This is a genomic window from Micromonospora sp. DT201 (assembly GCF_049841575.1).
Lineage (GTDB): Bacteria > Actinomycetota > Actinomycetes > Mycobacteriales > Micromonosporaceae > Micromonospora.
In genome coordinates, this window is the sequence record NZ_JBNCKP010000001.1 from 497822 (window position 1) to 555492 (window position 57671).

Genomic DNA, 57671 nt, shown 5'->3' on the forward strand with positions numbered 1-57671 from the left:
GCACTCGAAGCGGATCGGCAGGTAGCTGACCTCGTACCCGTTGACCTGGCTCGCCCGCTGCGGCCCGGCCTCCCGACAGGGTTCGATCGGGAAGGAACCGGCGCCGCCGTCCTCCGCCCGCATTACCGCGTAGCCGAGGTGGAGCAGCCCCCACGCGTACATGGCGACGGTGCCGGCACCGGCGAGGAGCGCCACCGTCCGCAGCCAACCCCGCCGGTCGCGCTCGCCTCTCCGGAACGCCGATTTGATGCCACGGACGGCGAGGACCGTCGCGGTGACCGCCCCGGCGAGTGCGGCGAGGAGCAACACGAGAAACAGCATGGCGACATTCTTGATCACCTGCGCTCGCTGGCCTTGGCGGGGTCGGTCAGGAGGGGTCGTAGTCGACGGCGACCTGACCCCACACGACCTGGTCGGCCTCGTCCGAATCAGTGGTTCAGGGCTGGGGTGCTGGCCGGCGGCCTGCGATGCTGGGTGGCCTGTTCGTAGTCGTAGGCCATGGCGAGCAGGGTGGGCTCGGTGAACGGCAGGCTGAGAAGTTCGACTCCGATCGGCATGTGGTCGGGGGTGAACCCGGCTGGCACGGTCAATGCCGGGAAGCCGGTGTTGGCCGACAAGGGGCAGGTGCTGCCCGGCTGGATCTGTGGAATCTTCGTGGCCTGCTGCATGACGGTGGGGTAGAGGATGGCGTCGAGGTCGAGGCTCGTGATGAGCTCGCGCAGTGCGTTCTGCAGCTCGGTGCGGGTCAGCAGCCGCTGGACGTACGCGTCGGTGGGCTGCGAGCGGCCCAACCGGCCCTGCAGCGTGGCGAGCACGGCCGGAGTGACCTTGCCGGAGGTGACGATGTCGGCCAGGGTGACCTGGTCGCGCGGCTCCTCCAGCCTGGCCAGGCCTTCCGGGAAGGTGATCCCGGGTTGGGCGAGGTAGCGGTTGAGGTCACGCTCGAACTCGTCGTTGACCACGTCGGATCCGGCGACCAGTTCGAGGATCCGCTGCTGGTGGCCGATGTCGACCACGGTGGCACCCTGCGCGGACATGTCGGCCGCCGCCTGCCGGATGAGATCGGTGGCGGGCTGCTCGACGGCGGTCGTGCCCAGCACGTCGCTGAGGACACCGATCCGCTTACCGCGTAGTGCCTCAGTGTTCAGCGCCGAGGTGTAGCTCTTCGGTGTCTGGCCGATCGAGGCGGCGGTCACCGGGTCCTTGACGTCATAGCCGGCAGTCGCGTCCAGGACCAGCGCGACGTCCATGACCGACTTGCCGATCGGGCCGCCAACGTCCTGAGTCGCCGACATCGGCTGGATGCCGTCCCGGCTGGACAGTCCGAGGCTCGGGCGCAGCCCGACGAGGCTGTTGTGGGCAGCCGGGATGCGGATCGAACCGCAGGTGTCCGAGCCCATGCCGATCGGGGCGAAGCTGGCGGCCACCCCGGCTGCTGTGCCACCGCTCGAGCCGCCGGGGTTGCGGGTCTGGTCGTACGGGTTACGGGTCTGGCCGCCGAGGGAGCTGATCGTGGTGATGCCGGAGGCGTACTCATGCAGGTTGGCCTTGGCGATGATGATCGCGCCGGCCGCTCGCAGCCTTGCCACCTGCGTGGCGTCGTCGGGTGGCCGGGTTCCGGCGAGTGCCACCGAGCCGTTGGTGGTCGGCATGTCGTGTGTGTCGTAGTTGTCCTTCACCAGGATCGGAATGCCGTGCAGCGGTCCGCGAACCTTGCCCTTGCGCCGTTCGGCGTCGAGCTTTGCGGCCTTGTCGAGCGCGTCGTCGTTGACGGTGATGACAGCGTTGATGCCGGGTTGGTCGCCGTAGGCGTCCTCGAAGGCGTCGATGCGGCGCAGGTACTCGCGGACCAGTTGGACCGAGGTCACCTGCTTGCGTTGCAGCAGCTGGCGCAGGTCGTCGACGTCCATGGTGACAACATCGCTGGCCAGGCTGTGTCGGCTCAGGAGAGGTGGAGTGGCTGTCGACGGGCTGGGGGCGACCAGCGTGCCCGCGGCGAGACCGAGGGCCAGGACCGACGAGACGACCAGGCGACGACGGCGGGCGAACGGGATGCCGAGATCGATGTTCATGGCGCCGAGTTTCGCCTCGTCCCCACCTGGAGGACATCCGGCTAGCCTGACCAGATCCCCTAGTCAGCACCCGTAAGGGTTGCGGCCTCCTGGCCGAGAGGCTGGACCTGAGCCCGCGTACGGTGCGATGTGATGTCGATCGGCTGCGCGAGCTCGGCTACTCGATCAGGATGGGGGCGCTGGTATCTCGTCGCAAGGCAACCGCAGCCCAGGACGCCTGAGACAGACGCTCACTATCAGGAGAAGACCTCGTTCCTACTTAAGCTAGTAGCCCTGTCTCCGAGAGGGTGAGACCCGGCGCCGTCTCGCGGGAACCGACGGACGGGCCGGAGGCGGCGAGGTCGAGGAGCGTCATCTTGTCGTGGTCCGGGCTGCCGGGCGGCGCCATGTAGATGACGAGGCGCTGGCCTTGTGCGCGGTTGAGGGACAGCCCTTCGTGCGAGAGCGTCATCGTGCCGACCTCCGGGTGTCGGAGCGTCTTCTCGCCGTCGCCGATCGTGTGCACCTCGTACCGCTCCCAGAGCCGATTGAAGTCGGGGCTCTTGACGATTAGCTCACCTACAAGTGCGGCGAGATCCGGGGCATCCGGATCGGTGCCAGCGATCGCCCGCAACTGGGCGACGCACCCCTTGGCCTTCTGTTCCCAGTCCGCCCACAGCTCGCGGGCAGCTGGGTGCAGGAAGGTGTACCGGACGGTGTTCCGCTGCCGCTCCGGCCAGTCAGCCATGCCGTAGAGCAGCCGCAGCCCGCCGGGATTGGCCGCCAGCAGGTCGTTGGTGCGGCTCACGACGTACGCCGGGTTGGGCCGGAGCGTCTCCAGAAGCTGCGTGACGGTCGGACGGACCCGCCGTGACGGCAGGGGACGGGGCTCGGGCGCACGCCGCGCCGCCCGCGCCGCCAGCTCGTGCAGGAAGCCGCTCTCCTCCTGGTTGAGGCGGAGCGCGTCGGCCAGCGCCTCGACCACGGAGGGGCTCGGACGGGTCTCCTTGCCGCGTTCCAGACGTATGTAGTAGTCGATGCTCACACCGGCCAGCGCCGCCACCTCCTCCCGGCGCAGTCCCGGCGTACGACGCGTGCCGGTTCCGGCGGGCATTCCGACGTCTGCCGGGCGTACGTCGCCACGGCGCGCCCGCAGGAACTTCCCGAACTCAGTCATATCGTCATTCTGCCAGCGTGTGATCAGGGGGCCAGCCCGGAGCCTGGCCCTGCCACACCCACCTGTGGCGCACCCCGGAAGATCACGGTCTGCCTCGCCCTCGCGAGCCTCACCAGTCTGGACGGATGACCACTCTTGAACCAGCCCGCCCGTCACAGGATGCCCGGAAACGCACGGCCGCACCGAAGCTGATCCTGGCGACCACGTTCATGGGCATCTTTCTGCTCAACCTCAACACCATGGCGATGAACGTGGCGCTGCCCGGGATCGGGCGAACCTTCGGCGGCAGCACGGCGGGACTGCAATGGATCGTGGACGCCTACACGCTGATGTTCGCCGCACTCCTGCTTTCCGCGGGCACGCTCTCCGACCGCATCGGGGCGAGCCGCGCGTTCGGCGCCGGCGTCGCGGTCTTCACGGTCGCCTCGGCGGCCTGCGGACTGGCGCCAGGGCTGGGCGAGCTGATCGCCGCCCGCCTGATCCAGGGAAGCGCAGCGGCGATCATGCTGCCCTCCTCGCTCGCCCTCGTCCGGCAGGCCTTCCCGGACGCGGCCGAACGGGCACGGGCCATCGCGCTGTGGACCGTTGGCGGAGCCGTCGCGGTTGCCGCCGGCCCGGTGGCCGGCGGGGTGCTGTCCAGCACTCTGAGCTGGCGGGCGATCTTCGTCGTCAACCTGCCCGTCGGCCTCGCCACCCTCGCGGTGTTGACCCGCGCGGAGCGCTCGCCGCGCCGTGCCACGCCGCTCGATCCGTACGGCCAGCTCACGGCGATCGTCGCGCTCGCGGCGCTCACCTTCGCGGTGATCGACGGAGGGGAGAACGGCTTCGGCGAGCCCGTGGTGTTGGGCTGCCTGGGGCTCGCCGCAGTGGCGACGGCCGCGTTCATCATGATCGAGGCACGTACCGCCGCGCCGTTGGTCCCGCTCGACCTCTTCCGTTCGCGCACGGTGACGGTTTCGGTCGCGATCGGCTTCGTCGTCAATGCCGCGTTCTACGGGCTGGTGTTCGTGCTGAGCCTGTTCTTTCAGGACGTTCTGAACCTGTCCGTCATGGCCGCGGGGCTGATGTTCCTACCGATGATGGCCGTGATCGCCGGAGCCAACCTGGCCTCGGCCAGGGCCGCGGCACGCTTCGGGCCGCGGATGCCGATCGCCACGGGACAAGCGATCTTCGCGCTGGCGATGTTCGGCCTGCTCTGGATCGACGAGGGCACCAGCAGACCAGTGATCGCGGCGATGCTCATCCCGGTCGGCCTCGGCCTAGGTTTCTTCGTACCTTCCCTGACCGCCATCCTGCTGAACGACATCGCCGCAGATCGGGCCGGAATGGCCGCCGGGATTCTGAACTGCTTCCGGCAGACGGGCGGCGCGCTCGCCGTGGCCGTCTTCGGAGCCTTGGTCGCGGACCGGGGCGAGTTCATTGTGGGTCTGCGGGTCGCCTTGTGCGTCGCGGCTGTGATGCTGATAGCCACCACGGTTGCGGCCCTCATGTTGCCGGTCGGCCGTAATCGACGGGACGCGGTGACGGGGATGTCTGGCGCGGGGCCCGGTAATGCTCAACCTGAGGGAGCCGGGCGGCGCACGTCGTGAGGGCGCTCCTCACCTCGCCTCGGCCGGGTAAGGGGCGCCTGGTTCTTCGACCCCCGTCCTCGCTCCACCGCATGAACCAGTAGTGCTCACGGAAGCCTGTCTCGTCGGCCTCAAGCTGTCGGAAGATCTCCTCCGGCGAGTGCTCTGGGAACGGACCGGCCGGATCTCGCGCTGACCTACCCGCGGTGCGGCACAGCGCAGGTAGTGGCACAGCGAAGGTACATAGGCGACGTTGTCATCGGTCGTCAGCCGTCGGTCGTCAGCCGTCTGCCCGCAGCCCACACGTCAACGATGCGAAGGTCAGCGCCATACGGCCTCGCCGATCTCTATGGCAAAGGTTGCCCGGTCACCGACACGTAGGGCGGAGAAAAACTTGGCGCGTATTTGGTGCGGACACCCGTAGAGGTCCGTTTTTGGCCATACACAGTCGTACAGATGTGCAAAAGCCGCTGACCTGTCTCGGCAGGTCAGCGGCTTCATTGTGCTGGTGATCGGTGGTGCCCCCGGCAGGATTCGAACCTGCGCCCCCGCCTCCGGAGGGCGGTGCTCTATCCCCTGAGCTACGGGGGCTCAGCGACTGGAGAAGACTAGCAAACCTCCCCTGCGTACGCCGAATCGGTATCGGGTGAGCCGATCGTGTCGACGGCCGGCCCACCCGGTCCTCAGGCCGCGACCGCCCGCCCACAACTGGGCAGCGGGTGCAGGACGATCCGCCGGGGGAGTCGGCGTGGCCACTCGTTGCGCGGCCAGGAGCCGTCGACGATCAGGTGCACGGTGCGCTGCTCCTCGCCGCTGAGCCGCAGCACGAAGTCGCGGGGGAGCGGTGGGTCGACCGTCGGCGTGGTGATCATGAAGCGCACCCGGCCGCGCGACGAGACCGCGGAGATCACGTCGGCCGCCGGCATGGTGCCGCGCAACCGGACCCGGCCGATCCAGTAGACCTCCGCGACGTGCTCCTGGGCGGCCCGGGTGATCGCCGGGTACTCGCTGCGGACCCAGCGCTCGACCGCGCTGACGCAGAGCCCGCAGGCCCGCTCGCGCGGCTCGCGCGGACCCAACCCCCAGGCCCTGAGGTACGCCCCGACCGCGCCAGGATCCAGCGGCAGGTCGAACCGGCGCTGGATGAGCGTGGTGAGGCTCTGCCTTGTCCACAGCTCCTCGTCCAGGCCGAACTCGTCGGGGTGGACGCCCCGCAGTGTGTCGATCAGTTCGAGTTCCTGTTCGCGGCTGAGCAATCCCGGCTCGCCCTGCCGCTGTCCGCGACGGACGGCTGCCACCGCCCCGTCACCGCCGATGGTGTGGCGTCGGCACCAGCTGGTGACCGAACGCCGTGCGTCTCTGAGTGCAACCCCCACGTCTTGGGCAACGAGCACGAATCGCAACTGGTCACGATATGTGGGGAGAAAACTCTCTAAGCAACGTAATCGGTTGGATCGCTTGAATCGCCCGTAAGGGGCATTGGAGGACGATAGAGCACGACACACCCCTGCCGGAGTCGAGTCGATCATGCGTTCGGCGCTGGAAGGGACGCTCAACGTCCGTGATCGACTCCATGTCGGCGAGGTGGCGGTATCCGAGCGTGGGGATGGCCCCACTTCGGCGATCTGGAGTGGATCAAGCTGGGAATTGACGCGGGCCCGCGTCCCGCCGACATGCGGCGGTGACGCGGGCCCGGTTTGCCCGTCCGGTCGATCAGCCCTTGGCCTGAGCCTGGAGCTGCTTGAGGTTGTTCAACTCGGTCTGTTGGGTGGACTTCATGACCCGTGCCACCCGCAGCACCTCGGCGTTGTCGGTCTCGCCGAGCGCCGCGTCGATCATGTGGATGCCGCCCAGGTGATGGTTGTACATCAAGGTCAGGAACTGACGGTCGACCTCGATGCCCTGAGCGTCGCGCAGGGCGGTCATCTGCTGCGGCGTGGCCATCCCCGGCATCAGCCCGTCCTTGACCGTGGCTCCGTCGGACATCCACGACATCGGCGGCTGTGACCCGGTGGGGCTCAGGTCCCATTCGCGCAGCCAGGTCTGCATGGCCCCGATCTCGCCCTGCTGCCCGGTGGCGATGTCGACGGCGATCTGCCGCACCTCGGGAAGCGTCGCGGACCGGTACGCGATCAGGCTCATCTCCACCGCTTGGGCGTGGTGGGTCGTCATGTCCCGCGCGAAGCCCGCCTCGACCGACGCGTCACCAGGCCGGGTGAGCCGTGGGGTGAGCAGGCCGCTGGCGTAGCCGAGGAGCAGGCCCACCACCACCATGATGGCGAGCGCCAGCACGCCGTAGCGTCGCGCCGGGGCCCGGCCGCCCTCGTCGTCCTGGGCGGCCTGGACCTCGTCGTAGTCGCTGTCGGTGGTGGTGGGGGCAGTCATTGCGGTCCTTACTGGGTGGGCGGCTGTTGCTGGAGCTCGCGCGGCGTGGTGCCGGTGGCGGTGATACCCGTGTTGCAGAGCGCCGTCGGGCCCTCGACGGAGGCGTTCACCCGCAGGTCCTTGATGAACTCGTCGATCCGCGAGTCGTCGGCGTTGTCGAGCTTGAGCTGGTAGCCCCACGCCTGCAGCGAGATCGGCTTGTCCAGGCCCTCGTACGGGCTCATCAGCATCTTCTCGACGCCACGCACCTTGCCGGCGAGCTTGTCGACCTGGTCCTTCGGCAGGTCCGGGCGGTAGGTGATCCAGACCGCGCCGTGCTCCAGGCTGTGCACCGCGTGCTCGTTGGCGATCGGGGCGTCGTAGACGTCACCCATGCAGTTCTGCCAGGCGGCGTTGTGCACCCCACCCACCGGCGGCGAGTAGTTCCAGGTCAGCGGGCCCGACTTGTGCGCCTCGTACTTCAGGCTGTCCGGGTCGGACTTGCGGATGTTGGAGATGCCGTCGATCGCGTTGGCCCGCTTGTCCCACGGCTTCGCCCCCTGGAACGACGCCCACGCGCCGTACCCGATGATGCCGGCGGCGAGCACGCCCACCGTGACGAAGAGCGCGATCGGGCCCCAGGCCCGACCCTGGCTCACCTTGACCGGGGTGACCGGCTTGCGCGGACCCTTGCCACCGGCCCGCGGGGAGCCCGCCGGCTTACCGGAACCGGCCTTGGCGCCGGACGCCGGCCGGCCCGCGGCCGGCTTCTTGCCGGTGCTGACCACGGTCGGGCGGCGCTCAGGGCCACCGGGGGTGCTGATGCTCATCGTGCCTCGTCAAGTCGGTCGGTCAGGGGAGTGGCGGGCCGGATGACGCGCAGGGTAGCCGCCGAGTGGCCGAGTCTACCCCCGATAACATGGCTGGGTGACTCCTGCAGAACTCGCCTCGGTCGTCCTTGCCGCCGCCCACGCCGTCTTCAACGAGCGTGGCCTGGACCGCGCCGCCTTGCCGGAGCACACGGTGGTGGAGCGACCGCGCAACCCCGAGCACGGCGACTACGCCTCGACGCTCGCCCTGCAGCTGAGCAAGAAGGTGGGCGTTCCGCCCCGGGAGTTGGCCGCCGCGCTGTCCGACGAGCTGGGCCGTACACCCGGCATCAAATCGGTGGAAATCGCCGGGCCGGGCTTTCTGAACATCCGGCTGGACGCGGCTGCCGCTGGTCAACTCGCCCGGGTGATCGTCGAGGCCGGAGCCGAGTACGGCCGCAGCGACCGTCTCGCCGGCGAGAAGATCAACCTGGAGTTCGTCTCGGCCAACCCGACCGGCCCGGTGCACATCGGCGGGGTTCGCTGGGCGGCCGTCGGCGACGCGTTGAGCCGGCTGCTGCGAGCCACCGGCGCCGACGTCGGCACGGAGTACTACTTCAACGACGCCGGCTCGCAGATCGACCGTTTCGCCCGTTCGCTGCTCGCCGCCTCCAAGGGTGAGCCGGCACCGGAGGACGGCTACGGCGGGGCGTACATCGCCGAAATCGCCACCGAGGTGCAGGCCCGCCGGCCGGAGGTGCGGTCGCTCGACGACGCCGCCGCCCAGGAGGTCTTCCGGGTCGAGGGCGTCACGCTGATGTTCGACGAGATCCGCTCCTCGCTGCGCGACTTCGGGGTGGAGTTCGACACCTACTTCAACGAGAAGGACCTGCACGACCGGGGCGAGTTGGACCTGGCGTTGAACCGGCTGCGCGAGCAGGGGCACCTCTACGAGTCCGAGGGCGCCACCTGGTTGCGCACCACCGACTTCGGCGACGACAAGGACCGGGTGCTGCGCAAGTCCAACGGCGAGTGGACGTACTTCGCCGCGGACTGCGCCTACTACCTGGACAAGCGGGAGCGCGGCTTCGAGCGGGTCGTGATCATGCTGGGCGCCGACCACCACGGCTACATCGGTCGGATGAAGGCGATGGCCGCCTGCTTCGGTGACGACCCGGAGCGCAACCTGGAGATCCTCATCGGGCAGTTGGTCAACCTGCTGCGCGACGGCGCCCCGATGCGGATGAGCAAGCGGGCCGGCACGGTGATCACCCTGGAGGACCTGGTCGAGGCGATCGGTGTGGACGCCTCCCGGTACGCGCTGGCCCGCTACTCCAGCGACTCCCCGATCGACATCGACATCGAGCTGTGGACCCAGGCCAGCCGCGACAACCCGGTCTACAAGGTGCAGTACGTGGCCGCCCGTACCGCCAGCGTGGGCCGCAACGCCGCCGAGGTGGGGCTGACCCGGGGTGACGCGGAGGCGTTCCGGCCCGAGCTGCTCGGCAACGAGAAGGAGAACGACCTGCTCAAGGCGCTTGCCGGGTTCCCCGCCACGGTCGCTACGGCGGCTGAGCTGCGGGGTCCGCACCGGGTGGCCCGCTACCTGGAGGACCTGGCCGGGGCCTATCACCGCTTCTACGACGAGTGCCGGATCCTGCCGCGCGGCGACGAGGAGGTCACCGACCTGCACCGGGCCCGGCTCTGGCTCAACGACGCCACCCGCACAGTGATCACCAACGGGCTGCACCTGCTCGGCGTCTCCGCCCCCGAGAGGATGTAACGACATGAGGGCTCATGAGGCTGGTGCGCTTCACGCGGACATCAGCAATCGGGGGCCGGCCTGGCTGCGTACCCCGGAGGACGTCAACGCCCTGCTGCCGACGCTGTGGCCGCGCAGCGTGTCGCGCGGCGCCGACGGCGCGCTCGCCGTCGCGGGCCTGAGCGTCCGCGACATCGCGGCCGAGTTCGGCACCCCGGTGTACGTCCTCGACGAGGCCGACCTGCGCTCGCGCTGCCGCGACTTCCGGGCGGCCTTCCCGACCGAGGACGTCTTCTACGCCGGCAAGGCTTTCCTCTGCCGGGCGGTGGTCCGGATGATCGCCGAGGAAGGGCTACATCTGGACGTCTGCAGCGGAGGCGAGCTGGCCACGGCGCTCTCGGCCGGAATGCCGCCGGAGCGGATCGGTTTCCACGGCAACAACAAGTCGGTCGCCGAGCTGAGCCGCGCGCTGGACGCCGGGGTGGGACGGATCATCGTCGACTCGTTCACCGAGATCGACCGGCTCACCGCGCTGGCCCGCGAGCGTGGGGTGCGGCCCCGGGTGCTGGTCCGGGTCACCGTCGGCGTCGAGGCGCACACCCACGAGTTCATCGCCACCGCCCACGAGGATCAGAAGTTCGGCTTCTCGCTGGCCGGCGGGGCGGCCGCCGCTGCCGCCTTCAAGATCCTCGACGAGGGTGTGTTGGAGCTGCGTGGCCTGCACTCGCACATCGGTTCGCAGATCTTCGACGCCAGCGGCTTCGAGGTCTCGGCCCGTCGGGTGCTCGCCCTCCAGTCGCAGATCCGCGACGCGCGCGGTGTGGAGTTGCCAGAGCTCGACCTGGGCGGCGGTTTTGGCATCGCGTACACCACGCAGGACGACCCCGCCACTCCGCAGGACCTGGCCAAGCGGCTGCGCAAGATCGTCGACTCGGAGTGCGCAGCGGAGAACCTGGCCGTGCCGCACCTCTCGATCGAGCCGGGGCGGGCCATCGTCGGCCCGGCCGTGTTCACCCTCTACGAGGTCGGCACGGTCAAGGAACTCGACGGCATCCGGACGTACGTCAGCGTCGACGGCGGGATGAGCGACAACATCCGCACCGCCCTGTACGACGCGTCCTACTCGGCGACGCTGGCCTCCCGGGCCTCGGGCGCGCAGCCTTTGCTCGCCCGCGTGGTGGGAAAGCACTGTGAGTCCGGGGACATTGTGGTGAAGGATGAATTCCTGCCCGCCGACGTGCAGCCCGGAGATCTTGTCGCAGTGCCCGGCACTGGTGCCTATTGCCGGAGCATGGCCAGTAACTACAACCATGTGCCCCGGCCACCGGTGATCGCGGTTCGCGACGGCCAGGCGCGTCTGATCGTCCGGCGGGAGACCGAAGACGATCTGCTGGCATTGGATGTGGGATGACGTCACCTGTGCGCTTGGCGCTGCTCGGCTGCGGCACGGTCGGCCAGGAGGTGGTCCGACTGCTGCACGAGCAGTCGGCGGACCTGGCCGCGCGGATCGGCGCTCCGCTGGAGATCGCCGGCATCGCCGTCCGTCGGCTCGGCCGCGACCGGGGTGACCTGCCGGTCGACGAGGCCCTGTTCACCACCGACGCGCTCGGCCTGATCAAGCGCGACGACGTGGACGTCGTGATCGAGGTGGTCGGCGGCATCGAGCCGGCCCGCGGCTGGCTGGTCGAGGCGTTGCGCGCCGGCAAGAGCGTGGTCACCGCCAACAAGGCGCTGCTCGCCGAGGACGGCGTGACCCTGCACGAGGCCGCGGCCGAGGGCGGCGGCGACCTCTACTACGAGGCGTCCGTGGCCGGGGCCATCCCGCTGCTGCGTCCGCTGCGCGAATCGCTGCACGGGGACCGGATCAACCGGGTCACCGGCATCGTCAACGGCACCACAAACTTCATCCTCTCCGCGATGGACGCGACCGGCGCCGGTTTCGCCGAGGCACTCGAAGAGGCCACCGCTCTGGGTTACGCGGAGGCCGACCCGACCGCCGACGTCGAGGGCTTCGACGCGGCGGCGAAGGCGGCGATCCTCGCCTCGCTGGCGTTCCATACCCGGGTTGGCGCCGCCGACGTGCACCGCGAGGGCATCACCGAGGTGACCGCTGCGGACGTGGCCAGCGCCCAGGCCATGGGCTGCACGATCAAACTGCTCTGCATCGCGGCCCGGGGCGTCGACGCAAGCGGCCGGGAGACGGTAAGCGTCCGGGTGCACCCGGCGATGATCCCGCGCAGCCACCCGCTGGCCAGCGTCGGCGACGCGTTCAACGCGGTCTTCGTGGAAGCGGACGCGGCCGGGCAGCTGATGTTCTACGGCCGGGGTGCCGGGGGCGCGCCGACCGCCAGCGCCGTGCTCGGTGACGTGGTCGCGGTGTCCCGCAACCGGCTCGCCGGGGTGCGCGCGGCAAGCGAGAGCGCGTACGCGGACCTGGCGGTCCGGCCGATGGGCGAGGCGTTGACCCGCTACCACGTCAGCCTCGACGTTGCCGACCGCCCAGGCGTGTTGGCCTCGGTGGCGAGTGTGTTCGCCCGCCACGACGTCTCCATTGCGACCGTACGGCAGGGCTCGGCGAGTGGGTCGCCCGGTCGTAACGGCGACGCCGAGTTGGTCATCGTCACCCATGTGGCACCGGACGCCGCGCTCGCCGCGACCGTTGACGAGCTGCGCGGCCTGGACATTGTCCGGTCGGTGACCAGCGTGCTGCGGGTCGAGGGCGGCGTCTGAGTCGTTGAACCATCGGTGGGACGGCTCGCGCGTCCCGCCAGGTGGGTAAACCGGGGTGTGCCATCGACCGCTGCCGCAGGCTGGTTCAAGGTGGTCTGATGCTCGGGTCGGCGCGGCGGTAGAGGCGAGGAGAACGACATGTGGCGTGGTCTGATCGAGGCGTACCGGGATCGGCTGCCGGTCACCGCGGCCACGCCGGTCATCACGCTGCACGAGGGGAACACCCCGCTGTTGCCCGCGCCGGTGCTGTCCGCCCGGATCGGGTGTGACGTGCACCTCAAGGTGGAGGGCGCCAACCCGACCGGCTCATTCAAGGACCGGGGGATGACCCTCGCGGTGTCCAAGGCGGTCGAGGCCGGCAACAAGGCCATCATCTGCGCCTCCACCGGCAACACCAGCGCCTCCGCCGCGGCGTACGCGGCTCGGGCCGGGCTGACCTGCGCGGTGCTGGTGCCGCAGGGCAAGATCGCGTTGGGCAAGCTGGCCCAGGCGCTGGTGCACGGCGCGAAGCTGCTCCAGGTGAATGGCAACTTCGACGACTGCCTGTCGCTCGCCGCGAAGCTGGCCCAGGACCACCCGGTCGCGTTGGTCAACTCGGTCAACATCGACCGGCTGCACGGCCAGAAGACCGCCGCCTTCGAGATCGTCGAGGCGCTCGGTGACGCGCCCGACATCCACTGCCTGCCGGTCGGCAACGCCGGCAACATCGCCGCCTACTGGATGGGCTACGGGGAGGAGCACGCTTCGGGCGCTACCACCCGGGCCCCGAAGATGTACGGCTTCCAGGCTGCCGGGGCGGCACCGATCGTGACCGGTCAGGTGGTGCCGGAGCCGTCGACCATCGCCACCGCGATCCGGATCGGCAACCCGGCGAGCTGGACCAAGGCGTTGGACGCCCGGGACGCCTCCGGTGGGCTGATCGCCTCGGTGACCGACCGGGAGATCCTCTCCGCGTACCGGCTGCTCGCCCGCGAGGTGGGGGTCTTCGTCGAGTTGGGCAGCGCGGCCAGCGTGGCTGGTCTGCTCCAGCAGGCCGCAGCGGGCGCGGTGCCGGCCGGTTCGACGGTGGTCTGCACGGTGACCGGCCACGGGCTGAAAGACCCGGAATGGGCGATCTCCACCGCGCCGGCGCCGTTGACCATCGCGAACGACCCGATCGCCGCCGCTCGCGCCCTCGATCTGGCCTGAGCCCGCCATCGCCCGCTCGTGCGGGCAGGTGACGGTCGGCGGCGGGCGCGCGGACGGCGCTCGGCGGCGGGACGGCGTGGGGGCGGCGGGGGTTCGGTTGCTCGAGTCCGGCACACTTTCGGGTATCCCCGCCCGCATTCTCGTTCAGGAGTGAACCAGGCCGATGTCGCTGCTCGCCAGATTCAGCCTCGCCAACCGAGGGCTGATTGCCCTCATCGCGGTGGTGACCACGGTGTTCGGAGCGTTCGCCGTGCCGTCGCTGAAGCAGCAACTGCTGCCGTCGCTCGAGTTCCCGGCCGCGTTCATCGTGGCCCCCTACCCCGGTGCCGGCCCTGAGATCGTCGAGTCGCAGGTGACCGAGCCGATCGAGAATGCCCTCCAGGGCATCCCGGGGTTGGACAAGGTCACCTCCACGTCCCGCGAGGGGGCGGCCACCGTCCAGGTGACGTACGAGTTCGGCACCGACCTCGACGACGTGGTCAACAAGATGCAGACCGCGCTCAGCCGGATCAGCTCCCAGCTGCCGGAGGACGTCGACCCCCAGGTCATCGCGGGTAGCACCGACGACCTGCCGGCGGTGGTGCTTGCTGCGGCCGGCGCGGCGGACGAGCGGGCGCTCGCTGAGAAGCTGCGCGCGACGGTGGTGCCGGAACTGGAGGGCATCGAGGGGGTACGCACGGTCGAGGTGACCGGCACCCGCGATGACGTCGTGGTGGTCACCCCGGACCCGGCGAAGCTGGCCGCGGCGAAGATCCAGCCGACGGCGATCGGCGCGGCGCTGAAGACGAACGGCGTGGCGGTTCCCGCCGGTGCGGTGAACGACGGTGCGCTGGCCCTTCCGGTGCAGGTCGGCACGCCGATCGCCACCCTGGAGGACCTGCGCGGCATCGTGGTCGCGCCGGGCGCGGCACCCGTCCGCCTCGCTGATGTGGCGACGGTCGAGCAGCAGCTCGCTCCGGCCACCGCGATCACCCGGACCAACGGCAAGGACAGCCTCGGCATCGCGGTCACCGCCGCGCCGGACGGCAATGCCGTGCAGATCTCGCACGAGATCCGCGACCGGCTGGCCGACCTGAAGGACGCCTCCGGCGCGGAGCTGACCGTGGTCTTCGACCAGGCGCCGTTCGTCGAGAAGTCGATCGAGTCGTTGACCACCGAGGGCCTGCTGGGCCTGGTGATGGCCGTCATCGTCATCCTGCTCTTCCTGCTGTCGGTGCGTTCGACGTTGGTCACCGCCGTCTCCATCCCGCTTTCCGTGCTGGTGGCACTGATCGCCCTGTGGATCGGCGACTACTCGCTCAACCTGCTCACCCTCGGCGCGTTGACCATCGCGGTCGGCCGGGTGGTGGACGACTCGATCGTGGTGTTGGAGAACATCAAACGACATCTCGAGTACGGCGAGGAGAAGCGGCACGCCATCGTCACCGGTGTCCGCGAGGTGGCCGGTGCGGTGACCGCGTCGACCCTCACCACCGTGGCGGTGTTCGCGCCGATCGCGCTGGTCGGCGGGTTCGTGGGCCAGCTCTTCGCGCCGTTCGCGATCACCGTGACGGTGGCCCTGCTCGCCTCGCTGCTGGTGTCGCTGACCGTGATCCCGGTGCTGGCGTACTGGTTCCTCAAGCCGCGCGGCGGCACCGTGGACGACGAGGCGGTGCGGCGCGGCGCGGAGGAGAAGGAGCTGCGTAGCCCGTTGCAGCGGGCGTACCTGCCGGTGATCGGCTTCGCCACCCGTAAGCGGTCGACCCGGTGGATCACCGTGGGGCTCGGCCTGCTGGTGCTCTTCGCCACGTTCGGTCTGTCGCAGAAGCTGGAGACCAACTTCCTGGACGACTCTGGCCAGGACACCCTCAACATGAGCCAGGAGCTGCCGGCCGGCAGTGGCCTGGCGGCCACCGATGCGGCGGCCAAGCAGGTCGAGTCGGTGCTGTCGGGCACCAAGGGCGTCGAGACGTACCAGCTGACCGCGGGTGGTGGGGACAACCCGTGGGCGGGCGGCGGCGGCAACAACGTCGCCAGCTGGTCGGTGGCGCTCGATGGTGACACCGACGCGAAGCAGATGCGTGAGGTGCTGCGCAAGGAGTTCGACAAGCTCGGTACCGGTGTGGGTGAGATCAGCTTCGGTGGCGGGCAGGAGGCGTCGACCAGCCAGCTGGAGGTGATCGTCCAGGCCAGTGACCCGGAGACGCTGACCCGGGCCGCCGAGGCGGCCCAGGCCGCGATGGCTGGTGTTCCGGACGTCGAGGACGTCTCCACCAGCCTGGCCGACCGGGTGCCGCGGGTCGACGTGACTGTCGACCGGGTCGCCGCCGGCCGCGCCGGGCTCACCGAGGCCGCCGTGGGGCAGCTCGTGTCGCAGGCCTTCCGGGGAGCGCCGCTGGGTCAGGTCGCGCTCGACGGTCAGCAGCAGAACGTGGTGCTGCGGTTGGGCTCACAGCCACCGATGACGGTGGAGGAGCTGCGGGCGCTGCCGGTGGGTCCGGTCAAGCTGGACGACATCGCGGACGTCACCCCGGGCGAGGGGCCGCAGCAGGTCACCCGGATCGACGGTGAGCGCAGCGTGTCGGTGACCGGCACGGCGACTGGCTCGAACCTGGGTGCGACCAGCACGGAGCTGCAGAAGCGGCTGGACGACATCAAGGTGCCGGGTGCGAGCTTCACGATCGGTGGCGTCAGCGCGGATCAGTCGGATGCCTTCGGTGACCTGGGCCTGGCGGTGCTTGTGGCGATCGCGATCGTCTTCCTGATCATGGTGGCCACGTTCCGCAGCCTGACCCAGGCGCTGATCCTGCTGATCTCCATTCCGTTCGCGTCGACCGGTGCGATCGGCCTGCTGCTGGTCACCGGGACACCGCTCGGCGTACCGGCGTTGATCGGTGTGCTGATGCTGGTCGGCATCGTCGTGACAAACGCGATCGTGTTGCTCGACCTGATCAACCAGTACCGGGCGAAGGGCATGGAAGTCCGGGATGCGGTGGTCGAGGGTGGACGGCGCCGGCTGCGCCCCATCCTGATGACCGCGGTGGCGACCATCTTCGCGCTGCTGCCGATGGCGCTCGGGTTGACCGGTGAGGGCGGCTTCATCTCGCAGCCGCTGGCGGTCGTGGTGATCGGTGGTCTGCTCAGCTCGACGCTGCTCACGCTGATCCTGGTGCCGACGCTGTACACGATGGTGGAACACACCAAGGAGTCGCTGCGGGGGCGGCGCAACCGGCGACGCTCTGGCGAGCCAGCGGCGGCCGAGGTGGCGACCGATGAGGTGAGGGGCCCGAACCAGGTCGCGGTCCCGAGCGGTGTGTCTGCCCCGGCGGCGGCCGGCAGCGCACAGCCGGCTGGGCGACCTGCCCCGTCGGGTGCGCTGGTGGAGGGGACGGACCAGTTCGAGGTGCTGCGGCTGCCCCGTAGCCGTACCTCGCCACTGCCACCGTCGGAGCCGACCGAGTAGGTCGGACCAGCACCAGGAACGCCCTCGGCGGGTTTTCGCCGGGGGCGTTCCTGCTTCACCGCCCGGGACACTCCGACAGGAGGACCTGAACCTGCACTTTGTGTCACGTCTCGCATACTCTTGGTGGCTGCGTGGGGGTCTTGCAGAGCGGGCGGGTGGATGAGCGAGAGCGCGCACAGGTGGTCCCGGCGCGACCTGCTGCGCCGGAGTGCCCTGTTGGCTGGCGGGGCAGCAGCCGGTGTGGGGGCATCGCAGGCATGGCAGATCACGCACCGCCGGTTACCTCTCGACGGAGGTCCGGCCAGCGCCACCCTCGGCAACCAGCAGCAGGGCCTCGGACCCGGCTCGCTGGCGGTCGTCTGGTCGGTGCCGACCGGGCAACGGCTGGTGGCGCTCACCTTCGACGACGGTCCGGCGCCGCAGTGGACCCCGATGGTCCTGGACACCCTTGCCCAGCACCGGGTGCCGGCCACCTTCTTTCTGGTCGGCGCGCAGGTCAGGCGGCACGCCGACGTGGTCCGTGGTCGGCTCGCTGGGCACGAGGTGGGCAACCACAGCTGGACACACCGGGATCTGGCTCAGATGGACGCCGCCGAGGCGTACGACGACCTGAGCCGCAGCCACGACGCGATCGCCGACGTGATCGGGAGCGCACCTCGACTGGTCCGACCGCCGTACGGCCACCTGGGTGGGGCGGTGCTGCACGCGGCGGCCCGGCTCGACTATCGGTTGGTGCTGTGGTCGTTGCAGATGGTGGAGCGCGAGTTCCCGGGTGATCCAGCCGGCCACGCCCGGCGGATCGTGGCCGATGTCCGGCCGGGAACGATCGTGCTCGGACACGATGTCGGACCGCGGCGACGGCTGGTCGCGCTGCGCGGCCTGCCTGCCATGATCGACGGGCTGCGGGCGCATGGTTTCACATTCGTCACCGTCTCCGCGCTGCTGAGAGCAGGCATTACCCCTACACCAAACCGGTAGGGTCCCGCTCCGTGGCGTCCACCCTCTCGGTCCTCACCGGCAATCGGAGTTTCCGCAACCTCTTCCTCGCCGAACTGGTGGTCTTCGGCGCCGACTGGTTCGTCATGGTGCCGCTGCTGGTGCTGCTGCCGCACCTGACCGGCAGCGGAGTCTGGGGCGCGCTGGTGTTGGCGGTGGACACCGGCATCGTGGCGCTGCTGCTGCCGTACACCGGCACGATCGCCGACCGCTTCGACCGCCGAAAGATCATGATCACCGCGAACGTGGCGGCGCTGGCGGGCGTGTTGCTGCTGCTCGGCGTTCGGGATGCCGGAACGGCGTGGCTGGCGCTGGTCGCGATCGGGGTGGTCGCGGTGGCCAAGGCGTTCTACTCGCCGGCCGCCCAGGCCGCGCTACCCAACGTGCTGGAGTCGCACGAACTGGCCGCCGGTAACGCCGTGGCCGGCTCGGCCTGGGGCACCATGACGGTGGTGGGCGCCTCGCTCGGCGGCGTACTCAGCACGGCTGCTGGCCCGTACAGCTGCTTCTGGTTGGCGGCGGTGGGCCTGGCGCTGGCCGCGGGCATCGCCACGCGAATCCGCCGGCCGTTGCAGGCACCGCGTGATGCCGACCGGCCGGCCCAGCGGACCTGGGCCGCCGTCCGCGAGGCGCTCGGCTACATCGGTCACCGGCCCCGGGTGCTCGCGCTGGTCACGGTGAAGTCGGCGGTCGGCCTGGGCAACGGCGTGCTGACCGTGTTCCCGTTGCTGGCCGGCGTGTACGGTGTCGGCCCGCTCGGTGCTGGCCTGCTCTTCGCGGTGCGCGGTGCCGGGGCGTTGGTGGGGCCGATCCTGATGCGTCGGGTGCTCACCAATCGGGCCTGGCTGCTGCCCGGGCTCGCGCTGTCGATGTCGCTGTACGGCCTGTCCTATATGGGCGCGTCGGTGGCGCGTTGGTTCCCGCTGGTGCTGCTGCTGGTCTTCGTGGCGCACTTCGCCGGCGGTAGCAACTGGGTGATGTCGAACTTCGCCCTGCAGGGTGAAGTCCCGGACCGGTTGCGTGGGCGTGTCTTCGCCACCGACATGATGCTCGCGACGTTGGCGATTTCGGTGAGCCAGCTGGCGGTGGCCCTGGTGGTGGATGTGGTGAACGAACGGGTGGTGCTCGCCGGCTGTGGGTTGATCACCCTGGTGTACGCGGTTGGCTGGCGGATTGCCACCCGCAGGCTCTCGCTCACCGACCCGGCCGCAGAGCCGGTCCCGAACGCGGCCGGCTGAATCTGGCGGGTCCCAAGCTGCGGGCACCGAACCGAATAGTCGGTGCCGAGCTCTGGGCCTGTGTCAAAGCCCCTGGCCGGCCTGCGGCGGGCCCAGACGACGACCGGCCGCGTTGGAAATTCGTCCGGATACAACACCGGTATCCAGACGAATTTCCGCCTTGCCGGACCGCCGCCTGGACTCCGCCTCGGCTCGACCGAGGACTTTGACACAGGCCCTAGCATGAGCGCGTGCCGACGAACTTCACCGCCGGGCCGGTCCGTGTCCGGGTCCCCGCGACCAGCGCCAACCTGGGCCCGGGCTTCGACGCGCTGGGTCTCGCCCTCGGGCTTTACGACGACGTGGCCGCCGAGGTCGCGTCGGGTGGGGTCCGGGTGACGGTGACCGGGCAGGGTGCCGGCGAGTTGCCCGATGACGACCGGCACCTGGTGGTGCGGGCCATGCGGGCCGCGTTCGATCTTCTCGGGGCACACCCTGACGGGCTGAGCGTGGAGTGTGTCAACCGGATCCCCCAGGCGCGCGGGCTGGGCTCCTCGTCCGCCGCGATCGTCGCCGGGGTGCTGCTTGCCCGCGCGCTGGTCACCGACGGGGAGCACCGGCTGGACGACCCGGGCGCGCTCCGGCTGGCCGCCGAGATCGAGGGCCATCCCGACAACGTCGCGCCGTGCCTGCTCGGCGGCTTCACGTTGGCCTGGTCCGAGTCGACAGGTGCTCGGGCGGTGTCCCTGCCGGTTGCCGCCGGGGTGCGGCCCACAGTTTTCGTGCCGGCGGAGCGCGGGTTTACCGCGACCGCGCGGGCCGCGTTGCCCGCCACGGTGCCGCATCACGACGCTGCGTTGACCGCGGGGCGGGCCGCACTACTGGTGCACGCGCTCACCGCCGACCCGACTCTGCTGCTGCCGGCCACCGTCGACCGGCTCCACCAGGATTACCGCGCAGCCGGGATGCCAGGCACGTCTTCGCTGGTCAACGCGTTGCGAGCGGCTGGTGTGGCGGCTGTGGTCAGTGGGGCAGGCCCGACGGTGCTGGCGCTCAGCGAGCCTCCGGCGAGCTTCCCCGTGGGAACAGACTGGCAGATTTGGCAGTTACCGATAGACGTCAGCGGCGCGCGGGTCGCTCGGGGTAGACTTGGACACGCCGAGCGGGACCCTGTTGCCGCAGGTCGGAAGAGTTGATTACGCTCTAGACCTAGCACAGCCGCGAAGCACGCGATCTCCTGCGGGGCGGCACACCCCCGAAGCTCTCGGCGGTTAGTCCGTCACACCCCTGCCAAAGGCCTACGCCGCACCGCAGATTCCACAGGTCGCCGCAGACGGCGAGACCTGCTCACCGACGTTGGTGAGTCGGGATACCGACCGGCTGCTGTGTCACAGACTCCCGCGACGCGTCCATGCGAGGCGGGTGCACCGAGGCCGCCCGGCCACCTGAGTTCCGACTCCGGGCAGTCCCGGCCTTTATCGAGGGAAGGAATCCATTGAGCGACACCACCGACGTGACGTCGGATGTTTCCAACGTCGCTGGCGATGCAACTGCCGCCGCTCCCGCCCGTCGTCGGCGTAGCGGCACCGGTCTGTCGGCGATGCTGCTGCCAGAGCTGCAGAGCCTGGCTGCGTCGCTCGGCATCTCCGGCACAGCTCGCATGCGCAAGGGCGAGCTGATCGCCGCGATCTCCGAGCGGCAGGGCGGCAACGCCGCCGGGACCCCTCGACCGCGGGCCGAGGTCGCGGCCGCTGCCGCCCCGACCCGTGAGGGGGTGCGCGCCGAGGTGCGGGAGACCGCCGACCGGCCGGCAGCCGAAGGTCGCAGCGCCGAGCAGGCGCCGGCCGAGCCGGCCGCTGAGGGCCGTGGTCGGACCCGGCGGAGCCGGGCCGCAACGGCGGAGACGCGTTCGGCTGAGCCGGCGCGTTCGGCTGAGCCGGCGCGTTCGGCTGAGACGGCGCGTACGGCTGAGACGCCACGTGCGGCTGAGCCGGCGCGTGCGGCTGAGACGCCACGTGCGGCTGAGCCGGCGCGTACGGCTGAGCCGCGTGCCGACGAGGCGGAAGCCGGCGAGCGGGCCGACCGTGGCGAGAACCGCCGCGAGCGGGCCGAGCGTCCGGAGCGTGCCGAGCGTGCGGACCGGGGCGAGCGTGCGGACCGTGGCGAGCGCAACGACCGTGGCGAGCGTGCCGAGCGTGGCGAGCGCAACGACCGGGGCGAGCGTGCGGACCGTGGCGAGCGCAACGACCGTGGCGAGCGTGCCGAGCGCAACGACCGTGGCGAGCGTGCCGAGCGTGGCGAGCGCAACGACCGGGGCGAGCGCAACGACCGCACGGAGCGTGCCGACCGGGGCGAGCGGACCGACCGCAACGACCGGGGCGACCGCAACGATCGTGGTCAGCGTGCCGAGCGTGTGGAGCGTGTGGAGCGGGACAACGACGACGATGACGGCGAGGGCGGCGGCCGGCGTGGCCGGCGCAGCCGTTTCCGGGACCGTCGCCGCGGGCGCGGCGAGCGCACCGAGACCGGTGCCGAAACCGGTGGGCGTGAGCCGCAGGTCAGCGAGGACGACGTTCTCGTCCCGGTGGCCGGCATCATCGACGTGCTCGACAACTACGCCTTCGTGCGGACGACCGGATACCTGGCCGGCCCGAACGACGTGTACGTCTCGATGTCCCAGATCAAGAAGTACGGCCTGCGCCGCGGTGACGCGATCACCGGTGCGGTGCGGGCGGCCCGCGAGGGCGGCAACAGCGGTGACCAGCGGCGCGACAAGTACAACCCGCTGATGCGGCTGGACACCATCAACGGGATGGAGCCGGAGGAGGCGCGGCGCCGGCCGGAGTTCTACAAGCTCACTCCGCTCTACCCGCAGGAGCGCCTGCGCTTGGAGACCGAGCCGCACATCCTGACCACCCGGGTCATCGACCTGGTCATGCCGATCGGCAAGGGTCAGCGGGCACTCATCCAGTCGCCGCCCAAGGCGGGTAAGACGATGGTGCTGCAGGCGATCGCGAACGCGATCACCCGCAACAACCCGGAGTGCCACCTCATGGTGGTGCTGGTGGACGAGCGGCCCGAAGAGGTCACCGACATGCAGCGGTCGATCAAGGGCGAGGTCATCGCGGCCACGTTCGACCGTCCGCCGCAGGACCACACCACGGTGGCCGAGCTGGCCATCGAGCGGGCCAAGCGCCTGGTTGAGCTCGGGCACGACGTGGTCGTGCTGCTCGACTCGGTGACCCGGCTCGGTCGGTCGTACAACCTGGCAGCACCGGCCAGCGGCCGGATCATGTCGGGTGGTATCGACTCCACGGCGCTCTACCCGCCGAAGCGCTTCCTCGGCGCGGCCCGCAACATCGAGAACGGCGGGTCGCTGACCATCATCGCCACCGCGCTGGTGGAGACCGGGTCCATGGCGGACACGGTCATCTTCGAGGAGTTCAAGGGCACCGGTAACGCGGAGCTGAAGCTGGACCGGAAGATCGCCGACAAGCGGACCTTCCCGGCCATCGACATCAACCCGTCCGGTACCCGTAAGGAAGAGGTCCTGCTCGCACCGGAAGAGCTGGCCATCATCCACAAGCTCCGGAAGGTGCTGCACTCGCTGGACTCGCAGGCGGCAATGGATCTCCTGCTGGACCGGCTCAAGCAGTCCCGCACCAACATCGAGTTCCTGATGCAGATCGCGAAGTCGACGCCGGGGGAGTAACCATCTCCGGGTGAGACGAAGGGGCACGGCCGCTGCGGCCGTGCCCCTTCGTTGTGCCCTCCGTCGCCTTTGCTCTGCTTCCCCCGGGGCAACAGAAGGCGGCCCGGAGTGTTGCCCCCGTTGAAGCAGAGCAAAGGGGGGTGGGGAGGGGGCCGGCCGGGTCGGCGCTCGCAGTCGGCGGGAGCCGCAGCGGGCGGAAGGTGCCGCCAACCGCGCCGCGAGTTGGTGGAATTTTCCTTCGGTTTAGTCGGCAGGTATTGAAACTTCTATTCATCGCCGGGTTGACTGTCGTCCATGCGTACCCGCAGACGATCCGCCCGCCGCACCGGCGTCCTGCTGCTGATGCCGCTGCTCGCCCTGGCCCTGTCGCCGCCGGCCACTGCCGCACCGCCGGCGCCGCCCACCATCACCGCACCGTCCGTGGCCTCGCCCACCATCGCCGAGGACGCGCCAGCTGCGTCGTCGCGGCCGACCGGCGCGGTCAGTCTGGCTGCCGACCCGGCCACCGCGACTGCCGCGGCCACCGCGACTGCCGCGGCCACCGCGACTGCCGCGGCCACCGCCGGCGGTCTCGAGCCGGCCGGCGGCCTGGACACCACGAAGGCCACACGGCCGGTCGCGCCAGGCGTCCAGCTCACCTCCTTCGACCGGTACGACGCCGATGGCTGGCTGCGGGCCGACGCGCTCACCACCGACCTCGCCGGTGGGTCCACCGTCGACTACGTCAACTCCGGGGCGGTGAGCCGGGCGGAACCGCTGCGCAACTCGGTGGACGCCTCGCGCGCCGTCGCCGCGGTCAACGGAGACTTCTTTGACATCAACAGCTCCGGCGCCGCTCAGGGTGTCGGCATCCGCGACGGCGAGCTGATCCAGTCCGCTGTCGGCGGTCACCGCAACGCCGTGGCGGTCACCGCGAACGGTCTCGGTCGGGTGATCGAGGTGAACTTCGACGGCAGCGCCACCCTGCCCACCGGGCCGGTGACGCTTACCCAGTTCAACAACCTGGTGCAGGCCGACGGCGTCGGCGCGTTCACCGAGCTCTGGGGGACGTACTCCCGTCAGCGGGCGGTGGAGGGCGCGGCCCGGGTGGTCGAGGTCACCGTGACCGGCGGCCGGGTGGCCGCGGTGACGGACGTGGCCGGCAGCGGCCCGATCGTCGCCGGCAGCACCGTGCTGCTCGGCCGCGACGCCGGTGCGGACGCGCTGGCAAAGTTGCGCGCCGGTGATCCGGTGACGGTGGCCTGGCAACCGAAGCCCTCCGACGGCAGCACCGTGCACGCGGCGGTCGGGGGCGGCAACGTACTGGTCCGCGACGGCGTCGTCCAGAGCATCGCGGACCCGACGCTGGCTCCGCGCACCGCCGTCGGCTTCAGCGCCGACGGTCGCAAAATGATCATGCTGACCGTGGACGGCCGCCAGGCCGACAGCCGCGGCGTGACACAGACCGAGATGGGCCGGATGATGGCCGAACTGGGTGCCCACCACGCGCTCAACCTGGACGGTGGTGGCTCGTCCACGCTGCTGGCCCGAGAACCGGGCGCGCCGGCCGTGCAGGTGGAGAACGGCCCCTCCGACGGCAGCGAACGGGCCGTGCCCAACGGCCTGGCCATCTACGCGCCGAAGGGCAGCGGTCGGCTTACCGGCTACTGGCTCGAGACGACCAGCGACCCCACCGCCGCTCCCGGTGTCTCACCGGTCCGCGGTGGCCGACCCGACCGCGTCTTCCCCGGGCTGACCCGCGTACTCACCGCCGCCGGCTACGACGAGACGTACGGCCCGGCTGCCGGGTCGCCCACCTGGCGGGCGACCCCGGCGGTACGTGGTCGCGTCGACCGGGACGGGGTGTTCCGTGCCGGCGCACCGGGGGCCAGCACGGTCACCGCGTCACGTGGGCGGGCAACCGGCTCGCTGGGTCTCACCGTGCTCGGTCCGCTGGCCCGGATCGGTTCCTCCGTGCCGCGGGTCGGTCTGACCGGCCTGGACGGCGACGCCCTGGTCGGCGTGGTCGGGTACGACGCCGAAGGCAACACCGCGCCGATCGAGCCGGCCGACCTGACCCTCGACTACGACCGGAACCTGCTGCGGATCACCCCGACCCAGGACGGCAACCTCGCCGTCACCTCGCTGCGCGACACCGGCTCCGCCCTGGTGACGGTCCGTGTCGGACGCACCAGCACCGTCATCCCGGTCACCGTCGGGCTGACCGACGTGCCGGTGGCCGGCTTCGAGGACGCCGCGTCCTGGCGGTTCAGCCAGGCCCGGGCCAGCGGGTCGGTCGCGCCGGCGCCGGGGCACACCGGCACCGGCCTACGAATGTCGTACGACTTCAGCCAATCCACCGGTACGAGGGCCGCGTACGCCGATCCGCCCGCCTGGATCGAGGTGCCCGGCCAGCCGCAGGCGTTCGGCATGTGGATCCACGGCAACGGCACCGGCGAGTGGCCCAGCCTGCACCTGCACGACGCGCAGGACACCCAGCACGTGCTCCGCGGCCCGCTGATCACCTGGACCGGCTGGCGGTACGTGGAGTTCGAGGTGCCAGCCGGGGTGCAGTACCCGGTGCGGGTGCGCCGGTTCTACGTGGCCGAGACGAACGCTGCCGCGCAGTACACCAGCGAGGTGATCATCGACGACCTGGTGGCGAAGGTGCCGCCGACGGTGGACGTGCCGCCGGTGGCCCCGCGTACCGATCGGGTGGTGGTCCGCGACGGCACTGTCGACGGCGCGCCCTGGCGGTTCGCGGTGCTCTCCGACGCCCAGTTCGTCGCCGCCGATCCGGACAGCGACCTGGTCGCCCAGGCTCGGCGGACGCTGCGCGAGGTGAAGGCGGCCCGCCCGGACTTCCTCCTGATCAACGGCGACTTCGTGGACACCGCTTACCCGGCCGACTTCGCGCTGGCCCGGCGGATCCTCGACGAGGAGTTGGGCGACGCGCTGCCCTGGTACTACGTCCCCGGCAACCACGAGATCATGGGCGCCCCCATCAGTAACTTCGAAGCCGCCTTCGGCGCCACCTCCCGGGTCTTCGACCACGAGGGCACCCGGTTCGTCACCCTGAACTCGTCTACCGGGACGCTACGCGGCGGCGGCTTCGACCAGGTGCGGATGCTGCGCGAGACGCTGGACGCAGCGGCCACCGACCCTCGTGTCGGCTCGGTCGTCGTCCTGCACCACCACCCGGCGCGCGACCCCAGCCCGGCGCAGGCCAGCCAGCTCGGCGACCGCAAGGAAGCGGCGTTGCTGGAGCAGTGGTTGGCCGATTTCCAGCACCGCACGGGCAAAGGCGCGCTGTTCGTGGGCGGGCACGTCGGGACCTTCCACGCCGATCGGGTGGACGGGGTGCCCTTCGTGATCAACGGCAACGCCGGCAAGACGCCGTCCACCCCGGCCGACCAGGGCGGCTTCACCGGCTGGACGGAGTTCGGCGTGGACCCGGTCACGCCAGCGGAGGCCGACCGGGCCCGGCGTGACCCGCTCGCCGAGGGGCCACGCTGGGTGGACGCGGAGTTCCACGCGCACACCGACGGGCTCGCGTTGACCGCCCCGGCCAGCGTCGCGGTCGGCACCCCGGCGTCGGTGACCGCCACGCTGACCCAGCCGGGCGGGCGTACGGTCCCGGTGGCCGCACCGGTGAGCGCCGACTGGTCCGCCTCGCCGGGGGTGCACATCGGCTCGGCCGCCGGTGTGCGCCCGTGGCACACCGCCCGCTTCGACCCGGAAACCGGCACGCTGACCGCGCTACGCCCCGGTGCCCCCGTACGCCTCACCGTCACCGTCAACAACATTCGCGCCGACGCCACCATCGCCCTCACCCGCTGAGTGTCAGAAGGGGGCGTGCATCGCCCGGACCGCCGCGATCACCGGCGGGCCACGGCGGCGGTCCGGCGGGTGGGCGAATGCCCCGCCGGGCGGCGGGAATGCGGACGGGGAGGCACGTGTTGACGATGCCGGACGAGGTGTGTGGCCCGATTACCGGGTCGGCTCAGGCCCATGGCACACTGGTCAATCGGCCACCGGTTCCGGTTCACGCCCGAGCCCGTCGTGTACGGCGCGACGAGCGATGACGGCGACCCGGCGACCACCAACGAGAGGACCGAGGCGAGATGAAGGCAAACATCCACCCGGAGTACGTGACCACCGAGGTCAGCTGCTCCTGTGGCAACACGTTCACGACCCGCAGCACCGCCAAGGGCGGGGCGATCCACGTCGAGACCTGCAGCGCCTGCCACCCGTTCTACACCGGTAAGCAGCGCGTTCTCGACACCGCCGGCCGGGTCGCGAAGTTCCAGCAGAAGTACGCCAAGGTTCAGGCCAAGAAGGCCAAGTAACTCCTCGTTCGGCGCCCGCGTCCGGTTTTCCACCGGACGCGGGCGCCGTCCGCGTTCCGCCCCGTTTTCGTCCGGCCTCCTGCTTTGCGGTCGGCCGGTGCCGCACCGTCGAAGGAGCATCCGCAGCATGAGCAGCGAGCGTCTGGCCGGCCTCCTCGACGAGTACGCGGAGCTGGAGAAGCGGCTGGCCGATCCGGCCATCCACGCCGACCAGGCCACTGCGCGCAGGGTCGGTCGTCGCTACGCCGAGCTGGTGCCCCTGCACAAGGCCGCCGACGAACTGGAGCAGGCTCGCGCCGACCTGGCTGCGGCTCGTGAGCTGGCCGCCGAGGACCCGTCGTTCGCGGCCGAGGCAGAGTCCATCGCCGTGTCCGTGCCGGTGCTGGAGGAGCGCCTCGCCGAGCTGCTCATCCCGCGCGACCCGCACGACGCGAAGGACGTGATCGTCGAGATCAAGGCCGGTGAGGGTGGCGAGGAATCGGCGCTCTTCGCCGGTGACCTGCTGCGGATGTACAGCAGGTACGCCGAGCGGCACGGCTGGGTCACCGAGGTGATCGACGCCCAGGATTCCGACCTCGGTGGGGTCAAGGACGTCTCGCTGTCGATCAAGACCAAGGGTGTGCCGGAGGGCGGCAACGGCGTCTGGTCGCGACTCAAGTGGGAGGGCGGCGTGCACCGGGTGCAGCGCGTCCCGGTCACCGAGTCGCAGGGCAGGATCCACACCAGCGCCGCCGGGGTGCTGGTGCTGCCCGAGGCCGAGGACGTCGACGTCACGATCGACCAGAACGACCTGCGCATCGACGTGTTCCGCTCGTCCGGGCCGGGTGGCCAGTCGGTGAACACCACCGACTCGGCGGTGCGGATCACCCACCTGCCGACCGGCATCGTCGTTTCCTGCCAGAACGAGAAGTCCCAATTGCAGAACCGGGAGCAGGCGATGCGGATCCTGCGCGCCCGGCTGCTCGCCGCCGCGCAGGAGCAGGCTGACGCCGCCGCCTCGGACGCCCGGAAGGCGCAGGTGCGCACGGTGGATCGCTCGGAGCGGATCCGCACCTACAACTTCCCGCAGAACCGGATCACCGACCACCGGATCGGCTACACCGCGTACAACCTGGACCTGGCGCTCGCCGGCGAGTTGGACGGGGTGCTGGACGCCCTCACCGAGGCCGACCGCGCGGCCCGGCTCGCCGGCGACACCGAGCTCACCCGCCGCTGACGGCGATACGGTAGGGCCAGCCGAACCGACGCTGCGGGGGCGCGGGCGGTCAGCTTGCGCGGGGGCGGGACTTGGCGCGGAGCATCTCCCGGTCGGCCTGCTCGAAGGCGACGCTGAGCGCGTCGCGCAGCCCGGCGCCGCCGGAGACCTCCGCGAAGCCGATGCTCACCCCGACAGGGGTCCCGGGCACCAGCGACTCCCAATCCTCCAGTCGGACTGCGGCCTCGATCCGGCGGGCCACCTCGGCGGCCTCGGACATGCCGGTTTCCGGCAGCACCACCACGAACTCGTCACCGCCGTAGCGGGCCACGAAGTCACCGCGGCGCATCACCCGGTTGATCACCCCGGCGATGCGTTGGAGCACCAGGTCTCCGGAGTGGTGCCCGTGCCGGGTGTTGACCGCCTTGAAGCCGTCCAGGTCGCAGACACCGATCACCACCCGGTCGCCACGCGTGACCACGGCGCTGATGTAGCGCTCCAGCCGGCGCCGGTTGGGCAGCCCGGTGAGCGGGTCGGTCAGGGCCTCGCCCTCGAACCGCGCCGCCTCGCGGCGCATCTCCTCGTGGTCGATACGGGCGGCGATGCCGTCGATGTAGACGTCCCGCAGTCGGTCGTTGCGCTGGGCCGCGAGCCGGAACGCCAGCCGGTCGGCCCGGTGCGCCCCCGCGTGGTCACCGGCACGGGCCAGCGCGATGCTGCGCAGCCGGGCGGGCTCGGCCGCCCCGAGCGTCTCGGTGGACACGCGGACGGTGTCCAACCGGGTGACCGCCTCGATCGGCCGCCCGCCGGCGACGGCGAGACACACCTGCCCGAGCTGACGCAAGTCGCGGGCGCGGGCGCTGTCCCCACCGTGGCTGATCAGGCGGGCCGGTTCGGTGTCCCTGTCGGTCTCCACCTGATCGCCGAGCGCGGCCTGTCGGGCCGCCGCGTAGCCGTACGCGGCGAGGCTGCTCGGGCGTAGCCGGCCGGCCCGCCCGGTGCGTACGAAGCGGGCCAGGTCGGCGGCCACGTCCCGGAGCACCCGCAGGCAGCCGTCGCTGTCACCGTTGTGGTCCAGTGCCACGGCATTGCGCAGCCGGATGCCCGGTGCCGCGAACGTCTCCTCGGGGATCCCGGCGGTGAGCCCGAGTTGCCGGGCCCGCTCGATGGCGCCCAGGGCGTACCCATGGAAGCTGAGGTAGCTGTAGGCCATTGCCAGGTCGTGCCAGCCCCAGGCGGTGTCCCGGTCCGGGTCCTCGACGGCGCCCAGCGCCCGGGCAGCTCTGACGAGGTGCGTGACGCAGCGGTCCAGTGCGCCCTGGTGGTGCGCGGCGAGCGCGGCCAGTGCGTTGAGGTGCCCGTGCAGGTATGGCTCGGCGAGGTCGCGGACCGCCGCCGACGCCTCTTCGATGGCCCGGGTGAGCTCTGCGGTCCGACCGAGATTGATCAGCGCGGAGAGGCGCTGCACGAGCGCGTCTGCTCGGGCCGCCGGGTCGGTCGTGGTGCGGATCACACGTTCCAGCAGGACGTACGACTCCGCCGAACGGCTGGCCTCCTGCAACGCACGGGCGTGCGTCAGGGCATCAACCTGGTCATCGACCCGGTCGAGCCAGCCCACCCGCCAACCTCCTGTCGTGCGCGCCGCAGCGCACTCGTTAGTCGCGCTGCCCGCGACGCATCATGATTATCGCGTGACCACTCTGCCGCAACACCCCCCCGAAGGGACAGGCCCCGTCCGTCCGTCCGCCGCGGTGGCCCGAGCGGCCCGTGCGCTCGCCGCCGCCGGGGTCGTCTCGGCCCGGGTGGAGGCCGAGGTGCTGGCCGCGTACGTGCTGGGGGTGCCACGGGGTCGGCTGGCGCTCGCCGACGACCTCACCGGCGAGCAGTTGGCGCGGCTCGACGGCCTGACAAGCCGTCGTGTGGCACGTGAGCCGTTGCAGCACCTGACCGGTCGGGCTGGGTTCCGGCACCTTGAGCTGTTGGTCGGCCCGGGTGTCTTCGTGCCCCGCCCGGAGACTGAGCTGCTGGCCGGCTGGGGCGTCGAGCAGGCCCGGGGCAGGCCCGACCCGGTGGTGGTCGACCTGTGCAGCGGCTCGGGCGCGATCGCGCTGGCGGTGGCTCAGGAGCTGCCGGGGGCGCGGGTGATCGCGGTGGAGCGGTCCCCGGAGGCGCTGGCCTGGTTGCGGCGCAACGCGGCGGAGCGGGCCGGGGCGGGGGACCGGCCCATCGAGGTGGTCGAGGCCGACGTGACAGCGCCGGACCTGCTGGCGGACCTGGTGGGCTCGGTGGACGTGCTGCTCTGCAACCCGCCGTACGTGCCGGACGCTGTGGTGGTCCCGCCGGAAGTGGCCGGGCACGACCCGGTGGAGGCGGTCTTCGGCGGCGCGGACGGACTGGCGGTGATCCGGCCGGTCGTCACCAGGGCGGCAGTGCTGCTGCGCCCGGGTGGCGTCTTCGGGGTCGAGCACGACGACACCCATGGTGCGGCGGTGCCCGGGCTGCTCGCCGAGGACGGTGGCTTCACCGCTGTCACAGAGCACCTGGACCTCACCGGACGCCCTCGCTATGCCACCGCGTCCCGACGGGCGGACGGCCAGCACGCTCCGATCGGGGCGGCGTGGCAGACTGACTCCTCGTGATGCTCTACGACTGCCGGTCGCCCGCCGACCGGGACCGCGGCATCGCTGCGGCAATCGAGGCGGTCAAGAACGGCGAGCTGGTCGTCCTTCCGACGGACACCGTGTATGGGATCGGCGCGGACGCGTTCACCCCGTACGCGGTCAAGGCGCTGCTGGACGCGAAGGGCCGGGGTCGGCAGATGCCACCACCGGTGCTGATCGGGTCACGACACACCCTGGACGGGTTGGTCTTCTCGCTGCCCACGGCCGCCCGGGACCTGGTGGAGGCGTTCTGGCCGGGTGCGCTGACGATCGTGGTCGAGCACTCGCCGAGCCTGCAATGGGACCTGGGTGACAAGACGGGCACGGTGGCGGTGCGGATGCCGCTGCATCCGGTGGCGCTGGAGGTGCTGCGCGAGACCGGTCCGATGGCGGTCTCGTCGGCCAACAAGACCGGCCAGCCCGCTGCGGTGACCGCCGAGGAGGCGCGTGACCAGCTCAGCTACTCGGTGCGGGCGTACCTGGAGGCCGGGCCCTGTCCGGACCCGGTGCCCAGCACGATCGTGGATCTGACCGGTGAGGTGCCGCAGTTGCTGCGGGCTGGGGCGATCCCGCTGGAGAAACTGCGTGACGTGGTGCCGGATCTCGTCGACGGTCGGGGGGTCTGAGTGCCGCCGTTCACGGTCCTGCACGTCTGCATGGGCAACATCTGCCGCTCGCCGATGGCGGAGCGGCTGCTCGCCCTCGCGGTGCGGGAGCGATTGACGCGGCGTGCGCAGGATCCGGCCGGGGCCGACGAGTTGGTGCACAGTCACAGTGCCGGCACGGGTGGTTGGCACGCGGGTGAGGAGATGAACCCGCCGGCTGCGCGGCAGGTCGTCGGTCGTGGTGGGGACGTCGAGGGGTTCGCCGCGCGCAAGCTGCGCTCGGACCACATCGACGCGGCCGACCTGGTCCTGACCGCCACCGCCGATCAGCAGGAGTACGTGGTGGCGCTGCGGCCGGACGCGGCGGCGCGCACGTTCGTGTTGGGTGAGTTCGGCCGGCTGCTGGCCGCGGTGGACGCCGCCGCGTTGCCGCCGGGTGACGCGACCCCGGAGGCCGTGTACGCCCGGGGCGTGGCCCTGGTGGCGGCGGCTCACGAGGCCCGGTTGGGCGTCTCGGCGCTGCCGACCGATGATCTGGACGACCCGTGGGGTCGCGGTGACCAGTGCTTCAGCCGGGTCGCCGACGAGATCGAGGAGACGGTGCACCCGCTGGCCGGCGCGCTGCTGCCCTGAGCACGGTGCGAGTTTCCTCCGGGTTTGGGGAAAACCCGGGGCGAAAGGGGCGTTCCGGGTCATTCTGAACGGGTCCTAGCGTGACCGGCTCCTGCGGGGAGAGCTGATGATCCGGGCCCAACTCGACAAACTGCTGACCGTGGTGATCGCCGGAGTGCTGGCCGGGTTGGTGCTGGCCGCAGCCGCCCTGCCGGTGGCCCTGGTCTTCGGGATCGGCTTCAGCGCCCTGTCCACGCCGTACTCGGAGTTGCCGAACACGCTCCGCACGCCGCCGACAGCCCAGCGCTCCAACCTCTACGCCAACGACGGCACCACCCTGATCACCTCCTTCTACCAGGAGGACCGGGTGGACGTGCCGCTGGACGAGGTGGCCCCGGTGATGCGCCAGGCGATCGTGGCAGCCGAGGATGTCCGGTTCTACCAGCACAGTGGGGTGGACCTGCGGGGCGTGGTGCGCGCGTTCACCGTGAACAAGCGCGACGGCCAGACCCGGCAGGGTGCCTCCACGCTGACCATGCAGTACGTCCGTAACGTGCTCAGCAGCGACCCCCGGCTGACCGAGGCACAACGCGTGGCTGCCACCGAGGTCACCACCGCCCGCAAACTCCAGGAAATGCGGTACGCGCTCGCGTTGGAGCGCGAACTCGACAAGGAGGAAATCCTCACCCGCTACCTCAACATCGCCTACTTCGGTGCCGGGGCGTACGGCATCGCGGCGGCCAGTAAGCGCTACTTCTCCCGAGCCCCGGCCGAGCTGACCCTGGCCCAGGCGGCGCTGCTGGCCGGCCTGGTCCGCTCACCGGACAGTGACGACCCGATCAACGGCGACGCCGACAGCGCACTGCTCCGGCGGTCGTACGTGTTGGAGCGGCTGGTGGAGTCGGGGCAGGTGCCGGCGGACGCGGCGGCGGTGGCGCGGGCCGAACCCTTGCAGCTGCAGCCCAGCGAAACCCCGAACGACTGCACGGCGGTGCCCGAAACGCACAACGACTGGGGCTTCTTCTGCGACTGGTTCACCCGGTGGTGGAGCAGCCAGTCCGCGTTCGGGGCGACCGCCGACGAGCGGCAACGCACGCTGCGCCGGGGCGGTTTCTCCATCGTGTCGTCGCTCGACCCGAGGGTGCAGCAGACCACCACCGAGCAGATCCTGAAGATCTATCAGCCGACGAAAGCCGAGGCGCTGCCGACCGTGGTGGTGCAACCGGGCACCGGGCGGGTGCTGGCAATGTCGGTCAATCGCAACTACAGCGTGGAGGACAACCCGGTCGGGCAGAGGAACCATCCGAACACGGTCAACCAGTTGATCGCCGGCGGCGGTGCGATCGAGGGGTACCAGGGCGGTTCGACGTTCAAGCTCTTCACCATGCTGGCCGCGCTGGAGGCCGGTCTGCCGCTGTCGACCGAGTTCGTGGCCCCCACCCAGCTGCTCACCCGCTTCCCGGTTACCGGGGAGGCGAGCTGCGACGGTCACTGGTGCCCGGCAAACTCCAGCCCGTCGTCGATGGATGGCCCCCGCACCATGTGGAGCGCGTTCGGCCGGTCGGTGAACACGTACTTCGCCTGGCTCACCGAGAAGGTCGGTGCCGACCGGGTGGTGGAGATGGCTGAGCGGCTCGGCATCGTGCTGCGGGCCGAATCCGACGCCCGGCTGGCCCGTTATGGTGCGCAGAACTGGGGTCCGTTCACCCTGGGCGTGGCGGCGACCACGCCGCTCGACCTGGCCACCGCGTACGCCACGGTGGCGGCCGAGGGGACCAGGTGCGCGCCGCTGCCGGTGGTCTCGATCACCGATGCGGGCGGGCGGCCGGTCGACGCCGCCAAGCCGGACTGCCGTCAGGCGCTCGACGCCGACGTGGCGCGGGCGGCCACCGACGCGGCCCGCTGTCCGGTCGGGGACCAGTCGATGTACGGGCGATGCGACGGTGCCACCGCAGCGGGCCTGCGGGCGAAGCTCGGCCGGCCCGTGGCGGGCAAGACCGGCAGTTCGGAGCGGTACGAGACGGAGACGGTGGTGGCATACACGCCGCAGCTCGCGGTCGCCTCGATGGCGGCGAACCCGGACAATCCCCGCGACGCGGTCGGTCAGGCGGTGCAGGCCCGAATGGTGGACGCGGTCGGCGAGGTGCTCGCCGTAGCCCTGCGCGACCAACCGATACGCGACTTCGTCCCGCCAAGCGAACGAACAGCCTTCCAGCAAACCGAAGCCCGCACCGGCAACTAACCACCCACCCACCCCGCCCCGCCCCACCCCACCCCCACCCCCACCCCCACCCCACCCCCACCCCCACCCCGCCCCGCCCCACCCCACCCCCCGGCCCCACCCCCACCCCGCCGATCTTGCACTTTCTGTCTTGGCAAAAGGTGCTTAGGCCTCAGAACGGCGACACAAAGTGCAAGATCGCGGGGGTTGGGGGGCGGGGGCGGGGTTGGGGGAGCGGGGTTGGGGTTAGGGGGTTTGTTCGGCGTTGCGGGCGATGTTGCGGGCCATTCCGCCGAAGACCACCGCGTGGAAGGGGGCCACCGAACCCCAGTAGGCGTGCCCGCTCAGCCCGCGAGGCAGGAACACCGCGCGTTGCTGGTAGCGGCTGCGGCCGCCGTCGCCCGGCAGCACCCGCATCTCCAGCCAGGCCCGGCCGGGCAGCCGCATCTCGGCGCGCAGTCGCAGCAACTCGCCCGGGATGATCTCCTCGACTCGCCAGAAGTCCAGTGCCTCACCGACCTGTAGGCGATGCGGGTCGCGTCGACCCCGGCGCAGCCCGACCCCGCCGACCAGCCGGTCCAGCCAGCCGCGGATCGACCAGGCGAGGGGGAACGAGTACCAGCCGTGTTCGCCGCCGATGCCCTCGATGACCCGCCAGAGCGCTGCGGGTGAGGCGTCCACCGCCCGCTCGCGGACGTCGGTGTAGGCGGTACCGCCGGACCAGTCGGGGTCGCTGGGCAGTGGCTCGGCGGGTGCGTCCGGGCCGCTCGCGGTCGACCAGCGGGTCTCCACCTGGGCGTCGCGCACCTTTGCCAGCGCCAGCGCCACCGCGTCGTCGAAGCCGGTCAGCCCGCCGGCAGGGTCGGGCACGTACCGGGCGATGTCGTGTTCGTCCGCGACCGCCTCCTGGATCAGGCTCTCCACCAGCGGGCGGGCGATGGCGTTGGGCACCGGGGTGATCAGGCCGACCCAGTGCGAGGAGAGCGACGGGGTGAGCGCCCGGACCGGCACGATGATCCGCGGGCGCAGCCCGGCCACCCGGGCGTAGCGCTGCATCATCTCGCGGAACGTGAGCACGTCCGGCCCGCCGATGTCGAAGCCCCGGTTGACCTCCGCCGGCAGCGTGGTGCAGCCGACCAGGTAGTTCAGCACGTCGCGGACCGCGATCGGCTGGATCCGGTTGCGCACCCAGCGCGGCGTGATCATGGCGGGCAGTCGCTCGGTCAGGTACCGCAGCATCTCGAACGACGCCGAGCCGGAGCCGATGATCACCGCGGCGCGGAGCACTGCCGTGGGCACTTCGCTGCCCAGCAGGATCCGGCCTACCTCGGCCCGGGAGCGCAGGTGCGGCGAGGGGACGGCGTCGGTCGCCGGCAGCGGCCCGCCCAGGTAGACGATTCGGCGTACGCCGGCAGCGCGGGCCGCCTCCGCGAAGTTCGTCGCCGCCGCCCGGTCGGCCGCCTCGAAGTCGGGCCGGCCCAGCGAGTGCACCAGGAAGTAGGCGACGTCCACGTCGGCGAACGCGGCGGGCAACGTCTCCGGCCGGCTCAGATCGCCCTCGACGATCTCGGCCGCCGAGGCCCAGGGCACGTCGCGCAGCCGCACCGCCTTGCGGGCCAGGCAGCGCACGGTGTGACCCTCGGCGAGCAGCAGCGGCGTCAGCCGCCCGCCGATGTATCCGGTGGCTCCGGTGACGAGGCATCTCACAGGTCTCAGTCTGCGGCCCCCTAGACTCGTTCGCTGTGGAGACCGAGACGAGCACCTTCTGGGGGCCGGATTTCGCGCAGCTCAGGGCCACCGACCCGGAAATCGCCGGGGTGGTCCTGGGCGAGCTGGACCGGTTGCGGGGCGGCCTGCAGCTCATCGCCAGTGAGAATCTGACCTCGCCGGCGGTCCTGGCCGCGCTCGGTTCGACGCTTACCAACAAGTACGCCGAGGGCTACCCGGGCCGGCGCTACTACGGCGGCTGCGCCGAGGTGGACCGGGCCGAGGAGATCGGCATCGCCCGGGCCAAGGAGCTCTTCGGCGCCGAGCACGCCAACCTCCAGCCGCACTCCGGGGCAAGCGCCAACCTGGCCGCGTACGCCGCGCTGGTGCAGCCGGGAGACACGGTGCTGGCGATGGACCTGCCGCACGGTGGTCACCTCACCCACGGCAGCCGGGTGAACTTCTCCGGCAAGTGGTTCCACCCGGTCGGTTACCCGGTCCGCCCGGACAACGAGCTGATCGACTACGACGAGGTACGGGACCTGGCTCGGGCACACCGACCGAAGCTGATCATTTGTGGCGCCACCGCGTACCCCCGTCTGATCGACTTCGCGCGGTTCCGGGAGATCGCCGATGAGGTCGGCGCGTACCTGATGGTGGACGCGGCGCACTTCATCGGCCTGGTCGCAGGCCGGGCGATCCCGTCCCCGGTGCCGTACGCCGACGTCGTCTGCGCCACCACCCACAAGGTGCTGCGCGGCCCCCGCGGCGGCATGATCCTCTGCCGCGAGTCGCTGGCCCAGCGGATCGACAAGGCGGTCTTCCCGTTCACCCAGGGCGGCCCGCTGATGCACGCGGTCGCGGCCAAGGCGGTCGCGCTGCGCGAGGCCGCCCAGCCCGAGTTCCAGACGTACGCCAGGCAGGTGGTCAGCAACGCGCAGGCGCTCGCCGCCGGGCTGGCCGATGAGGAGATGCGCCCAGTGTCCGGTGGCACCGACACCCACCTTGCCCTGATCGACCTGCGGGAGTTGGGGGTGACCGGCGCCGAGGCCGAACGCCGCTGCGAGGCCGCGTCGATCACCCTGAACAAGAACGCCATTCCGTACGACCCGCAGCCGCCGATGGTGGCCTCCGGTCTCCGGGTGGGCACCCCGAGCGTCACCACCCAGGGCATGCGGGAGGGGGAGCTGCGGCAGGTGGCCACGCTGATCGCTCGCGCGGTGCGCACCGATCCCGGGGCACCGGGCGGCGCCGACGAGCTGACCCGGGTCGGTGCCGAGGTGGCTGAGCTGGTCGCGGCGTTTCCGGCGTACCCCCGTGGCTGAGCCCGGGGTGGTCGAGTCCGGCGCCGACCGGCGTTGGCGGTTGCGGCACCTGCCGGTGTTGCTGGCGGCGTCGGCGGCGTTGGCCGCAGTGGCCGCAGTGGTGGGCGGGGTGACCGGCGGCGCGACGGCCGCGCTCGGCGCGGCGGCCGGCGTGGGCGTCACGGTGCTCAGCTACACGCTGACCACGGTGGTGCTGGCCCGGGCCGACCAGGTCAATCCGCAGTTGCTGCTGCCGCTCGGCCTGGGCCTGTACGTGCTGAAGTTCAGCCTGCTGGGTGGCGTGCTGGTGGCGGTGGCGTCGACCGGCTGGCCCGGGTTGATCCCGCTCTGCCTCGGCATCGTCGCCGGGGTGGCAGTGTGGACTGCGGTGCACATCTGGTGGCTGACCACGGTGCACGCTCGTCGGTCGCGCAGCTGACCTGCCGATCGGCCGGTCGTCCCAACTATCGGACGCGCGGCAACGTGTCGGCCTCCGGTCATTTTCCGACGGGCGGAAGGGGAGTACCGTGCCCACAGACGACGGCGCCCACGAGAAGCCCACACAACGACGGTTGTGCGGGGGGTGAGGCACAGCCTCGTCTCCCCGGCTGATATCGTTCGCCCCGTCATGGCTGGTGACCAAACCCCCCGTCCCGCCGGTGAACCGGACGACTATCCGTCCGGCGCCGGTCAGGGTTGGACCGCGCTCAGCTACCTCATCGGAGGCATGTTGGTGTGGGGTTTCATCGGTTGGCTTGTTGACCAGTGGCTCGACACCGGCGGCGTCGCCACCGGGATCGGCGTCGTGCTCGGTATGGCCGGGGGGATCATCCTGGTCGTCCGCCGACTCGGCACGCCTACTTAGGAAGGGACGCGGTGTTCGGACAGGCGAACGTTCTGGCAGCGGGCCAGGCGGCATTTCCACCCAGCGTGGAGGACTTCTACCTGCCCAGCATCCTGCCCTGGGGTGCGCACGACTCGTACTGGTTCACCAAGATCACGGCGATGGTCTGGGTCGCGGTCGGCGTCCTGATCATCTTCTTCCTGGCGACGTACCGGAAGCCGCAGCTGGTGCCGACCAAGAAGCAGTGGCTCGCCGAGTCGATCTACGGCTTCGTGCGGAACAACATCGCGGTCGACATGATCGGTCACCAGGGCGTGCGCTTCGCGCCCTACTTCACGACGCTGTTCTGCTTCGTGCTGATGACGAACGCGTTCGCGATCATCCCGTTCTTCCAGATCTCGCCGAACTCGCACATCGCCTTCCCGGCGATCCTCGCGATCATCAGCTACGTGCTGTTCAACTACATCGGCATCAAGAAGCACGGCTTCGTTAAGTACTTCAAGAACTCGCTGGTCCCGCCGGCACCCTGGTTCATCCTGCCGCTGCTGATCCCGATCGAGCTCTTCTCGACCTTCCTCGTCCGGCCGTTCTCGCTCGCGGTTCGTCTCTTCGCGAACATGTTCGCCGGCCACATGCTCCTGCTGGTCTTCACGCTCGGCGGCTTCGCCATGCTGAGCTCCACTGCCTGGCTGGCGCCGGTCTCGGTGCTCTCCTGGGTGATGACCATCGCCCTCACCTTCCTCGAGTTCCTGGTGATCTGCCTGCAGGCATACGTCTTCACCGTCCTCACCGCCAGTTACGTGCAGGGCGCGCTCGCCGAAGAGCACTGATTCACCGCACCAACCGTTGTCGTCCCGCGTGAGAGTCACGCGTGATACCCAGGAGGAACCACACCAATGGACGCTAGCGTTCTCGCCGCCGCAGAAGGTGTCGTTGGCAGCACCGCCGCCATCGGCTACGGCCTCGCGGCCATCGGCCCGGGCATCGGCGTTGGCCTGGTCTTCGCCGCCTACATCCAGTCGACCGCCCGTCAGCCGGAGTCGTCGCGGATGACCCTGCCGTACGTCTGGATCGGCTTCGCCGTCATCGAGGCGCTGGCGCTGCTGGGCATCGCCTTCGGCTTCATCTGGCAGGGCCAGCTCTAATCCCGCTCGTCGACCGGGAGGTCACCCATGTTGTTCCTCGCCGCTGAGGGTGGTGAGCCGCACAACCCGATCATCCCGCCCTGGCAGGAGATCGTGGTCGGCAGCATCGCCTTCGCCGTTCTCTGCTACGTGCTGATGAAGTTCGTCTTCCCCCGCATGGAGCAGACGTTCCAGGCTCGGGTCGACGCGATCGAGGGCGGCATCAAGCGCGCCGAGGCCGCCCAAGCCGAGGCCAACCAGCTGCTCGAGCAGTACCGTGCCCAGCTCGCTGAGGCCCGGACCGACGCCGCCAAGATCCGTGACGACGCGCGGGCCGACGCCGAGGGCATCCGGCAGGACATCCTCGCCAAGGCACGGGAAGAGTCCGACCGGGTCATCCAGGCCGGCAAGGACGCACTCACCGCCGAGCGGGCCACCATCGTGCGCGAGCTGCGCGCCGAGGTCGGCACCATCGCGGTGGACCTGGCCAGCAAGATCGTTGGCGAGTCGCTGGCCGACGAGGCGCGCCGTAAGGGCACCGTCGACCGGTTCCTGAGCGATCTTGAGAGCACGGGGGCCCGCTGATGCAGGCCGCCAGCCGGGAGTCGTACAAGATCGCGGCCGAGCGCCTCGACGCGTACGTCCGCGGCGCGGAGCCGTCGGCGGTGGCCTCCACCGCCGACGCCATCCTCTCCGTGGCGACCCTGCTGCGGCGGGAGCCGCGGCTGCGCCGCGCGCTGTCCGAGCCGGCTCGTTCCGGTGCGGATCGCGGCGCTCTGCTCGGCGACATGCTGGGTGGGCGGATCGGCGCCGACGCGCTCGACCTGCTCGTCTCGCTGGTCTCCGGCCGTTGGTCGGCACCGTCGGAGTTGCTCGACGGTGCCGAGCGCCTCGGCGTGGAGGCCCTGCTGGCCAGTGCCGACAAGGCCGGCGAGCTGGGCGAGGTCGAGGACGAGCTGTTCCGCTTCGGTCAGGTCGTAGCCGGTCAGTCGGCGCTGAGCAACACGCTGGCCGACCCGGTCGCCCCGGTCGAGCAGCGGGCCACCCTGGCCCGCGAGCTGCTCGCCGACAAGGCCCGTCCGGTCACCGTCCGCCTCGTCGAGGTCGCACTCGGCGGCTTCGGAGGGCGCTCCTTCACCGGTGCGCTCACCCGGCTGGTGGAACTCGCCGCCGAACGACGCGACCGGCAGGTGGCGTACGTGACGGTCGCGGCCCCGTTGAGTGACTCCGACGAGCGCCGGCTGGGTGCGAGCCTCACCGCGATATACGGTCGAGAGGTCTCCGTCAAGCAGACGGTCGACCCCCACGTCCTAGGTGGCGTGAGCGTGCGGGTCGGCTCCGACCTGTACGACGGCACCATCCTGCGCCGCCTCAACGAGACCCGCAACGCGCTCGCGAAGCGCTGATCGGCTTCGCCGTCCAACGGCTGAGCGGCTCCCGCCGCCCAGCGTTGCGGCGGTCCTGCCGTGCAGCGCCCGGATTGACAGACGCCATTCGGACCGGTCGGTACTAGGTATCCCGGGCCCCTGAATTTTAAGGAAGCAGAGGATGGCCGAGCTGACCATCTCGACGGAGGAGATCCGCGGCGCCCTGGAGCGCTACGTCTCTTCCTACTCGTCCGACGTCTCCCGCGAGGAGGTCGGCACCGTCGCCGACACCGGCGACGGTATCGCCCACGTCGAGGGCCTGCCCTCGACCATGACCAACGAGCTCCTGGAGTTCGAGGACGGCACGCTCGGCGTGGCGTTGAACCTCGACGTCCGGGAGATCGGTGTCGTCGTTCTCGGTGACTCCGCCAAGCTGGAGGAGGGGCAGCGCGTCAAGCGCACCGAGCGGGTTCTCTCCGTTCCGGTCGGCGACGCCTTCCTCGGCCGCGTGGTCGACGCGCTCGGCCAGCCGATCGACGGGCTCGGTGACATCGCCAACGAGGGCTTCCGCGAGCTGGAGCTGCAGGCTCCGAACGTGATGTCCCGCCAGTCGGTGTTCGAGCCGCTGCAGACCGGCATCAAGGCCATCGACGCGATGACGCCGATCGGTCGGGGTCAGCGGCAGCTGATCATCGGTGACCGTAAGACCGGTAAGACCACTGTCGCCCTGGACGCGATCCTCAACCAGCGGGACAACTGGCGCACCGGCGACCCGAAGAAGCAGGTTCGCTGCATCTACGTCGCCATCGGCCAGAAGGCCTCCACGATCGCCTCGATCAAGGGGCAGCTGGAAGAGGCCGGCGCGATGGAGTACACCACCATCGTCGCCTCCCCGGCGTCCGACCCGGCTGGCTTCAAGTACCTGGCCCCGTACACCGGCTCGTCCATCGGGCAGCACTGGATGTACGGCGGCAAGCACGTCCTGATCGTCTTCGACGACCTGAGCAAGCAGGCCGAGGCGTACCGGGCCGTGTCGCTGCTGCTGCGTCGCCCGCCGGGCCGTGAGGCGTACCCGGGTGACGTCTTCTACCTGCACTCCCGCCTGCTGGAGCGTTGCGCGAAGCTCTCCGACGAGCTGGGTGGCGGCTCGATGACCGGTCTGCCGATCATCGAGACGAAGGCCAACGACATCTCGGCCTTCATCCCGACCAACGTCATCTCGATCACCGACGGCCAGATCTTCCTGGAGACGGACCTGTTCAACCAGGGCGTCCGTCCGGCGATCAACGTCGGCACCTCGGTCTCCCGGGTCGGTGGCGCCGCGCAGGTGAAGCCGATGCGGAAGGTCGCCGGTTCGCTGCGGCTCAACCTCGCGCAGTACCGCGAGCTGGAGGCGTTCGCCGCCTTCGCCTCCGACCTGGACCGGGCCTCCCAGAACCAGCTGAACCGCGGTTCCCGCCTGGTGGAGCTGCTCAAGCAGCCGAACTACTCGCCGTACCCGGTGCAGGAGGAGGTCGTCTCCGTCTGGGCCGGTGTCGAGGGCAAGCTGGACGACATCCCGGTCGGCGATGTTCGTCGCTTCGAGGCGGAGTTCCTCCAGTACCTGCGGCACAAGCACCAGGGCGTGCTGGCTGGGATCGCCGACAACCAGTGGGGCGACGACATCATCGGCTCCCTGGACGCCGCGATCACCGAGTTCAAGCAGGTCTTCCTCGGCAAGGCCGACGAGCGTCGGGTCAACGACGCCCCGGCCCAGCCGCTGGAGGGTGACGAGAACCGCGAGACGGTGACCCGCTTCCGCGACAGCGCGACCGACCGCCCGGCCGAGAGCTGATCTCATGGCCGCCCAGGTACGCGTTCTTCGTCAACGGATCCGCTCGGCGAAGTCGATGAAGAAGATCACCAAGGCGATGGAGCTCGTGGCGACGAGCCGGATCGCCAAGGCTCAGGCCCGGGTGCAGGCGTCCCTGCCGTACGCCCAGGCCATCACCGGTGTGCTCACGGCGCTGGCGTCCAACGCGCGGATCGACCACCCGCTGCTCACCCCGCGCGAGCGGGTGCGGCGGGCGGGCATCCTGTTGGTCACCAGTGACCGCGGTCTGGCCGGCGGCTACAGCTCCAACGCGATCAGGATGGCGGAGTCGCTGATCGCGCGGCTCAAGGCGGACGGCAAGGAGCCGGTGCTCTACGTGATCGGGCGTAAGGGCGTCGGGTTCTACCGGTTCCGCAACCGGCCGATGGAGGCGAACTGGACCGGCTTCAGCGAGCAGCCGTCGTTCGAGGACGCCCGTACCGTTGGTGAGACGCTGATCAAGGCGTTCACGGCCGGTGCGGACGACACCGACGGCAACGCCGGAGCCGACGGGGTGCTCGGCGTCGACGAGTTGCACATCGTCTACACCGAGTTCCACTCGCTGATGACGCAGAACCCGGTCACCAAGGTGATCGGTCCGATGCAGGTGGAGGACCGGCCGCGCTCCGAGGGGTTGCTGCCGGCGTACGAGTTCGAGCCGGAGGCGGAGGCGCTGCTCGACGCGCTCCTTCCGAGGTACATCAACACGCGGATCTACGCGGCGTTGATCGAGTCGGCGGCGAGTGAGTCGGCGGCACGTCGGCGGGCGATGAAGAGCGCCACCGACAACGCCGAAGAGATGATCGAGAAGTACACGCGTGAGATGAACTCGGCCCGGCAGGCCGGGATCACCCAGGAGATCAGCGAGATCGTCGGCGGCGCCAACGCGCTTGCCGCGTCGGGAAGTGAAGTGTGATGACTGCACCAGTAGAGACCAAGACGGCCACGGGTCGCGTGGTCCGGGTCATCGGCCCGGTCGTCGACGCCGAGTTCCCGCGCGACGCCATGCCGGCCCTGTTCAACGCCCTGAATGTCAAGGTGAACCTGTCCGGCGGCGAGAAGACGCTGACCCTGGAGGTCGCCCAGCACCTGGGTGACAACCTGGTCCGCGCCATCTCGATGCAGCCGACCGACGGTCTGGTTCGCGGCGCGACGGTGCGCGACCTTGGCGAGCCGATCAGCGTGCCGGTGGGCGACGCGGTCAAGGGCCACGTCTTCAACGCGATCGGCGAGGTGCTCAACCTCAAGGAGGGCGAGACGTTCGAGGCCGACGACCGGTGGGGCATCCACCGCAAGGCCCCGGCATTCGCCGACCTGGAGCCGAAGACCGAGATGCTGGAGACCGGCATCAAGGTGATCGACCTGCTCGCCCCGTACGTCAAGGGCGGCAAGATCGGCCTGTTCGGCGGCGCGGGCGTCGGCAAGACGGTGCTCATCCAGGAGATGATCACTCGTGTGGCCCGCAACTTCGGCGGTACCTCGGTCTTCGCCGGCGTGGGTGAGCGCACCCGTGAGGGCAACGACCTCATCGCCGAGATGACCGAGTCCGGCGTCATCGACAAGACCGCGCTGGTCTACGGCCAGATGGACGAGCCGCCGGGCACCCGGCTGCGGGTGGCGCTCTCCGCGCTGACCATGGCGGAGTACTTCCGCGACGTGAAGAAGCAGGAGGTGCTGCTCTTCATCGACAACATCTTCCGCTTCACCCAGGCCGGTTCGGAGGTGTCCACCCTGCTTGGCCGTATGCCGAGCGCCGTGGGTTACCAGCCGACCCTGGCTGACGAGATGGGCGAGCTCCAGGAGCGGATCACCTCCGTCCGGGGCCAGGCCATCACGTCCATGCAGGCGATCTACGTGCCGGCGGACGACTACACCGACCCCGCCCCGGCCACCACGTTCGCCCACCTGGACGCGACCACCAACCTGGAGCGGTCGATCTCCGACAAGGGCATCTACCCGGCCGTGGACCCGCTGGCGTCCTCGTCCCGGATCCTCGCCCCGGAGTTCGTCGGTCAGGAGCACTTCCAGGTCGCGACCGAGGTGAAGCGGATCCTGCAGCGCTACAAGGACCTGCAGGACATCATCGCCATCCTCGGTATCGAGGAGCTCTCCGAGGAAGACAAGATCACCGTGGCCCGGGCCCGGCGGATCGAGCGCTTCCTGTCGCAGAACACCTACGCCGCGGAGCAGTTCACCGGCGTACCGGGCTCGACGGTTCCGATCAAGGAGACCATCGAGGCGTTCCGGAAGATCAGCGAGGGTGAGTACGATCACTTCCCCGAGCAGGCGTTCTTCATGTGCGGCGGTCTCGAGGACCTGGAGGCCAAGGCCGAGGAGCTGATGAAGGCCTGACGGCCTGATTCGATCCGCAACAAAAGACTGCCCCGGCAATGCCGGGGCAGTCTTTTGTTCATCTTCGCGCCTTACCATCGTCGCGGTCCGTTACTCGTGGTCGTCGGTTCCGGGACACCCGAGCTACGGTCGATCCGCACGCTCACCTGAACGAGCGTTGATCTTTGCAACCTTTCGACGACGTGCGCCCGTCTTCCTCCCTGTGGGCGTAACGAACGGAGCTGCTCGTGGGTAAGGCCGGCAAGCGTGGCCGCAAGTCGTCCATCTGGCGGGGTGTGCCGCGCTGGGCCAGGGTCTGCACGGTGTTTGGCACTGTGCTGACCATGCTCAGCGGAGCGGTGCTGGTCGGCACCGAGGCACTCATGGCCCGCTACGAGGGTGCGGTCGGTAAGGCTGACCTGTTCGGCGACCAGGCGGCCGGCGCCAAGGAGAAGAAGAGCGACATCAAGGGCCCGCTCAACCTGCTGCTGGTCGGCATCGACCCGCGTACGCCGACGGCCGCGCCGCTGGCCGACTCGATCATGGTGCTGCACGTGCCGGCGTCGATGGACCGGGCCTACCTGTTCTCTCTGCCGCGTGACCTCTACGTGCACATCCCGGAGTTCAAGAAGGCCAACTTCCCCGGCGAGACCACGAAGATCAACGCCGCCATGTCGTTCGGCAGTCGGGTGCCCGAAGGTAACCCCGACGCCGCACGAGGCTTCGAGCTGCTGGCCACCACTGTGCAGAACGTGACCGGCATCAAGCGGTTCGATGCGGGAGCGATCATCAACTTCACCGGCTTCCAGAAGATCGTCGACGCCATGGGTGGCGTCGACATGTATGTCGAGCGGGACGTGAAGTCCGAGCACAAGCAGCCGGACGGCAAGCCGCGGCCAGGCAACACGCGCGGCGAGGGCTACGTCGGCCCGCAGGCGATCTACAAGAAGGGCAACCACCACCTGAGCGGGTGGCAGGCGCTGGACTACGTCCGGCAGCGCTACCCGAAGAACGGTGTTCTCGACTCCGACTACGGCCGGCAGCGCCACCAGCAGCAGTTCGTCAAGGCCATGGTCGGGCAGGCGTTCAGCGCAGACGTGGTGGCCAATCCGCTCAAGCTGGACAAGGTGCTCCGCGCCGCCGGTCAGTCGCTGATCTTCAACGGTCGAGGCAACAGCGTGGTCGACTTCGGGCTCGCACTGAAGGACATCCGCCCCAACACCATCCAAATGATCAAGCTCTCCGGTGGCGGCCTCTACGAGGGCAAGAAGTACCTGGGTGAGCAGTTCCAGCCAGGCGTCCCGGACTTCTTCACCGCCCTGCACAACGAGCAGCTCGACGCGTTCCTGCTGGAGCACCCGGAATTTGTGAACAAGACCAAGTAGTCGTGACGCGGTTCTCCCCACCCGCGTTGGGCGCGCGTCCGCGTCAGGCTAGACTTTCGGCAATCCGTCGCCGCAGCAAGGAGACAGCGTGGCACAGCAGCTTCACGTCGAGCTCGTCGCCGTCGAGGAGAAGGTCTGGTCCGGTGACGCCGAAATGGTCGTCGCGCGGACGACCGAAGGCGAGCTCGGTGTCCTGCCGGGGCACGCGCCGCTACTCGGCCAGCTCGCCGAGCCCGGCCAGGTCCGCATCAAGCTTGCTGGTGGTGAGCAGGTCTCCTACGAGGTGGCCGGCGGCTTCCTCTCGGTGAGCGCCAACGGCGTCACCGTGCTGGCCGAGAGCGCAACCCCGGTCTCCGCGCAGAGCCGCTGAGCCACACCGGGGATGGAGATCGTCGAAGGAATCGGGGTCGGCGTTGTCGTCATCCTCGTTGCGCTTCTGATCCTCTTCGTCCGGCGAGCCCTGGTCACCCGTAGCGGTGGCATCATCCGGCTCAGCGTCCGAGTCACCACCATGCTCGACGGCCGTGGCTGGTCGCCCGGCTTCGGCCGGTTTGCCGGCGACGAGCTGCGCTGGTACCGGATGTTCAGCTTCGCGATCCGGCCCAAGCGGGTGCTTTCCCGTAAAGGGCTGGCGGTCGAACGCCGCCGGTTGCCGGAGGGTCAGGAACGGCTCTCCATGCCGGCCGACTGGGTGATCCTCCGCTGTACCAGTCACCAAGCACCGGTGGAGATCGCCATGGCGCGGTCGACCGTAACCGGTTTCCTCTCTTGGCTCGAGGCCGCCCCTCCGGGGGCGGTCTCGCCGCGTATGGCCTCCCAGGACTGGCCGGCTGCCTGATCTGCCTTTCTCTGGTCGCCGTGGGGGGGGGTTCCGGGGGAGCTCACACCCGGCTGCCTGATCCGCCTTTCTCTGGTCGCTGTGGGGGGGGTTTCCGGGGGAGCCCACACCCGGCTGCCTGATCCGCCTTTCTCTGGTCGCTGTGGGGGTTTCCGGGGGAGCCCGCCCGGCTCCGGGCGGTCAGGCTTGATCCCTGCGCCGGGCGGGCTCCCCCGGAAACCCGTCGTGGGCACGGTGCACCTGGCTGGCGCGGTTTTCAGCTGCCGTTGCCGGGTTCGGCGGTTTTGCTTCTCCGGGGGCCGGTTCTGGCTCTGCGTTGGCCGGTTCTGGCTCTGCGTTAGCTGATTCTGGCTCTTGGGCGGCTGGCGGGCTTGATCGACACGGGGTCGGCGATGTTGGGGTGTTCCGCTGGGTTGGATACCCCGATATCGCCGACCTGGAGCGGGTCAAAGGCCGGTTGTGTCGGCCGGGTTGTTCGGCCCGGCCGTGGGCCGCGCGGGCCGAGCCCATCAAGCTCTCCTGATCGACTCCACATCCGCGACATTGCGGTATCCGAGCGCTTGGGACACCGCAATATCGGCGATATGAAGTCGATCATGCGCCGGACCGCACCCGGCCGCGCAGTCGTGGGGTGCCTTAACGTCGGTCGCAGCCACCCGTCGGCCACGCCGCCTGCCCTGACGCTTCTCGGCTGTCGCGCCTCACGCCACCGGCCCTGAGCGGTCGTGCCTCACGCCGCCTGCCCTGACGCCCCTTGGCGGTCGCGCATCGCGTTGCCGGCCGACGAGGAGTCAGCCCTCACTAGGCGTGGCAGCGGCGAGATCGGGAACCCACACTACGACGTGGTGCAGCCCACCGACGCTCAGCGCTTGCCGCCCGGCACCCATAGCACATCTCCCGCCGGATTTGCCGTTCTTGACAGGATAAAGAGCAGATCGGAGAGCCGGTTGAGATACTTTGCCGGGAGCGGGCTGGTCCGTTCCGGATCGTGGCTGACCAGCGCCCACGCGGCTCGTTCCGCACGCCGGGCAGTGGTCCTTGCCACGTGCAGCAGCGCCGCGCCCGCGGTGCCGCCGGGGAGGATGAAGGAGTCGAGCTTGGTCAGGCGTGCGTTGTACTCGTCGCACCAGCCTTCCAGGCGCTCGACGTACTCCTCGGTCACCCGCAGCGGCGGGTACTTCGGCTCCGGCTCGACCGGGGTGGACAGGTCGGCGCCGACGTCGAACAGGTCGTTCTGTACCGACCCCAGCACGCCCTGCAGCTCCTCGTCGAGCCCACCCAGGGCGAGCGCGACGCCGATCGCCGCGTTGCACTCGTCGACATCCGCGTACGCGGCGATCCGTGGGTCGGTCTTCGGCACCTGCTCGTTGTTGCTCAGCCTGGTCATGCCGGCATCGCCGGCCTTGGTGTAGATGCGCGTGAGGTGGACGGCCATGACGCACAGCCTACGGATTCCCGACCTGACGATCCCGGCGCGTCCGGACAGCACCGCCAGTTGGCCGGTGGTGGTGGGCCCCGGCGACGCCGGCGATCCGGCGGTCAACGACGTCGACGTCATCCGGGTCCACGGTGACGCCCGACTGGCCGGCACCGTGCACGTGGTCGGCGCCAAGAACTCGGCGTTGAAGCTGATGGCTGCCGCGTTGCTCGCACCGGGCCGCAGCGTGATCACGAACGTCCCGCGGATCACCGACATCGCGATCATGGGGGAGGTGCTGCGCCGGCTGGGCTGTGACGTCCAGTTCGACACGGACGAGCCGGTCGACCCGATGGTTGCCCGCGGCGGCGTGGCCCGGTCCCGGTCGGTGACCATCGACGTGCCCGAGCAGCCCGGCGCGGAGGCCGACTACGACCTGGTCCGGCGGTTGCGTGCGTCGATCTGTGTGCTCGGCCCGCTGTTGGCCCGCCGGGGGTACGTGCGGGTGGCCCATCCCGGCGGCGACGCCATCGGGTCGCGTGGGTTGGACATGCACGTCTCCGGGCTGACCCGGATGGGCGCGGAAATCTCTGGTGAGCACGGGTTCGTCATCGCCTCCGCGCCGCACGGCCTGCGCGGCGCGGACATCGTGTTGGACTTCCCGAGCGTCGGCGCGACCGAGAACCTGGTGATGGCGGCGGTGCTGGCCCAGGGCATCACGACGATCGACAACGCGGCCCGGGAGCCGGAGATCGTCGACATCTGCACGATGCTCAACCAGATGGGCGCGCGAATTTCCGGCGCGGGCACGTCCACGCTGCGGATCACCGGGGTGCCCGGTCTGCGCCCCGTGCGGCACGCCACGGTGGGGGACCGGATCGTCGCCGGCACCTGGGCGTTCGGCGCGGCGATGACCCGGGGCGACGTGACGGTGACCGGGCTGGACCCGGCGTATCTGGAGGTCGCGCTGGACAAGGTGGTGGCGGCCGGCGGCCTGGTGGAGACCCGGGGGGACGGCTTTCGCGTACGGATGGACGACCGGCCCCGGGCGGTGGACGTGGTGACGCTGCCGTACCCCGGCTTCGCCACCGACCTGCTGCCGATGGCGATCGGTCTGGCTGCGGTGAGCGACGGGGCTTCCCTGATCACCGAGAACATCTTCGACGGCCGGTTCATGTTCGCCAACGAGATGATGCGGCTCGGCGCGGACATCAAGACCGATGGGCACCACGCGGTGGTCCGTGGGCGGGATCGGCTGTCCGGAGCCCCGGTCCAGGCGACCGACATCCGTGCCGGTGCCGGGCTGATCATCGCGGGGCTGTGCGCGCAGGGGGTCACCGAGGTCTCCCACGTGCATCACGTCGACCGGGGCTACCCGGACTTCGTGGCCGACCTGCGCGCACTCGGGGTGGCGGTCGAGCGGGGCACCACGCCGGAGGAACCGTCGCTGGAGATCTGAGGCCAACTCCGTCCGAGGGGCCGCACCGCGTGCGCCGTCCACCGGGGCGGCAAAGCGGCTCTCACGGCGTCAGGCGGCCTCCAGTGAGGCGCGTACGTGCCGTCGCGCGTCGTGGATGCGTGACTTCAGGGTGCCGATCGGAATGGCGAGGTGGTCGGCGATCTCGTCGTAGGTCAACTGGCACAGGTCACGCAGTACCAGTGGGGCGACCAGTTCGGGTCGGTGAGCCTCCAGCCGTTCCAGCGCGTCCAGCAGGTCGAGGCGGGAGCCCGCGATCACGCTCGTGGTGCGTGGGTCGACGGCATCGAGCGGGAGCAGCGGCGTGGTTTGTTCGTCGGCCCGGCGCTTGAGGCTTCGGTACGTCTGCCGGGCGCAGTTGGCCGTGACGACGTACAGCCAGGTGGAGAACTTCGATCGGCCCGCGAAACCGTCGATTTTGCGGGCGACCTGCAGAAGGGCATCCTGGCACGCCTCTTCGGCGTCCTGCCGGCACGGGAGGAAGCGCAGACACTGCCGCAGGACCTGCGGACGGATTCTGCTCAGCAGCGCGTCAAGAGCGGCAGCGTCGCCCGTGGCGGCGCGGCCGGCGAGCTCCTCGATTTCAAGATCGTCTGACATGCTCAGGCCCCGTTCCTCAGCGTCTTGCGGGCCATAATACGGACGTGTCAGTACCCGAGAAGATCGGCCGATATCGCGTTCTTCGGCGTATCGGTTCCGGAGCGTTCGCCACGGTGTGGCTCGGCGCCGACGATGAGCTGGACGCGTCGGTGGCGATCAAGGTGCTGGCAGACAACTGGTCGTACCACGCCGATCTGCGGGAGCGGTTCGAGCAGGAAGCGCGGATCATGCGGCGGACGGATTCCAGCCTGCTCGTGCGTGTGCTGGACGTAGGTGAGTTGCCCGACGGGCGGCCGTATCTGGTGATGCCGTACGCGGCCGGCGGCACCCTCGCGGATCGGCTCGCCTCAGGGCCGATGCCGGTACGGGAGGCGCTGCTCGTCGCGGCCGATATCGCCAGTGCCGTGACAGTGCTGCACGAGGCCGGTGTGCTGCACCGTGACCTCAAGCCCTCCAATGTGTTGTTTCAGCCGGCCGCGGATCGGGATCGGGTGCTCGTCGCCGACCTCGGCCTGGCCAAGGCGCTCGCGAACGCGTCCGGCTTCACCATCGCCGCCGGCACACCCGGCTACATGCCGCCCGAACAGGCCACCCCCGGCGGGGGACTGGACATCCGCGCCGACGTCTACGCGATCGGCGCGACCCTGTACCACATGCTCACCGGCAGCCCTCCCGAGCAGGCCAGCCGCGCGGGCAGGGGCGGGCGGTCGTTGCCCAGGCCGTCTCAGGTACGGCCCGGCGTCCCGTCCACCGTGGACGATCTGGTGCGACGCGCGCTGCATCACGACCCTCGGCAACGACCAGCGTCCGCGGCGGCCATGTTGGAGGAGTTGCGTCGGGTCATCGCGTCGATGGAACGGGACACGGGCCGTGGCCGGGTCGTGCGGCAGTTGACACGGGTCGTCGGCGTCGGGGTCGCACTGGCCGCGCTGGCCGCGACGGCGGGTTCCAGCCCCACGCTCCCGGCCCGGTCAGGTTGGGTACGCGTCCACGATGTCTCTGGCGCCCTGTCGGTCGCGGTGCCGTCGAGCTGGGCCGGCGAGGTGAAGGACGCCGGCTGGGATCCTTCGGTGTTGCGACTTCCCGCCGGTCAGGCGCCGGGTCTCGTGGTCGCCCCGGATCTTGCGCTCTGGCCGGATCCGGCGAGCCGGATACCCGGTGTTTTCGTCGGTGCGAGCAAGGCTCTGCTTGCCGGCGGCGCGGCACCCGCCTTGCCCAGCCACACCTCCTGCGTCCCGCAGCCCGACCGGACGGTGGACGTGCGCGGTAGCCAGGCACGGGTACGGCGCTGGACGTCGTGTGGCGCCTCGGTCTCGTTCAGCGAGGTGGTGCTCTCCGTGCCGCAGCGCGGCTACGGCGTCTACCTGCAGATCAAGCAGGTCGGCGACGCCGACCTGACCGACGAGATCCTGGCCGACCTGCGGTTGTCCAGCTCACTGGTGCCGCAGGCCGGCCGGGTCGGGTCGGTTCACTCGTAGCAGTCCTGGTTCTTGAACTGCAGGGTCAGCGCGGTGACCTTGCCGTTCCTCGTTGCGATGCGGTAGACGGCCTTGTCGTTGCCGGGGGTCGTCGCGTAGCCAGCGTTGACCCCCTCCCTGTATGCCGGGTAGATCCGAAGCACCTCGGCGCTTGACATGCCGATGCCCAGACCCTCGCGCGTCTTGATGCCGGGCCACACGTCGATGGCGGCGATTCCCAGGGTCGGTGAGAGAGTGACGTTCCCCTCTTCAGCCGGGGCGGCGCGCAGGGATGAGTAACCGCAGCGGCTCATCTCGAACGGACGCACCATTCCGGTCGCGTCGGCCTGCTGACGGGTCATTCCGAGCTTCAGCGAGCCGATGCCGTTCGGTCCCAGGACGAGCTGTTCGGTGGTGGGTTTGCTGGACGGCCGCGCGGACGGCGAAGACGGCGCGGACGGCGCGGACGGCGTGGACGGCGTGGACGACGCGGGCGTCCCGGTGGTGGTCGCGCCGATCGTGGGGTCTGGTGAGCCGGCCGGCGCGGCGTTGCCGTTCTGGTGCGCCGGTGAGGCACACGCGGCGACGAGCAGAAGGCAGGTGAGGGTTCCGACCAAGGGCGTGGCACGCATCATGAACTCCTGGGTGAATCCGCTGGGCTGTTGTCGTAGGGTTCGATGCACCCGCGCGGGAGTTTGTTCGCCGAGCGGAGTCGTGAATCTGTCACCGGTTGCCCACCCCCTCAAACTCACCAAGAGCGCCCGACATCCTTTCGTGTCGAGCGCGCTTAGTCATCGTTCAGGCTCGCCGACTAGGGTGCAGTGAGGCACTCAATCGCAGCGAGGGAGAAGCAGATGGCGGGTCGACTCGCGGTCGTCGGGGCGGGGTTGATGGGTTCCGGCATCGCCCAGGTGGCGGCGCAGGCCGGCTGGCAGGTGACGCTGCGCGACCTGGACGACGCGGCCACCACCCGAGGGCTCGGCGGCATCCGGAAGTCGCTGGAGAAGTTCGCCGAGAAGGGCAAGATCGAGGCGGCCGAGGTCGAGGCGACGCTCGCCCGGATCACCCCGACCACCGATCTGGAGGCGGCGGCGGACGCGGACATCGTGGTCGAGGCGGTCTTCGAGCGGCTGGAGATCAAGCACGAGGTGTTCCGCGCACTGGACAAGATCTGCAAGTCGGACGCGGTGCTCGCCACCAACACCTCGGCCATCCCGGTCACCCAGATCGCCGCGGTGACCGAGCGGCCCGAGGCGGTCGTCGGCACCCACTTCTTCTCCCCGGTGCCGATGATGCAGCTCTGCGAGCTGATTCGCGGTTACAAGACCAGCGACGCCACGCTGGACACCGCGCAGGCCTTCGCCGAGGAGATCGGCAAGACGGTGGTGGTGGTCAACCGGGACATCGCCGGCTTCGTCACGACCCGGCTGATCTCCGCCCTGGTGATGGAGGCGGTCAAGCTGGTCGAGTCCGGCGTCGTGTCCGCGGAGGATCTGGACACGGCCTGCCGCCTGGGCTTCGGGCACGCGATGGGCCCGCTGGCCACCACCGACCTGACCGGCGTGGACGTGCTGCTGCACGCCTCGAAGAACATCTACACCGACACGGCCGACGAGAAGTTCTTCCCGCCGGAGCTGCTCCAGCGGATGGTCACCGCCGGGGACCTGGGCCGCAAGACCGGCAAGGGCTTCTACACGTACTGAGTTTCACCCGACCGGGGCGGGCGGCAACCGCCCCGGTCGACCGCTCAGCCGTCGCGCTTGGTGGTCCAGCGGAAGGTGGTCAGGCAGAGCACCAGGCCGGCCACGCACCACAGGCCCAGCACCAGCGCGACCCGGCCCAACTCGAACGAGCCGCCCGGCTCCTGAGCGCCGAAGCTCTCGGGCAGGAAGACCGACCGCAGCCCCTGGCACATCCACTTGAGTGGGAACAGTGCAGCCACCTGCTGCATCCAGGTGGGCAGGTCGGTGAAGACGAAGAACACCCCGGAGATGAACTGGAGCACCAGGGCGACCGGGGTGACCACCGCCGAGCCGCTGCGGGCGGTGCGGGCCAGCGACGAGATCGCGATGCCGCACATCGTGCACGCGGTCACCCCGAGCACGGCGACCCAGCCGAAGGTGAACCACTTTCCGGCCGTACCCGGCAGGTCGAGGTCGAACAGCGCCACCGCGACGGCCAGCAGCAGCGCGGTTTCGGCGATGCCGATCGCCACCACCATGATGACCTTGCCGGCGAACCAGACCCACTTCGGCATCGGCGTGCCCCGGTAGCGTTTGAGCACGCCCCGGTCCCGTTCGATCGGGATCCAGATGCCGAGGTTCTGGAAGCTCACCGTCATCAGACCGGTCGCGATCATGCCGGTGATGAAGTATTGGGTGAACTTGACCCCGCCACCGATCGTCCCACCGAAGATCGACGCGAAGATCAGGATCATGATGATGGGGAAGCCCATCGTGAAGACCACGGACTCCCGGCTGCGCAGGAACTGGGTGATCTCCAGTCGGCCCTGGCGCAGGGCGAGTGCGCCTGCTGCCGGCCGGCGGCCGCGGCTCGCGGCGACCGGCGTCGCCGGCTTGGTCGTGGTCGTCATCGCGCGTGTCCGATCATGGTGAGGTAGACGTCCTCCAGGGTCGGCCGGGTCACGGTGAGCCCCGGGACCTCGCCGCCGTAGCGCGTGGCCAGGTCGGCCACCAGGGCCGTCGGCGTCGCGCTCTGCGCACTCTCCAGCGTCCCGTCCGGGGTACGCCAGGAAACCGTCGCGAGTGCCTCCTGCCGATTGCCCAGCCGGTTCGGGGCGGCCACCTCGACCAGCCGGCCACCGGCGATCACAGCGACCCGGTCGGCGAGCGCCTCGGCCTCGTCCAGGTAGTGGGTGGTCAGCACGATTGTGGTGCCGGCCGCGGCGAGGTCACGGATCAGCTCCCAGAACTCGCGGCGGGCCTCCGGGTCGAAGCCGGTGGTCGGCTCGTCGAGGAAGAGCAACTCGGGGCGACCGATGATGCCCAGTGCCACGTCCAGGCGGCGTTTCTGCCCACCGGACAGGGTGTGCGTACGGGCCTTCGCCTTGCCGGCCAGCCCGACCCGCTCGATCACCTTGTCCGGGTCGTCCGCGTCGGGATAGAAGCCGGAGAAGTGGCGGATCACCTCGGCGACGGTCAGCTCGTCGAACTCGCCGGTGCCCTGGAGCACGATGCCGACGCGGGAGCGCCAGTCGGCGGCGGGGTGTCGTGGGTTGCGCGAGGAGCGAGCTTGCGAGCCCCGCAGTCGCGACCCGAAGGCAAGCTCAGGGTCCGTGCCGAGCACGGTGACCTCGCCGGCGTCCCGGCGTCGGTAACCCTCCAGGATCTCCACCGTGGTGGTCTTGCCGGCGCCGTTCGGGCCGAGCAGAGCGAACACCTCACCGCGGTGGACGTCGAGATCCACGCCCGCCACCGCGACGTTGTCGCCGTACGCCTTGCGCAGTCCTCGAACGGAGATGGCCAGCTCGTCATCCATGCCGTCCAGTGTGCGCCCTGACCCGGCCGGCCTGGTGCCCCGGGGTGTGGCGGTGCGAGCCACTGCGGGCGCTTCGCGCCCGGTCGTCCCCGACATGGACCTGTGTGGTTTTCCACAACCCGTTTTACTGAACGGTAACTTAAGCTCCAGCCATGGATGAGACGGCATCTTCGGGGCGCCTGCCCGAGCGGGACCGCCCGTGGGTGATGCGCACCTACGCCGGCCACTCGTCGGCCACCGCGACCAACGCCCTCTTCCGCCGCAACCTGGCAAAGGGGCAGACCGGCCTCTCGGTCGCCTTCGACCTGCCCACCCAGACCGGGTACGACCCGGACCACGAGCTGGCCTCCGGTGAGGTCGGCCGAGTCGGCGTGCCGGTGGCCCACCTCGGCGACATGCGGGCGCTCTTCGACGGCCTTCCGCTTGCCGAGATGAACACCTCGATGACCATCAACGCGCCGGCGATGTGGCTGCTGGCCCTCTACGGCACGGTGGCGATGGAGCAGGGCTGGGCCGCCTCGACGCTCGCCGGCACCACCCAGAACGACATCATCAAGGAGTACCTGTCCCGGGGGACGTACATCTTCCCGCCGGCCGCGTCGCTGCGGCTCACCGCCGACATCGTCGCGCACACGCTGACCACGATGCCGAAGTGGAACCCGGTAAACATCTGCTCGTACCACCTCCAGGAGGCCGGCGCCACGCCCGTGCAGGAGGTCGGCTTCGCACTGGCCACCGCCGTCGCCGTGCTCGACGCGGTCCGCGCCTGCGGCCAGGTGCCGGCCGAGCGGATGGGCGACGTGGTGCAGCGGATCTCGTTCTTCGTCAACGCAGGTGTCCGCTTCGTCGAGGAGATCGCCAAGATGCGCGCGTTCGGCGTGCTCTGGGACGAGATCACCCGCGACCGGTACGCGGTCACCGAGGCCAAGCAACGACGGTTCCGCTACGGCGTGCAGGTCAACTCGCTCGGCCTCACCGAGGCGCAGCCGGAGAACAACATCCAGCGCATCGTGCTGGAGATGCTCGGGGTGACCATGTCCCGCGATGCCCGGGCCCGCGCGGTGCAGCTGCCCGCCTGGAACGAGGCGCTCGGCCTGCCCCGCCCCTGGGACCAGCAGTGGTCGCTGCGAATGCAGCAGGTCCTGGCGTACGAGTCGGATCTGCTCGAATATCCCGACCTCTTCGCCGGCTCGCACGTGATGACCGCGCTGGTCGACGAGATCGTCACCGGAGCCCGGGTCGAACTGGACAGGGTGCTGGAGTTGGGCGGCGTGGTCGCCGCAGTGGAAACCGGCTACCTCAAGAGCGCACTGGTCGCCTCGCTGGCCGAGCGCCGCCGTCGACTGGAGTCCGGCGCCGACGTGGTGGTCGGGGTCAACCGGTACACCGAAACCGAACTCTCCCCGCTGACCGCCGCCGGTGCGGGAACCGTCGAGCAGGTCGACGCCGCGGTCGAGGCCGCCGCCGTCGACGGCGTACACAGGTGGCGGGCCGACCGGGACCCGGCCGTCGTCGACGCGGCCCTCTCCCGGCTGCGCGCGGACGCCGCGACCACCACAAACCTGATGCCGGCCACGCTGGAGTGCGTGCGGGCCGGCGTGACCACCGGCGAGTGGGCCGGCGCGCTGCGGCAGGTCTTCGGCGAGTACCGGGCGCCGACCGGCCTGGCCGCCGCCACCGGCAGCGGCGGCGACCCAGGCCTCACCGCGGTCCGTGAGCGGGTCACCGCCACCGCCCGCGAGCTGGGCAGCGGCCGGCTGCGGCTGCTCGTCGGCAAACCTGGCCTGGACGGGCACTCCAACGGCGCGGAGCAGATCGCGGTACGCGCCCGCG

47 protein-coding genes, 1 tRNA gene and 1 pseudogene (2 of these 49 running past the window's edge) are annotated in these 57671 nt (G+C 70.2%); 35 read left to right on the forward strand and 14 right to left on the reverse strand.

Going from position 1 to position 57671, the window contains the following annotated elements; translation table 11 throughout:
• A protein-coding gene (locus ACLQ28_RS02470) for a hypothetical protein (RefSeq protein ID WP_425684539.1) crosses the window boundary here: on the reverse strand, positions 1-339 show its 5' portion. It extends 147 nt beyond the left edge of the window; only the first 339 of its 486 coding nucleotides appear in the window; it begins with the start codon at positions 337-339; its stop codon lies beyond the left edge, outside the window.
• Between the two features lie 89 nt (positions 340-428).
• Positions 429-2072, reverse strand: a complete 1644-nt coding sequence (locus ACLQ28_RS02475; RefSeq protein ID WP_425684540.1) for an amidase — start codon at positions 2070-2072, stop codon at positions 429-431.
• A gap of 86 nt (positions 2073-2158) precedes the next feature.
• Here ACLQ28_RS02475 and ACLQ28_RS02480 point away from each other — a divergent pair.
• Positions 2159-2239 (forward strand): annotated as a pseudogene (locus tag ACLQ28_RS02480) (HTH domain-containing protein); the annotation flags it as partial.
• A 92-nt stretch (positions 2240-2331) separates the two neighbouring features.
• Here ACLQ28_RS02480 and ACLQ28_RS02485 read toward each other — a convergent pair.
• Complete coding sequence (locus ACLQ28_RS02485) at positions 2332-3228, reverse strand: helix-turn-helix transcriptional regulator (protein ID WP_425684541.1); 897 nt, start codon at positions 3226-3228, stop codon at positions 2332-2334.
• Positions 3229-3437: 209 nt separating this feature from the next.
• Between ACLQ28_RS02485 and ACLQ28_RS02490 the strand changes: the two genes are divergently transcribed.
• Positions 3438-4817: an MFS transporter gene (locus ACLQ28_RS02490; RefSeq protein ID WP_425684762.1), complete on the forward strand. Its 1380-nt coding sequence runs from the start codon at positions 3438-3440 to the stop codon at positions 4815-4817.
• A gap of 495 nt (positions 4818-5312) precedes the next feature.
• On the opposite strand, the gene ACLQ28_RS02495 is transcribed toward ACLQ28_RS02490, so the two are convergent.
• The 4 genes from ACLQ28_RS02495 to ACLQ28_RS02510 all read right to left on the reverse strand — a co-directional run bounded on the left by ACLQ28_RS02495 (position 5313) and on the right by ACLQ28_RS02510 (position 7990).
• Positions 5313-5387, reverse strand: a tRNA-Arg gene (locus ACLQ28_RS02495).
• Positions 5388-5479: 92 nt separating this feature from the next.
• Positions 5480-6172, reverse strand: coding sequence for a winged helix-turn-helix domain-containing protein (locus ACLQ28_RS02500; protein ID WP_425684763.1), 693 nt, complete (start codon positions 6170-6172; stop codon positions 5480-5482).
• A 337-nt stretch (positions 6173-6509) separates the two neighbouring features.
• Complete coding sequence (locus tag ACLQ28_RS02505; RefSeq protein WP_425684542.1) at positions 6510-7181, reverse strand: DUF305 domain-containing protein; 672 nt, start codon at positions 7179-7181, stop codon at positions 6510-6512.
• 8 nt (positions 7182-7189) lie between these two features.
• A complete protein-coding gene (locus tag ACLQ28_RS02510) occupies positions 7190-7990 on the reverse strand; it encodes a DUF3105 domain-containing protein (RefSeq protein WP_425684543.1) in 801 nt (266 codons plus the stop codon).
• A gap of 97 nt (positions 7991-8087) precedes the next feature.
• On the opposite strand from ACLQ28_RS02510, the gene argS reads away from it, so the two are divergent.
• The 12 genes from argS (at position 8088) to prfA (ending at position 28560) form a co-directional block, all read left to right on the forward strand.
• Positions 8088-9752 (forward strand): arginine--tRNA ligase, encoded by a 1665-nt coding sequence (gene argS / locus ACLQ28_RS02515; RefSeq protein WP_425684544.1) that lies wholly within the window; start codon positions 8088-8090, stop codon positions 9750-9752.
• A gap of 4 nt (positions 9753-9756) precedes the next feature.
• Positions 9757-11142 (forward strand): diaminopimelate decarboxylase, encoded by a 1386-nt coding sequence (gene lysA, locus ACLQ28_RS02520; protein WP_425684545.1) that lies wholly within the window; start codon positions 9757-9759, stop codon positions 11140-11142.
• Between the two features lie 8 nt (positions 11143-11150).
• Complete coding sequence (locus ACLQ28_RS02525; RefSeq protein WP_425684764.1) at positions 11151-12461, forward strand: homoserine dehydrogenase; 1311 nt, start codon at positions 11151-11153, stop codon at positions 12459-12461.
• Positions 12462-12599: 138 nt separating this feature from the next.
• Positions 12600-13649 carry a threonine synthase gene (gene thrC, locus ACLQ28_RS02530; protein ID WP_425684546.1) on the forward strand — a complete coding sequence of 350 codons (1050 nt, stop codon included), beginning with the start codon at positions 12600-12602 and terminating at the stop codon, positions 13647-13649.
• Positions 13650-13812: 163 nt separating this feature from the next.
• Positions 13813-17091 (forward strand): efflux RND transporter permease subunit, encoded by a 3279-nt coding sequence (locus tag ACLQ28_RS02535; protein WP_425684547.1) that lies wholly within the window; start codon positions 13813-13815, stop codon positions 17089-17091.
• Positions 17092-17250: 159 nt separating this feature from the next.
• Positions 17251-18069, forward strand: coding sequence for a polysaccharide deacetylase family protein (locus ACLQ28_RS02540; protein WP_425684548.1), 819 nt, complete (start codon positions 17251-17253; stop codon positions 18067-18069).
• Between the two features lie 11 nt (positions 18070-18080).
• The gene (locus tag ACLQ28_RS02545) at positions 18081-19325 is read left to right on the forward strand and encodes an MFS transporter (protein WP_425684549.1); all 1245 of its coding nucleotides are present in this window, start codon (positions 18081-18083) and stop codon (positions 19323-19325) included.
• Between the two features lie 230 nt (positions 19326-19555).
• Positions 19556-20500 carry a homoserine kinase gene (thrB, locus tag ACLQ28_RS02550; RefSeq protein ID WP_425684550.1) on the forward strand — a complete coding sequence of 315 codons (945 nt, stop codon included), beginning with the start codon at positions 19556-19558 and terminating at the stop codon, positions 20498-20500.
• Positions 20501-20799: 299 nt separating this feature from the next.
• A complete protein-coding gene (rho, locus tag ACLQ28_RS02555; RefSeq protein ID WP_425684551.1) occupies positions 20800-23016 on the forward strand; it encodes a transcription termination factor Rho in 2217 nt (738 codons plus the stop codon).
• A gap of 294 nt (positions 23017-23310) precedes the next feature.
• Positions 23311-26835, forward strand: coding sequence for a phosphodiester glycosidase family protein (locus ACLQ28_RS02560; protein ID WP_425684552.1), 3525 nt, complete (start codon positions 23311-23313; stop codon positions 26833-26835).
• 284 nt (positions 26836-27119) lie between these two features.
• Positions 27120-27344 carry a 50S ribosomal protein L31 gene (rpmE, locus tag ACLQ28_RS02565; protein WP_007464546.1) on the forward strand — a complete coding sequence of 75 codons (225 nt, stop codon included), beginning with the start codon at positions 27120-27122 and terminating at the stop codon, positions 27342-27344.
• A gap of 127 nt (positions 27345-27471) precedes the next feature.
• Positions 27472-28560 carry a peptide chain release factor 1 gene (gene prfA / locus ACLQ28_RS02570; RefSeq protein WP_425684553.1) on the forward strand — a complete coding sequence of 363 codons (1089 nt, stop codon included), beginning with the start codon at positions 27472-27474 and terminating at the stop codon, positions 28558-28560.
• A gap of 49 nt (positions 28561-28609) precedes the next feature.
• Here prfA and ACLQ28_RS02575 read toward each other — a convergent pair whose 3' ends face one another.
• Positions 28610-30157, reverse strand: a complete 1548-nt coding sequence (locus ACLQ28_RS02575) for a diguanylate cyclase domain-containing protein (RefSeq protein ID WP_425684554.1) — start codon at positions 30155-30157, stop codon at positions 28610-28612.
• A 73-nt stretch (positions 30158-30230) separates the two neighbouring features.
• On the opposite strand from ACLQ28_RS02575, the gene prmC reads away from it, so the two are divergent.
• The 4 genes from prmC to ACLQ28_RS02595 all read left to right on the forward strand — a co-directional run bounded on the left by prmC (position 30231) and on the right by ACLQ28_RS02595 (position 34658).
• On the forward strand, positions 30231-31178 hold the full coding sequence (gene prmC / locus ACLQ28_RS02580) for a peptide chain release factor N(5)-glutamine methyltransferase (RefSeq protein WP_425684555.1): 948 nt from the start codon (positions 30231-30233) through the stop codon (positions 31176-31178).
• Positions 31178-31825, forward strand: coding sequence for an L-threonylcarbamoyladenylate synthase (locus tag ACLQ28_RS02585; protein WP_204945979.1), 648 nt, complete (start codon positions 31178-31180; stop codon positions 31823-31825). The genes prmC and ACLQ28_RS02585 overlap by 1 nt, the downstream gene beginning before the upstream one ends.
• Positions 31826-32437 carry a phosphotyrosine protein phosphatase gene (locus tag ACLQ28_RS02590; RefSeq protein ID WP_425684556.1) on the forward strand — a complete coding sequence of 204 codons (612 nt, stop codon included), beginning with the start codon at positions 31826-31828 and terminating at the stop codon, positions 32435-32437.
• 106 nt (positions 32438-32543) lie between these two features.
• Positions 32544-34658: a transglycosylase domain-containing protein gene (locus ACLQ28_RS02595; RefSeq protein ID WP_425684557.1), complete on the forward strand. Its 2115-nt coding sequence runs from the start codon at positions 32544-32546 to the stop codon at positions 34656-34658.
• Positions 34659-34883: 225 nt separating this feature from the next.
• Here ACLQ28_RS02595 and ACLQ28_RS02600 read toward each other — a convergent pair whose 3' ends face one another.
• Positions 34884-36344, reverse strand: a complete 1461-nt coding sequence (locus ACLQ28_RS02600) for an SDR family oxidoreductase (RefSeq protein ID WP_425684558.1) — start codon at positions 36342-36344, stop codon at positions 34884-34886.
• Positions 36345-36379: 35 nt separating this feature from the next.
• On the opposite strand from ACLQ28_RS02600, the gene glyA reads away from it, so the two are divergent.
• The 13 genes from glyA to ACLQ28_RS02665 all read left to right on the forward strand — a co-directional run bounded on the left by glyA (position 36380) and on the right by ACLQ28_RS02665 (position 47389).
• The gene (gene glyA / locus ACLQ28_RS02605; protein ID WP_425684559.1) at positions 36380-37669 is read left to right on the forward strand and encodes a serine hydroxymethyltransferase; all 1290 of its coding nucleotides are present in this window, start codon (positions 36380-36382) and stop codon (positions 37667-37669) included.
• Entirely contained in the window at positions 37662-38087 is a 426-nt protein-coding gene (locus tag ACLQ28_RS02610; protein WP_425684560.1) for a hypothetical protein, read from the forward strand. Before glyA ends, ACLQ28_RS02610 begins: the two co-directional genes overlap by 8 nt.
• Before the next feature lie 189 nt (positions 38088-38276).
• A complete protein-coding gene (locus ACLQ28_RS02615; RefSeq protein WP_088991414.1) occupies positions 38277-38513 on the forward strand; it encodes an AtpZ/AtpI family protein in 237 nt (78 codons plus the stop codon).
• 11 nt (positions 38514-38524) lie between these two features.
• A complete protein-coding gene (gene atpB, locus ACLQ28_RS02620) occupies positions 38525-39322 on the forward strand; it encodes a F0F1 ATP synthase subunit A (RefSeq protein ID WP_425684561.1) in 798 nt (265 codons plus the stop codon).
• A gap of 66 nt (positions 39323-39388) precedes the next feature.
• Positions 39389-39637: a F0F1 ATP synthase subunit C gene (locus ACLQ28_RS02625; protein WP_393138350.1), complete on the forward strand. Its 249-nt coding sequence runs from the start codon at positions 39389-39391 to the stop codon at positions 39635-39637.
• A 27-nt stretch (positions 39638-39664) separates the two neighbouring features.
• Entirely contained in the window at positions 39665-40201 is a 537-nt protein-coding gene (locus ACLQ28_RS02630; RefSeq protein ID WP_425684562.1) for a F0F1 ATP synthase subunit B, read from the forward strand.
• Positions 40201-41022, forward strand: coding sequence for a F0F1 ATP synthase subunit delta (locus tag ACLQ28_RS02635; RefSeq protein WP_425684563.1), 822 nt, complete (start codon positions 40201-40203; stop codon positions 41020-41022). Before ACLQ28_RS02630 ends, ACLQ28_RS02635 begins: the two co-directional genes overlap by 1 nt.
• A gap of 142 nt (positions 41023-41164) precedes the next feature.
• Positions 41165-42817, forward strand: a complete 1653-nt coding sequence (gene atpA / locus ACLQ28_RS02640; RefSeq protein ID WP_425684564.1) for a F0F1 ATP synthase subunit alpha — start codon at positions 41165-41167, stop codon at positions 42815-42817.
• Positions 42818-42821: 4 nt separating this feature from the next.
• Complete coding sequence (locus tag ACLQ28_RS02645; protein ID WP_425684565.1) at positions 42822-43751, forward strand: F0F1 ATP synthase subunit gamma; 930 nt, start codon at positions 42822-42824, stop codon at positions 43749-43751.
• Positions 43751-45187, forward strand: coding sequence for a F0F1 ATP synthase subunit beta (gene atpD, locus ACLQ28_RS02650; protein ID WP_425684566.1), 1437 nt, complete (start codon positions 43751-43753; stop codon positions 45185-45187). The genes ACLQ28_RS02645 and atpD overlap by 1 nt, the downstream gene beginning before the upstream one ends.
• Positions 45188-45408: 221 nt before the next feature.
• Positions 45409-46551, forward strand: coding sequence for an LCP family protein (locus ACLQ28_RS02655; protein WP_425684765.1), 1143 nt, complete (start codon positions 45409-45411; stop codon positions 46549-46551).
• Between the two features lie 88 nt (positions 46552-46639).
• Entirely contained in the window at positions 46640-46921 is a 282-nt protein-coding gene (locus tag ACLQ28_RS02660) for a F0F1 ATP synthase subunit epsilon (protein ID WP_425684567.1), read from the forward strand.
• A 12-nt stretch (positions 46922-46933) separates the two neighbouring features.
• Complete coding sequence (locus ACLQ28_RS02665) at positions 46934-47389, forward strand: DUF2550 domain-containing protein (RefSeq protein ID WP_425684568.1); 456 nt, start codon at positions 46934-46936, stop codon at positions 47387-47389.
• A gap of 862 nt (positions 47390-48251) precedes the next feature.
• Here ACLQ28_RS02665 and ACLQ28_RS02670 read toward each other — a convergent pair.
• Positions 48252-48824: a cob(I)yrinic acid a,c-diamide adenosyltransferase gene (locus ACLQ28_RS02670; RefSeq protein ID WP_425684569.1), complete on the reverse strand. Its 573-nt coding sequence runs from the start codon at positions 48822-48824 to the stop codon at positions 48252-48254.
• On the opposite strand from ACLQ28_RS02670, the gene murA reads away from it, so the two are divergent.
• A complete protein-coding gene (gene murA / locus ACLQ28_RS02675; protein WP_425684570.1) occupies positions 48823-50265 on the forward strand; it encodes a UDP-N-acetylglucosamine 1-carboxyvinyltransferase in 1443 nt (480 codons plus the stop codon). The two genes, ACLQ28_RS02670 and murA, sit on opposite strands and share 2 nt — an antisense overlap.
• A 69-nt stretch (positions 50266-50334) precedes the next feature.
• Here the strand turns inward: murA and ACLQ28_RS02680 are convergent, their stop codons facing one another.
• Positions 50335-50883 (reverse strand): RNA polymerase sigma factor, encoded by a 549-nt coding sequence (locus ACLQ28_RS02680; protein WP_393138365.1) that lies wholly within the window; start codon positions 50881-50883, stop codon positions 50335-50337.
• A 44-nt stretch (positions 50884-50927) separates the two neighbouring features.
• On the opposite strand from ACLQ28_RS02680, the gene ACLQ28_RS02685 reads away from it, so the two are divergent.
• Positions 50928-52361, forward strand: coding sequence for a serine/threonine-protein kinase (locus tag ACLQ28_RS02685; protein WP_425684571.1), 1434 nt, complete (start codon positions 50928-50930; stop codon positions 52359-52361).
• Here ACLQ28_RS02685 and ACLQ28_RS02690 read toward each other — a convergent pair.
• The gene (locus tag ACLQ28_RS02690) at positions 52352-52975 is read right to left on the reverse strand and encodes a hypothetical protein (protein WP_425684572.1); all 624 of its coding nucleotides are present in this window, start codon (positions 52973-52975) and stop codon (positions 52352-52354) included. The two genes, ACLQ28_RS02685 and ACLQ28_RS02690, sit on opposite strands and share 10 nt — an antisense overlap.
• A gap of 219 nt (positions 52976-53194) precedes the next feature.
• On the opposite strand from ACLQ28_RS02690, the gene ACLQ28_RS02695 reads away from it, so the two are divergent.
• Positions 53195-54043 carry a 3-hydroxyacyl-CoA dehydrogenase family protein gene (locus ACLQ28_RS02695; RefSeq protein ID WP_425684573.1) on the forward strand — a complete coding sequence of 283 codons (849 nt, stop codon included), beginning with the start codon at positions 53195-53197 and terminating at the stop codon, positions 54041-54043.
• Between the two features lie 44 nt (positions 54044-54087).
• On the opposite strand, the gene ACLQ28_RS02700 is transcribed toward ACLQ28_RS02695, so the two are convergent.
• Complete coding sequence (locus tag ACLQ28_RS02700; protein ID WP_425684574.1) at positions 54088-54933, reverse strand: ABC transporter permease; 846 nt, start codon at positions 54931-54933, stop codon at positions 54088-54090.
• A complete protein-coding gene (locus tag ACLQ28_RS02705) occupies positions 54930-55838 on the reverse strand; it encodes an ABC transporter ATP-binding protein (RefSeq protein WP_425684575.1) in 909 nt (302 codons plus the stop codon). The genes ACLQ28_RS02700 and ACLQ28_RS02705 overlap by 4 nt, the downstream gene beginning before the upstream one ends.
• A 152-nt stretch (positions 55839-55990) precedes the next feature.
• Between ACLQ28_RS02705 and ACLQ28_RS02710 the strand changes: the two genes are divergently transcribed.
• Positions 55991-57671, forward strand: the 5' portion of a protein-coding gene (locus tag ACLQ28_RS02710) for a protein meaA (protein WP_425684576.1). Its footprint extends 326 nt past the window's final position; 1681 of the gene's 2007 nt are visible here — the first part of the coding sequence; its start codon is at positions 55991-55993; the stop codon falls past the right edge of the window.

Excerpts from the sequence above, each read along its gene's own strand:
- ACLQ28_RS02625 (WP_393138350.1), top strand. The coding sequence starts at position 39,389 with ATGGACGCTAGCGTTCTCGCCGCCGCAGAAGGTGTCGTTGGCAGCACC.
- ACLQ28_RS02670 (WP_425684569.1), bottom strand. The coding sequence starts at position 48,824 with ATGGCCGTCCACCTCACGCGCATCTACACCAAGGCCGGCGATGCCGGC.
- ACLQ28_RS02700 (WP_425684574.1), bottom strand. The coding sequence starts at position 54,933 with ATGACGACCACGACCAAGCCGGCGACGCCGGTCGCCGCGAGCCGCGGC.
- ACLQ28_RS02510 (WP_425684543.1), bottom strand. The coding sequence starts at position 7,990 with ATGAGCATCAGCACCCCCGGTGGCCCTGAGCGCCGCCCGACCGTGGTC.
- ACLQ28_RS02560 (WP_425684552.1), top strand. The coding sequence starts at position 23,311 with ATGCGTACCCGCAGACGATCCGCCCGCCGCACCGGCGTCCTGCTGCTG.
- ACLQ28_RS02615 (WP_088991414.1), top strand. The coding sequence starts at position 38,277 with ATGGCTGGTGACCAAACCCCCCGTCCCGCCGGTGAACCGGACGACTAT.
- ACLQ28_RS02680 (WP_393138365.1), bottom strand. The coding sequence starts at position 50,883 with ATGTCAGACGATCTTGAAATCGAGGAGCTCGCCGGCCGCGCCGCCACG.
- ACLQ28_RS02490 (WP_425684762.1), top strand. The coding sequence starts at position 3,438 with ATGGGCATCTTTCTGCTCAACCTCAACACCATGGCGATGAACGTGGCG.
- ACLQ28_RS02585 (WP_204945979.1), top strand. The coding sequence starts at position 31,178 with ATGCTCTACGACTGCCGGTCGCCCGCCGACCGGGACCGCGGCATCGCT.
- thrC (WP_425684546.1), top strand. The coding sequence starts at position 12,600 with ATGTGGCGTGGTCTGATCGAGGCGTACCGGGATCGGCTGCCGGTCACC.
- ACLQ28_RS02695 (WP_425684573.1), top strand. The coding sequence starts at position 53,195 with ATGGCGGGTCGACTCGCGGTCGTCGGGGCGGGGTTGATGGGTTCCGGC.
- ACLQ28_RS02630 (WP_425684562.1), top strand. The coding sequence starts at position 39,665 with ATGTTGTTCCTCGCCGCTGAGGGTGGTGAGCCGCACAACCCGATCATC.
- ACLQ28_RS02475 (WP_425684540.1), bottom strand. The coding sequence starts at position 2,072 with ATGAACATCGATCTCGGCATCCCGTTCGCCCGCCGTCGTCGCCTGGTC.
- atpD (WP_425684566.1), top strand. The coding sequence starts at position 43,751 with ATGACTGCACCAGTAGAGACCAAGACGGCCACGGGTCGCGTGGTCCGG.
- murA (WP_425684570.1), top strand. The coding sequence starts at position 48,823 with ATGACGCACAGCCTACGGATTCCCGACCTGACGATCCCGGCGCGTCCG.
- ACLQ28_RS02705 (WP_425684575.1), bottom strand. The coding sequence starts at position 55,838 with ATGGATGACGAGCTGGCCATCTCCGTTCGAGGACTGCGCAAGGCGTAC.
- ACLQ28_RS02540 (WP_425684548.1), top strand. The coding sequence starts at position 17,251 with ATGAGCGAGAGCGCGCACAGGTGGTCCCGGCGCGACCTGCTGCGCCGG.
- atpA (WP_425684564.1), top strand. The coding sequence starts at position 41,165 with ATGGCCGAGCTGACCATCTCGACGGAGGAGATCCGCGGCGCCCTGGAG.
- ACLQ28_RS02645 (WP_425684565.1), top strand. The coding sequence starts at position 42,822 with ATGGCCGCCCAGGTACGCGTTCTTCGTCAACGGATCCGCTCGGCGAAG.
- ACLQ28_RS02635 (WP_425684563.1), top strand. The coding sequence starts at position 40,201 with ATGCAGGCCGCCAGCCGGGAGTCGTACAAGATCGCGGCCGAGCGCCTC.
- ACLQ28_RS02485 (WP_425684541.1), bottom strand. The coding sequence starts at position 3,228 with ATGACTGAGTTCGGGAAGTTCCTGCGGGCGCGCCGTGGCGACGTACGC.
- ACLQ28_RS02505 (WP_425684542.1), bottom strand. The coding sequence starts at position 7,181 with ATGACTGCCCCCACCACCACCGACAGCGACTACGACGAGGTCCAGGCC.
- ACLQ28_RS02690 (WP_425684572.1), bottom strand. The coding sequence starts at position 52,975 with ATGATGCGTGCCACGCCCTTGGTCGGAACCCTCACCTGCCTTCTGCTC.
- ACLQ28_RS02535 (WP_425684547.1), top strand. The coding sequence starts at position 13,813 with ATGTCGCTGCTCGCCAGATTCAGCCTCGCCAACCGAGGGCTGATTGCC.
- ACLQ28_RS02665 (WP_425684568.1), top strand. The coding sequence starts at position 46,934 with ATGGAGATCGTCGAAGGAATCGGGGTCGGCGTTGTCGTCATCCTCGTT.
- ACLQ28_RS02595 (WP_425684557.1), top strand. The coding sequence starts at position 32,544 with ATGATCCGGGCCCAACTCGACAAACTGCTGACCGTGGTGATCGCCGGA.
- lysA (WP_425684545.1), top strand. The coding sequence starts at position 9,757 with ATGAGGGCTCATGAGGCTGGTGCGCTTCACGCGGACATCAGCAATCGG.
- prfA (WP_425684553.1), top strand. The coding sequence starts at position 27,472 with ATGAGCAGCGAGCGTCTGGCCGGCCTCCTCGACGAGTACGCGGAGCTG.
- rpmE (WP_007464546.1), top strand. The coding sequence starts at position 27,120 with ATGAAGGCAAACATCCACCCGGAGTACGTGACCACCGAGGTCAGCTGC.